This window comes from Enterovibrio calviensis DSM 14347 (assembly GCF_000621165.1).
Lineage (GTDB): Bacteria > Pseudomonadota > Gammaproteobacteria > Enterobacterales > Vibrionaceae > Enterovibrio > Enterovibrio calviensis.
Map to the genome: position 1 here is coordinate 1 of NZ_JHZA01000017.1, position 56,409 is coordinate 56,409.

The following is a 56,409-nucleotide window of genomic DNA, read 5'->3' on the forward strand; positions in this document are numbered from 1 at the left end:
GGTTTGTTTCTAAAGCGGGTTGGCGGCAAGCCGCGGAAGTGCGGAGCAAGGGCTAACAAGCAAATCAACGCGGACGTTTACTCGTGGCGCATTTTTACATAAAAACGCTGTGATTAAGGCGCTTCAATCAGTTTGGGCTAGTAAACGCCCGTTATTAGAACGTTATCCCGTGTTCATAATGAATGCACTTTGCTTCGAGGTTTGGATGGCTAAACCTACTTTCATAGCTAGTGATTTGTATCTGGTTTGGTCGTGATTGAAGCTCTATCGGTTTCTTTCTAAAGCGGGCTGGCGGCAAGCCGCGAAAGTGCAGTGCAAGGGCTAACAAGCAAATCAACGCGGACGTTTACTCGTGGCGCATTTTTCATAGAAATACTGTGATTTAGGCGCTTCAATCAGTTTGGGTTAGTAAACGCCCGTTATTAGAACGTTATCCCGTGTTCATAATGAATGTATTTTGCTTCAAGGTTTAGTTGGCTAAACCTGCTTTTCATAGCTGGTAATTTGTATCTGGTTTGGTCGCTATTGAAGCTTTATCGGTTTGTGTCCAATGTCGAAACGGTCACAGACTCAGTTGAATTCAAAGCCAAGCTGTTGTTTCTTCTTTGTTTAAACAAGCAATTGTATCGACGTCTCGTACAGTGGTTTGTTTCTAGAGCGGGTTGGCGGCAAGCCGCGAAAGTGCGGAGCAAAGGCTAACAAGCAAATAAACGTGGACGTTTACTCGTGGCGCAATTTTTCACAGAAACCCAGTGATTTGGGCGCTTCAATCAATTTGGGTTAGTAAACGCCCGTTATTCGAACGTTATATGCCTTGTCAGTTCAGGAGAAGAAGTGGATATTTTAGTTGAACAAGAAACCGAGCTTCATTGGTATGAAGTTCGTCAAAGTCGAGCTGATGTTGAGCGATTGATCCATCCTAGTTTTTCTGAAGTTGGTAAGTCAGGAGTCAGTTTTGACTTCGCTTCAATCGTTAACATGATGAGCTCAGAGGAGCCTTCGGTCTGCAGAGTTCATTCGCAGAGTTATGAATGTGTTCAACTAGCGCCTTCGGTTCAGCTTCTTAAATATGAGACTGCTTTGGTCGCTCCGACAGGTGAAATCAGCGACTACGCTAAGCGTTGTTCAATTTGGGCTTTTACAGGTACTTGCTGGCAGTTGAAGTATCATCAAGGAACACCGTGTCCAGCTTTTGAACTGAGATAAAAAGGGGCTTGGTGAACTGGCGTATAACAAGAGCATGAACGAGGGACGTTTACTCGTGGCGCTTTTTTCGTAGAAACTCCGTGATTTAGGCGTTTCAAACAGTTTGGGCTAGTAAAAGCCCATTATGCTAACGTTATCCCGTGTTCATAATGAATGTACTTTGCTTCGAGGATTGGATAGCTAAACCTGCTTTTCATCGCTGTTGATTTGTATCTGGTTTGGTCGTGATTGAAGCTTTATCGGTTTGTTTCTAAAGCGGATTGGCGGCAAGCCGCGAAGGTACGGAGCAAAGGCTAACAAGAAAATCAACGCGGACGTTTACTCGTGGCGCATTTTTACATAGAAACGCTGTGATTTAGGCGCTTCAATCAATTTTGGCTAGTAAACGCCCGTTATTAGAACGTTATCCATCTGTTCTTTTCGTGTTTAGAAAGCGATGTTTGGCTGGCCAGTTCCTCTCTTCGTCGCAGGCTGTATAATCTCAAAACCCTCCTCAAACCAATCCCAGATTTGATGCAAAACCATGCGGCTATCTTTGCTAAGTTGAACTTAACGTCCTTGGTTTATTGAATGATTTTATCTTTAGGGTCGCAGTTGCATTCACAAAACGGTGCGTTCTTTGGGTGTTGGCGGCGAAGCCGCGAAAGCGCGGAGCAAGGGCTAACAAGCAAATCAACGCGGACGTTTACTCGTGGCGCATTTTTTCATAGAAACGCCGTGAATCAGGCGTTTCAATCAGTTTGGGTTAGTAAACGCCCGTTATTAGAACGTTATGTGGCCAATGTCCTACCAGATTAATCACGGAGTTAAATCATGGAAGATTCAGAAGTACGCATAAACCTTAAAGATGAGAAGATTCTCGAATACGTAATTTCCAGGTGCGTTGAAGAGGCTAATAGTAGGCAACTGGCAAGAGAGGAGCGAGCGCATCGGCGTTTTGTAATTACAAGTTCTATACTGGGTGTCGCGTTGCTTTCAGGTGCAATTACTCTGACTAAGTACTTTGTATCTGACTCGGTTCGACTGGCTTTCGAGGCCGAGAAAAGCTCAATCGAAGATCGAGCGAGAGCTATTTCAGCCGAACTCGATAGCACTTCGCAGAAGATTCAAGACCAAATAGCTTTGCAGTCACTGCGTGATGCAATCAGAGAATTAGAGCAATCAATTGGTTTTAGTAACGACGACAAAAAACGTATTATGTCTCTTCTTGAAAATATTAAGAAGTCAAAAAACACGCAAAATTCTCCACAGTTGCCCGTATTGTTAGAGAGTCTACTTGAATCTTTTACATCGGCAGACCTACAGGAAGAAGTCAGTAAGATTGATACATTGTTTGAAGAACAGCTACTTTCAAATACAACTAGTTCATTCAGACTCTGTAATCACTACGGACAAAATGTCGTGGGTAGTGTTTCGCTAGCTGAGGCTGTTGTCGATATAGAGAGGATGAAGCTTTATTGCGGAAAGGTCGGAGTTAACGGATTCCCCGAACTAAAGCTTCTCTATGATCTCCTTTACGAATTTAAGGCGGCAAATCTTACGCCAACGAAATCGACAGACAAACTGGTTGCGGGCGTGGAATATCTGAAAAAAGCTGATCGAGAAGCATTTGTCGATCTATTGGCTAGATACTCAGATGCCAGCACTTGGACTGTAGAGCCAACTCAAGAGGCGCGAATAATACAGCAAGTGGCACTAGAGTTGCTGGCAGCTTACCCAGATATCGCGCCCCACATAACAAGTCAAGGCAATGGGACGCGGTGACCGGCGCCCTTGCTTGAGGCGTTAGCTTTTCAATCAAGGATCGATATTATGTCTGTGAGTTCAAATCTTGAAACATCAAAGTTACTATTTGAAGCAGTTAAAGTAATGGTTCCGGTTCTTACGGCTTTTTTAACTTTTTATGCTGGTGGTATTGGAAAGTTGTGGGAAAAAATTGGAACAGAATTTGATAGGCAGGATATAGTTTGGATTTCAGTGATTAGCTTTTTTTCTGTGTCATCTTTAGGTGCATGGGCATTAACTCTAGCTGGTGCAATCGTTTCTACATCAGGAGCTGAAGGGCTTACTATACCATTTTCGGCTAAAGAGGCTCTCATCGTTGCGCGAGTTTCAATGGGACTCGGTTACTGGTTATTTGTTTGTACACTGATATGCTCAGGATATTATTTTTTAAAATTATCGGTAAAGTTAAGGAAAAGCTAACAAGAACTTCAAACGGAAAAAATACAGTTGGCTGTTTTCACTCCGTTCAACATTTTAGCCAACTATATTTTTCCGCTTAAGTAGGCGTTATCCCGTGTTCATAATGAATGTACTTTGCTTCGAGGTTTGACTAGCTAAACCTGCTTTTCATCGCTGTTGATTTGTATCTGGTTTGGTCGTGATTGAAGCTCTATCGGTTTGTTTCTAAAGCGGGTTGGCGGCAAGCCGCGAAAGTGCGGAGCAAGGGCTAACAAGCAAATTAACGCGGACGTTTACTCGTGGCGCTTTTTTTCATAGGAACGCTGTGATTCAGGTGTTTCAATCAGTTTGGGCTAGTAAACGCCCGTTATTCGAACGTTATATGCTTTTTCAATTTCGGAGTTAGAAGCTTGAGTATTGAGTTAATCCAAAAGGAATGTTGTGAGCACTATCAAGCAATATATGCTCCTGTTGAGCTTACTCAGCTTGTTACTATTTCTAAAGGCATTTATGAGGGCTCAACCCCGGTCGAAGGGGTTCGTTACCCATCACCAAACCATATGAGTGGTTGGTGGTTAACTACAGATGAATATGACGGTAACATCAGCTCATTGGTTACTGTGCATTTTGAGCACATCATTGAAAAACGCCCTGAATTAGCAATATATATGGCTCTTCCTTTTGGGTATCGTTTTAACTTAGGCGGTGAGTCAGAGCATGTTTGGTTTGATCAAGCAGTTGCAGATGAAAGCCTATAACAAAGCAATGAACGTGGACGCCTTGTCAACGCGGAAGCTTTTCAAAGTGTTGTGAATACAAAGGATTAAAGCAGTTTGGGTAGTTTGATAAGCGCCCGTTATTGCGACGTTATCCAATGTTCTCAATGAATATACTTTACTCCGAGGATTGGCTAGCTCGACTTGATTTTTATCGCTGTTGATTTGTATCTAGTTTGGTCGTGATTGAAGCTTTATCGGTTTGTTTCTAAAGCGGGCTGGCGGCAAGCCGCGGAAGTGCGGAGCAAGGGCTAACAAGCAAATCAACGCGGACGTTTACTCGTGGCGCATTTTTCATAGAAACGCTGTGATTTAGGCGCTTCAATCAGTTTGGGCTGGTAAACGCCCGTTATTAGAATGTTAGTTTACACAGAGGCATTATGAAGAAAGTATCCTTAACGCTAAACATACTTTTGATAGCAGCATCTTTCTATGCATTATTTACTCTAGGTGAAATATCTTTTTTATTTATGATTGCAGTTTTAGTTGGTGGCGTGGTTTGCAGTTTTACAGTCCAAAGTAGACTCTTGGCTAGGCTTTCATATTTAGGAAATGTATTTTTTTCTTTTGGTGCGCTTGCGTTCAGTATTTTGTCATTTATGGGCCAGTTGCCTACGACTAAGACAATTACAGACTCTTTGTTACTTGGAGTAGCAGTGTTTGTTTTCTTTGCCATTCCGACTGGGTTGAATGCATTTTACGTTAAGGTTAGATATTTCCCCAGAAAAATCAAACCAGTAAACTAACAAGCAAATCAACGGGACGTTTACTCGTGGCGCATTTTTACATAGAAACGCTGTGATTCAGGCACTTCAATCAGTTTGGGCTAGTAAACGCCCGTTATTAGAACGTTATTTTTCAGGAGAGTCATGGCTTTTACTAATTGCTCAATGTGCGGCGAATCATTTCATCTAAGATTCACCTCTTCCGAGTCAATTGAGGAATTGAAACGAAAAGAGGGTGCCGGCGAAGTCCTTTGTGTTAGCTGTTTCAGAACAATCAAAGAATATGATGTAGTCGAGATAATATCACTCAACAAAAACGTTCCAGAAGCTCAGATCGGCGATAGCGGTGCAGTTGTGATGGTACATGATAATCGAGCTTTTGAAATCGAATGTGTGCTCAGTGATGGCTCCACTAAATGGTTGGGGTCATTCGGTAGAGAACAAATAAAGTGGTTGCAATCACCCAATGAGCAAATTACATAACAAAGGCTATCAATAGGACACTTTGTCAACGCGGTAGCTTTTCAAAGTATTGTGAATACAAAGGATTAAAGCAGTTTGGGTCGTTTGGTAATCGCCCGTTATTGCGACGTTATATTTTGTAGGGTATGCGAAAAGAAACGAAGGATCAGTTGGATAAGGAAATGGCTAAAGTGTGGCATCAGAAGTTTCGCCTGGTGTTGGTAGCTATTTTCTTTATTGCCGTTAGTGTTTGGTTGATGCTGAAAAATGAGACCAAGGATGCAACGAATGTTGTGGGAGTTGTCGAGTCACACCAAGCTTCTCTCCATGAAGCAGGGCATACCTTGCACCTGATGGTTCGACTAACAGATCGCGAAAAACTTGTTCGCGTCAAACTGCCTCAGCGCGAACCAATCAAGAAGGGAGATAAAGTCGAACTAAGAAGACTTGGGAGAGCCTTATCTGGAACTGAAAGGCATCTATTCCTCAAATACGTTGACGAGCCAAAAATATAAGAAACCAACTTACACAGGTGGCTCCGGACTGCATTCAATCAGTTTGATTAAATGATCTTGTACGGAAGGAAGTTGACCACAAGCTATGTAACTATACATCTTGCGCTTAGCTTCAATTTTGAAGCGCGACACTTAACTCCGAATTGTCCAAAAATCATTTAGCTGCGATCGCTAAAGACTGCTCTCTGTGTTGCGGGAATAGGGCTTCCAGTTAAGTAGAACAGGAACAGGCACTTTGAGAAAACCACAAAACTATCACTTTAGATTTGTAAGCCATCTGATATATCTAGCCCACAATCACTCAATCGTTTCAAAGTGGAATTTGTATTCACGAACACCGTCGATTTGAACGTCTTTTTCTCTCAGTTCAAGATACTGCTTAAGCTTAATGGTTCTGAAATCCATCGCCTTCAGGGCAAGGATTATTCGCAGTTCATCCATTGAGCGTGATTTAGCTTCAGAGCTACATGTGCTGCAGACAACGTGCGCTTTTTGCTTAAACCCCACCTTATCAAGCCAGTTCAGCTCTTTGGGTTCTTTGCGTGTGCCACAAAAGTAGCATTGATTATCTTGCTTCAATGCGGCCTGTTCCCTTAACGCTTTAGGGCTTGGCGATGTGGTTTCTGGGGTATTGTTGGTCTTCTTACTACCACCGAACTTGGCGAACTGAACGACATTAGACATTGGGATTGCTCTTACTTATCAAGGTTAATGGCAAGTCACTGAACTTGATTGCCATGTGCCTTTATACCCTATTTTTAGTGCATGCAATGAGTCAAATTATTCTAAACATGTTTGTTCTACGATAGCTGCGCTTGGATAGGCTAGCTCATAGACATCAATCAGATGGCAACTGCATCGGCGCTAAGTCGGGTGATATTTGAAGCGTTGCTTCAGTCGCGGCTTGAACGTCTTCGATAGAAAATTCAGGGGCAAGCTCAGTGAGCACCATGCCGCGTTCGTTGATTTCGAACACACCCATTTCCGTCACTATTAGGTTGACCTGATTCGCTGCAGTCAGTGGCAATGAGCAATGCTTCAACAGCTTAGGCTGGCCTTTCACAGTGTGCTCCATGGCGACAATGACCTTTTTGGCGCCGACGACCAAATCCATTGCGCCGCCCATGCCCGGAACCATTTTCCCCGGTATGATCCAGTTGGCGAGGTTACCCTGTTCGTCCACCTGTAGCGCACCCAATACGGTGGCATCAACATGACCGCCACGGATGATGGCGAAAGAGTCGGCGCTGTTGAAATAACATGCCCCTTGTACAGCAGTAATGTGCTGACCCCCCGCGTTCACCAGATCGGCATCGAGGGTGCTTTCATCCGCCAGTTGGTCAATGCCAAGCAAACCGTTTTCCCCTTGCAGTAATAACTCAACCTCTTTGTCGACATGGTTGGCGACAAGTGTTGGCAGGCCAATGCCAAGATTGACCACATCGCCGTCTTTCATCTCGCGGGCAACACGCCATGCAATGCGGCGACGGATGGTGTCTTTATCTAATTGCGCTGTCATTGCGTGTCCTCCACCAGAATATGATCAACAAAGATGTGATCGACAAAAATACTGGGGGTATGAACCGCTTCAGGTGCAATGTCGCCAAGTTCAACAAGCTGTTCCGGCTCGACAATGACTGTGTCTGCGGCGGTCGCCATTAATGGGTTAAAGTTCTGGGTGGTTTTGCTGTAAAACACATTGCCGCGACGGTCGACTTTCGAGCCGCGAATTAGGGCTACATCGGCTTTCAGGGGTGTTTCCAGCAAAAATTGTTGCCCATCGACTTCTATTACGCGTTTGTTTTCCGCGACGATAGTGCCAAGCCCTGTTGGTGTGAGAACACCGCCTAATCCTGCCCCCGCACTGCGAATGCGCTCCGCGAGTGTGCCTTGGGGAACCAGTTCCACCTCCAACGTGCCTTCGTTCATTTGCTTGCCCGTTTCGGGGTTAGTGCCAATGTGGGAGGCATACAGTTTCTTTACTCGTTTTTCGGCAATCAAACGGCTTGACCCGCGACCGGGAGATCCCGTGTCTGTGGTGATCAGCGTGATGTCTTTGATGTCTTTTTGGATTAAGAGATCGATTAGATGCTCTGGTGCGCCTGTCGCCATAAAGCCACCAATCATGATGGTCATGTCATCATGTAAAAGGCTTTCAATCTGTTGGGCGGTCGCAGCTTTTTTCATGTTGTTCATTTCCTCAGCAACGTTTCAGAATTAACGCGGTGCCCATGCCGCCGCCAATGCACAGCGACGCCAAACCGTAATCTTGTTGCGTGCGTTGCAGTTGGTATACCAGCGTGGTGACAATACGGTTGCCAGATGCGCCGATAGGGTGACCAAGTGCAATCGCGCCGCCGCTCAGGTTGCTTCGCTCTAACAGCCAGTCTTGTTCGATCTGATGTTCTTCGGCGACTTCTTTGATCACGCCAAGGGCTTGTGCGGCAAAGGCTTCGTTCAGTTCGAATACGTTGATGTCTTCGATGGCCATTCTTGCCTTGGTTAAGGTGTTGGCGATGGCTGAAACAGGGCCAAGTCCCATCACTTCAGGCGCAATGGCACCTTGTCCGTATTCCACCAATTCTGCCAATGGCGTCAAGTTGTGGTGTTTCACTGCGCTTTCTGATGCCAGCAAGATTGCCGAAGCGCCATCGTTAATACCGGACGCGTTGCCCGCCGTCACGCTGCCTTGTTTGTCGAAAGCTGGGAGCAGTGCATGTAGCCCTTCAAAGGTGGCGTTTGATTTTGGGTATTCATCGTCTTTGACGTCGAACTGGCGTTTGCGCTCAGTGACGGTGATTGGCGCAATTTCCGCCTCGAAGTGACCGTTCTCAATGGCATTCACGGCTTTTTGTTGGCTTTGTAGGGCAAACTTGTCCTGCGCTTCGCGGCTGATATTGCATTGTTTGGCGATATTCTCAGCGGTGACGCCCATGTGGTAGTGATGGAAGGCATCGGTTAAGCCGTCTTTAATGATGCTGTCTTCCTGCATTTGATGACCCATGCGAACTCCACGGCGAATTTGTCCGGAGGTCACATAGGGCGCATTGGACATGCTCTCCATGCCGCAAGTGAGGACGATTTGAGCATCGCCAGCGCGGATATGGCTGGCACCGTCCATGATGACTTTCATGCCGCTGCCGCAAATCATGTTCAGGGTGTAGGCTGGCACAGTATCAGGAACGCCGGCTTTGATGGCAGCTTGACGACCTGGCCCCATGCCTGCGCCGCCCGTTAGCACATTGCCCACAATGACTTCATCGATAAGGTGAGGGGTGATGTTTACTTGCTCAAGTGCGGCTTTCATCGCGTGTGCGCCAAGATCAACGCCTGACAATGGCGCGAGAGAACCGTTAAAGCTGCCGATTGGCGTGCGCTTAGCCGCCACAATATAGATGCGTTCCATGTCACCAGTACTCCCATGCTTGCGATTTGTTATTTGCTAACTGCTTTTCAGCTTACGGAAGGGGAGCGGGAGTCGATATAGACAGAAATTCAAAGTGGCTTTGCAAAAATGCAAAGCAGGAAAATTAGGCGAGTGGAGGCTCTATAAACAAGATTTTGTCAGCAAGGATTATCCAGTAAGAAATCTTTAAATTTACTGGCGACGGGCGAGGCGACACTGGCAGGGTGGTAGTAGAGGTTCAGGCTCCAAGTGCTGGTGTTAAAGTCTTGCAGCAAGGGAATTAGCGCGCCGCTTTCGACCGCTTCTTGGGTGACAAACTGAGGCAGGTACGCGACCCCAGCCCCTTGGGAGACGCCACGTAGCAAGAGGTCGCTGTCGTTCACTTCAATGGTTTTTGGCACTTTCAGTACGATGTTTTCAACGCCTTTTTGGAAGATCCATTCGTTGCTGCCAGTGAGTGTGGTGGCGACAAGACAAGCGTGTTCGTGTAAATCTTCTGGCTGGGTTGGCAGGCCTTGTTGCTCTGTGTATTGCGGTGAAGCCACCACCACAAACGGAGAAGCCAACAGTTCCCTTTTTACCAGCAGCAAATCCTTTTCACGGTAGCCTTGAAAGCGGGCGTTGGCGCTGATCATCAAATCGCTGGTGCTGGCATGGTCGAGTGCCCAAGGCGTGACGTTGATGTTGAACGTCACTTTTGGGTTGAGTCGTGTGTACTCGGTGATTTTGTCCATCAAATAGTGGTTGGCATAAACCGGTGTACAGGCAATGTTGATGTGGCCTTTTTCATGATCCTGAAAGCCCGCCAGCTTTTGACTAATGCGCTCGGCTTTGTCGACAATCGGAGAAAATTCTTCATAGAGGGTTTGGCCTGCCTGTGTGGCTTCCAATAGGCGGTTTGAACGATGGCACAGCGTGGTGCCGAAATGTTGTTCCAACTCTTGAAGCCAGCGGCTTCCCGCAGAGACGGAGACATTGAACTGACGCGCCGCAGAAGAGATAGAACCTGTACGGATCACGTAGATAAAGAATGCCATTTTATCGAGCATGAAATCTCTCCGAGGTTGAGTCAGAACACGAGTGTGAGTGAATTCCCTTTGTAAAATATTCGCTTAACTTTTGCACGTGCGCCACGGGCAGTTTTCAGATTTGGTCAGCGTTTATCGCGGATATTGCAGTATTTCGAAAACTTTCGGTACATGTCGATGTCGCATGGCATCACCTACAAAGGCGGTTCGACACTGGATAATCCTGAAAACACCGCACAGTGCTAGACGAGATCAACGTGAGGCAGCAAATGGTATTCGTTTTCGGGAAGGGCTTAAAACGCAACAGTAACGTGACAACAAAAAAGCGCCTTATAAACGGCGCTTTCTCTCTTTTTCTTCCCAATTCAACCAGTCACATGCTTATTGAATCACATCAATCTCGACTTTCTTACCGAGCGACATGGCAAGGTTGTTGTCGTAATACGCGGCTTCATTGATGAAGTGCGGGTAAGCGTCGTAATCACCTTCCCAGCATATTTCGGTGCCATCAAATAGCGTATAAATTGGGTCGCCGTTGCGCAGTACGGTGAAGTCGGCATCTTGGACGTTTTTGTGCACCATGCCAATACGTTCGCCGTTTTCATCTTCTGGCAGTTTTAGTGTTTCTTCATAGCGATAAGCCAATACGCTTTTCGGTAGTGGCGGTACCGCGTTGGTGTTGAATAATTCCACGAAATCCAGAATATGGGCAGTCATGATATCCATCCATTCCAGCACATCTTGTCGGATAACGGATTGAGGCTGAGGGCCAACTTCAATGATGATGCCTTGGTCGGCAATCGAACATAAGAAGAAGTGTTCTTCGACAGTGCATTGATCTTCAAACAGGATAACCGCGTTATCCATTTTCTCAGCCACGTAAGCAGCAAGCTGAGTATTGAAGGCATCACATTTGAGCAGAATGAGCGTAGGGCCCATGTTGCTGGTGGTGTTGTGCAGGTCGATAACCAGATCGGTTCGTGCATTGCCTTTCGGGCCTAGCTGCGCATTGATGACCTTTGCACGGCTTTGCTCGTAATTGCTTAATTCAGTGTTCGCGAGATCGGCAGGAATGAACTGGCGGTTGAGATCGCAATCAAGATAACGTTTGTTGTCTCGATAGGCATTGGGGTTGGCAAAAAGGGTTTCTGTTTCAAAGCTATCGCGTTGAATAAGTGCTGGTGCATCTTGCCACTTCTTGAGCAGGTAAATACCACTGAATTCATTACCATGGGTTCCACCAACAACGGCTACCCGCTTAAATATGCTCATCCTTGTCCTCTCCTGATCGACGAAAATTCAATATATCAGGGAGATGGAGATTCCCCAAGAGGCAAACGCCGCTTGGGGGATGAATTTCTATTCGTACCAGCGATTAGGGTATGCCGCTGAATAGTCAGGTTCCGTACTGACTTTATTGTCAGACGTTGCTTCTAGTGGACCCACGACGGTACGAAACGGCAAAATACCCGCCCACACATCGATGTCCATGTCTGCCAAATCATCATTCACACCGTGACGTCCAATTTTCACCGAGGTTTCATCCAGGGGCATCACCAGCATTCCTGTGGCGGTAAGCTCTTTTTCATTGCCGGGGCGAGCTTCTTTGCTTCGTCCTGGGGTGATTTGTTCTAGGAAGGCGTCGAGCGCAATGGATTTTTCTTCGTTGTCTTCCACCACTGAAAAGCGACCAAATACCATGGCGCAGCGATAGTGCGCACTGTGATGAAACGCTGATCGCGCCAATACCCATGCATCAAGAATGCTGAACGTCATGCTGCACGGCTCACCATTTTTTAGGTGCTTCAACATCTGGCTGTTTTTTGCGCCATGAATGTAGACGTTGTTGCCGATGCGCCAAGCAAGCATAGGGATGACTGTTGGGCCGCGTTTGTCATTGAACGCAACGTGCGCCAGTTTGGATTCATCGATAATGCTGTATAGCGCCTCTTGGTCTTTCACGGCTTTGTGTGCGCCTTTTCTCACGCGTGTTCTTTCGGTTGTTCCTACTGTCATGACATTCTCCTTTGCTAGTGCATTTTTGTCTTTTTGTTCGTCCGTTAACTTGTAATTTACGTGGAAACTGGCACCTTAAATAGAGCCAGTTTAATCAAGTTTATGGATCCAATATGCAGTTGATCGATGTCGGCGACTTATCGTTGAACCCCACCATGCCCTCCAAGCAAAGTGCTTTGTATTCAGCGATTCAGGAGAAAATATTGAGCGGTCAATGGCCGACGAAAGCCAAGTTGCCGTCGTCGCGTTTACTGGCGCAAGAATTGATGGTTAGCCGAAATACGGTCACCGCGGTTTATGAGCAGCTTAAAGCGGAAGGTTATATTGAAAGTCGGCGTGGGGCAGGGTTCTTCATTCAGCTGGTGAATCCAGAATCGTACTTGCTGACGCAGCCGCTCGACGCCGCGAATACAGCCGCGCAGGCAAGTCAGACCAAGCAAACCGTTCACGCTAAGCTTACCAAAACCACCCACACCCTGAATGTGAGAGAGAAGAACCGTCCGTTTGCGACGGGTGTCCCTGATCTGGTTGCGTTTCCTTATCGAAAATGGACGAGAGCCTTGCAATCTCACGCTGATCGTCTGGCGATAGCGGGTCAAAACGACATTCAGGGAAGCCATAATTTACGCGCAGCGTTGAGCGAGTATTTGTCCATTAGCCGTTCGGTTGATGCGCCTTCGCATCGCATTATCACCACCTTGGGCGCGCAGCAAGCGCTGTATATTGCCATGAGTGCGGTACTTGAACGTGGTGATGAAGTCATGATGGAAAACCCCGGCTATGTTCAGATGCGTAAAGTGCTGAATCGTTGCGATGCCACCTTGTCGTATTTGCCATTCTCGATCGAAAACGGCGTCGATATCTCTCCGCTAGAGACGTTTGAAGGGAAAGCCATTTACCTCACACCAAGCAACCAATACCCAATGGGGACCAGCATTGATACCAATCGCCGTAAGCAATGTATTGATTGGGCTGTGCGCAAACAGCGCTGGGTGATTGAAGATGACTATGACAGTGAGTTCCAATTTGCTAATCGACCGTATCCTTCCTTACAGGGGTTAGCGGCCAAGTTTTATGGTGCCGAAGCCAATGTAATTTACATCGGCACATTCAGTAAAACGCTACTGCCAGCGATACGCGTCGGCTATATGGTGGTACCGGAATCACTCGTAGAAAAATGCCTAAACATTAAAGATGCCATTGGTGGGGATACACCCATTCATGTGGAAGAAGCGTTGGCAGAATTTATTCGAAGCGGCGACTATTTGCGCCACATACGGCGTATGCGCAATCTGTACCAAGGTAAGCAGCAGTTCTTTGTTGAACAGCTCCGTGAGAAGTTTGGGGATCACGTTGAAGTGTTGAGTCAGGATGCGGGTCTACACGTCACATTTCGTTGGAAAAGTGGGCCTGACGCCATAACGGTGAAGCACGCATTAGCGGAGCAAGGTATCACGATTCGCACTTTGGATTACTATTGTGATCCGAAGGCGATGAACACCATGGAGGAATGGATTCATCGCGCGTTGGTCGCAGGCTTTGGCAACAGCTCTCGTGAAGACATTGTCACGGGTATTAACGCATTGGCCGAGTGCATGAAAGCTTAGCTGATCGAGCTAATTGGGTTAATCGAGCTAATCAACCAGTTCAATGCCGAGCGCTTCTAACAGACCCAGAGCTTCATAGCGGGAAAATTTGGCGGCGCTAATATTGTTATCGAGCACACTAAGGAACACATTGGCGGACTCGGTGAAATCTGCATTTTGTAAGTTGGTGCGCATAAACACGCTGTTGGTGAAATCACAGTAAGTCATCGAGGCATCACTGAAATCCCCTTCCCGAAAATCTGCGTCATGAAGCTTACATTCTTTGAGTGTTAACCCTCTCAAGGTTAATCCGAAGAACGAGTTGTCGTTCATGATGCATTGGCGAAACGACATGTCAGCATCAGCGCGATAACTTGGCCAATCCGCAAACGTCCAATCGATACCCACGAGCTTACACTCAACGAATGAGATGTCAGAGAAGCGAGAATAGGGGATTTTCATCAAGCTCAAGTTGCAGCGAGTAAACGTGCAGTTGATGAATTTACACTGCCGAAATGTGGCTTCAGAAAAGTGGCAATCACGGAACTCACACTCTTCAAATTCGATAGATTCGACGCTCTGTCCGGCTAGCTCAATTCGCTCGAAAATAAGGTCATAGTATTCCGCGTGGCTCTCTATTTTTTTCATGGTGTTCTCGTCGGCAGTAATAGGGCATCGCGCCCTATTCTAGGCAGGTAATCCCACCATTATACCCACTAAAACCCGTGAGTTTTGTGCGTAATTTGTTGTGCAGATCGCCATTCAAGATCAAAGAATGTGCCTAGGAAATAAGAATTAAATGTAATTCCAAATTTTGCGCAATGCGATGTCAATCCGCGCTGCTAGAGTGACTAACGAGTATTAGAGATCACGCGGATACTAAAAGGTTAGACGCGGCCAAGCATCACAATTGGCGGCGGGTGGATACCTTTCAAGGAGCAAAAAGCTTCAGGAAAGAGCAATAGATTCTTTCTGGATATTCATGTGATTAATGAGACTAAGTGCCTATCGTGCGCAACACAAACTCGGAGCTGTGTTGCATTAGATTCTGAGTGATTAGTCTCGATCTAGATGCTCTTCGACGTTATCGCAGTGACAGTCAGAAACGTGGTTTCATCAAAGAATATTTCTGATTATCGCTGTTTTCACTTTATCGATTCCTATCGATTTCTAGTTTTTACGACGTAACACCTGTGACTTTAATAAAACCGACGGAGTAATCAAAACAATAACTCAAGGCGATTGGAAAGTAGTGTGTAGTTTGATTCCGTAGCCAGATTTACTCCAATGGGTTTGATGCGCCAAAAAGGCAAAAAACACGGATATCGTGTTGCTTCCGAATGTGAATGCTTCCATGCGTTTGCACTTGGCCTGAGGCCTTTCACACATAAGGTGTTAGTACCCATAAGGGGAGAACCATGGTTGATGCTCATCAGGGTTTGGCTTCTCAGTTACATGAAGCGCTTCTAATTGTAGAGGATGACCCAGAAGTACAAAGAAAATATAGCCAAGCGCTGGAAGGCGAAGGCTCCTTACTCACTGCTAATTCTTTGGGTGTGTCTGCATCTTTGCAGCAGTTTTTGACCGCCGTTGTCCTGATTGGACGGTGTGACGCAAATACCTTGTCTTTGATGAAAGAGATGTTGTCTTATGCGCCGCGCACGAAAATCGTGGTTGTGGTCGAAAATGATAAAAACAGCGATGCAGTGCTTGCTTTAGAGGCAGGCGCATTTGATGTGATTGAACGACCATTTAGTGACGAATACTTAAGGTTGCTGGTGCGTCGAGCGCGTCATGTTGGCAGGCTCGAACAAGAAGTCTATCGCCTTAAAAGCTATGAGCGCCGACAAGATTCCATTGTTGGCGGAAGCCCACAGATGATGCAGTTACTGCGAATGGCTGATCGTGTGTCGTTAACGGACATCAACACGCTCATTATTGGTGAAAGTGGGACGGGAAAAGGCCTGCTCGCGAGAGCAATTCATGATCGCAGCCCTCGCAGCGAGAAACCGTTTATTACGATCAACTGCGCGTCTATCCCAGAAGCTTTGCTCGAAAATGAGTTATTTGGTGTTGAAAGTGACACCTCCGGTGTTCATCGCGTGAAACTCGGTAAAATCGAATCTGCGCATGGTGGAACCCTGTTCTTGGATGAAATTGGCGACATGCCAGTGCATATTCAAGGCAAAATTTTGCGATTTTTACAGAACAGGCTCGTTGACCGCGTTTCAGGTAGCCGTGCCATTCCTGTCGATGTGAAAATTGTCTGCGCGACACATCAGGACTTAAGACAAAAAAGCTCAGAAAAACGTTTTCGAGATGATTTGTTGAATGTCATTGGTGAAGTGGCGATTTCCATTCCCCCTCTAAGAGAGCGTAGTGACGATATTCTCCTGCTCGCCAAAACCTTCTTGCTTCAGTTTAATCAGTCAATGAATCGTAATGTCGCTGGCTATACGGAAGACGCGTTGGAAGCCTTGCAAGCGCATGTGTGGCCGGGGAATGTGAGAGAGCTTCAAAACAAGATCAAATCTGCGGTGATTATGGCCGATGGGCACCACATTACCGCTTCTGATCTGGCTCTGACGAAGGAGCACAAGAAGGATTCGGGCTTACCACTAAACATACGTCAGGTGAGAGAAGAGGCTGAAAGGCAAGCGGTGACACGTGCTCTTGCACGCGCTGAAGGCAATATGTCTCAAACGGCAAACCTGTTGGGTGTTTCTCGTCCGACGTTGTACACATTGATTGATAAATATGCATTGCAGCGTTAGTCGGCGCGATACCAACGCATATTCAGATTGCTTGGCATATGCCATAAGTTGGTTACCGTTGTTTGGTTCAATAGTGAGACTGGGGGTGAAATAGGCGTTCCTTTTACGTTGGCTTTATTGTGGAGCATATACAGTGAATATAGGTATGGGGTGATTGCAACGTTTGATGGATGATTTGGCCGCAGGCATGTTGGGCTAATAACGTTGAAGGGAATTGAGCAACTCCTCCTACTGTTCTTGAAAGAAAAGTTCTTGTAACAACAAGCGGTGTTTCCGCAACTCTGACTTGTTGATGTTTCCCTTATTTGTGGCGTCTTGGCGATAGCGATATGGAGTAACAGGATGAGAGTGGCTGAATTAGTAGATAGCAATTTGGTTCTGAAAGCTGAAGTCGATGTATCTCTTTCTGAAAATTTTTCACTTGATGTGTGTAGCTATGAATCAGGCGATCAGCTTGTTCTGTTTAGCCCTAACACGGATGATGTGATGATTTGTGATAGCGCAACCAGCGTGTTTTTGTCACTAATAGAAAAGAACCTCCCTCTTGGTGCGGCGTTGTCTGCATTGTCTGTGTGTGAAGCGCAATATGCACGGCGTTTGCTTCATGAGTTAGAGCGTATGGAAATTATCCGGCTTAATGGTGTTCGTGAGAGTTAACAACCCTTTCTTGCGAACGTCCCATCTCCCATAGCTGTATTCTGCCTGTGGCTGCGGTATGCTAAAACTATTGTTAATTGTTGAGCGAAATCGCGACCTTGCAATACATCAAAATTAAAAATGCCATCAAAGAGCAAATTCAAAGCGGTCAATTGGCGGCTGGAACAAAGCTTCCGTCAGAAAGAAAACTGTCTGAATCTTTCAAAACTACACGGGTCACGTTAAGAGAATCGCTTTCACTGCTTGAAGCTGATGGTTTGATTTATCGTGAAGACAGGCGTGGTTGGTTTATTGCTCACCAAGCCCTGCGCATTAACTTGTCCGTTCCTTTCGCATTTTCGTCAGTAGCGAAGGCTCAAGGTCGTTCTACCATGACCGAGTTGGACTTTGCTGACAGTGTCATGGGCAATAAAGAAAGCACGCAATATCTGTCCCTTCCTCCTTTTACGGAAGTGTTCACGTTTGGGCGTATTCACTATCTCGATGGGAAGGCCGTGATGTATGCCGAGCACTATGTGCGAGCGGATCGTGTTCCCAACTTACTTCAGTACCCTTTGGATGGCGATCTATCGTCTCTCTATCGCGAACATTGGCAGCTTAATACAGCATCATGCCAATATTCAGTGCGCTCTTCGACCTTTGATGATGAGATTGCAAGCAAGATAAAAGCAACAATGGGCGCGCCCGCTTTGCGTATTTCTAAGGTGAATATTGACGAAGCAGGTATCGCGCAAGAATATGTGGTAGAGCATTGGCGTCATAATGCCGTGACTTTGGATATGGCAGTTGCATTCACGGCATTGTGATTGTGACTGTTTTGAAGACCTAGGGTGGGTCAGTGGTGATGGAGTGCCGTAAGGCGTTAATGCAACTTACTTATTGGCCTTTATCTGCATCTGACGTTCTATACGTTGGATCTGCTTTTGTAACGTTGCCGCGTTGAATGGTTTTACCACAAACCCGTTAACCCCATGCTGTATGAGTTCTTTGACGCGTTCCTTGTCTTGCTCGCTGGAAACGACCAGAACCGGCGTGTGTTTGAGTTTTTCGTCAGTGCGAATTTCCTTGAGCAACTCTCGCCCATCCATCTTGGGCATATTCAAATCGGTGATAACCAAGTCATAGCGATTCTTTTTGACCATTTGCAAGGCTTGCCAACCATTGGTCGCTTCCTCTAGATCAATATAATTGATACTTCTGAGCAAATTCAACATGACATGTCTGATGGATGTCATGTCATCCACGACCAGAATTTTCATCGATGAGGATTACCTTAAATTCAGCTGCCTGAATAAAATATAGCCTAAACCTCAGTAACTTCGAGTTGTGTTGGCGGTGACTCTGTCAAGAAATCGGTGCTATGCAGCGAGATATTATCCAATGTCGCTAGCGGAAGTGGCGTATTTGAAGGCGTTGCGCGGTGAGGGTTTGCTAGGACAAGTGATTAATTCCGCGAAGAATGCGTTTGCCTAAAAGCGCTGACAGCAACTTGCGGCGTGTTTGGTGATTCGTTGCGTTCAAACAGAGCGCGATATTGGGATTCATACACTTCTGGATGATGCTTATCTTGAACATAGCGTCGCGACGCTCGACCTAACATCAAACGTTTATTACTTTTCAAAAACAATTCTAAAAGTTGGTCTCGAAGCGGGTCATTATCTGCATCTGTTGACCAATAAACAGGGTGACCTTTTTTATTGGTTGAAGATTGATGGGGCAGGCGAGTAGACGCAATGGGTAAGCCCATAGACATGGCTTCAAGCAAGGAAACTGACTGCTCCTGAGGCTGCAGGTAAACGTAGATGTCTATGTGCTTGTAAAAGAGAGACAGGTTGTTCAAATGGCCAGTGAAACTGACCTGTTTTTCAGAGACGCCACGATTGTCGAGCTCCTGTTGTAGCTTGCTTAGGTGCGGCGTGTTACCTACCACAAGCAGCAACGTCTGTTGCACAAACATGGGAGATCGTAAGCACGCAGCAAAATACTCATCAAAAAAATCGACAATAACCTGCTTGCTTAGGCCGGAGACGTTTAAACCCATAACTAAACGATGCGATGGAACAGCCACACTGCCAACAAGGTTTTCGGTGATTGTGCTTTCAACAGCGCGCAATGGCGGGCATAACTTTTGGCTATCGATTCCATGGCGGATCAACTTGATCTTGGCGTTTGGGATCTTTGCATGTTGATTTAGCCATGCCTGCGCCATATCTGATGGGGCGACGACCAAGTCAGACGAATGTGAGAGTGTTCGGTGTACCCACTCATGAAACCATTTGCTAAGTGCATTGCGTTGCGTGTTTTCTTGACGGTGAACATGCAGTTTCACTGGCACATTCAGCCTTTTGGCTACCCACTGCATGGGGTAGACTTTGCTTCCGTAGGTTAAACAGACATCAGGCTTAAGCGCCGTGAGTGCTTTCTTGCACTCCAGAAACTGGCCGAAACGCGAGTCTCCAACGTTCAATTCCAAACAACTGACATTGGCGGGTAAGTGCTTTGTCGACAATATCTTCGATCGTTTGAGCACTATCAAAGTGTGCTCGAATTCGGGCTGTCGAAACTGACGGATGTTAGAAAAGACCTGATCATCCTGCATCGCGTCGGCCATAGAGCCCACGATGTGGCAGATATGAATAGGTGAAGGTCTCGCTAACATTTCGTTGGCTCTTACACAAAGGAAAACAATGGACACATAGTCGCATGGTTGCGCAAGGCTACTTTTCTGAATTCAGAGACAAATGCGAAAAAAGATGGCGGAAAGTAAGTGGAAACTACGCAGGAACTGCGCAGAAACTAAGCGGAAAGTAAGGTGCACCGACGTTTAGAGGAAGTGTGTCGGTGCGAATCGGTATCAATGGCAAAGGGCTAGAGTTAGTGTTTATCTAATTCAAAGTAAGGTTGCATAACCGCGCGATTTCGACCTGCATGTTTGGCTTTGTATAAACATTGGTCGGCAGACTCCAACAGCTCATTGGGCTTAGTACTGCCATGTGGCTCACAAGCGACACCGCCAATACTGATGGTGATGATCCCGCTGTTCATGCTGCCTTGGTGTGAAATACACTGGTCTCGGACGGTTTGGCACAACTGCCACGCAATTTTTTGCGCTTTATCTATGTCACAGTTAGGCACTAAAACAGAAAACTCTTCGCCGCCGAACCTAGCGATCGGCGCTTTCCACTCTTTTGCTACACGGCTCATGGCGTTTGCAACGCAGGACAAGACATTATCGCCTTGCAGATGGCCGTAAATGTCGTTGTAGGCTTTAAAGTGATCAATATCAATCATCATCACGGCGACGCTTGATGCATCATCCACCGCATCATATAAGGCAGCGCTTAACTGACGGCTAAAAGGTCGACGGTTTAGCAAATTCGTCAGTTCATCCGTTTCCGCTTCGACGCGCAGTCTCTCATTGGCCATGATGAGTTCTTCTTGCAGCTCAGTCATTGCGTAGTGGTCGCGCTCTCGAATGGTCAGTTCACTGAGCATGGTGGCAAAGCGCGTCAACAGTAGGCTTTTGTTCTCGTTCCAATCGAGTGACGTGTAATTGTTGGTTGCGGCAAGTAACCCAAAGCTCTTTCGACCATCAGTGAGAGGGAACATGGCCAAGCTGTGAATACCGACATCTTCAAGAAAATCACGCTCTGCCAATGCGTTGCTTCCAAGGTTGTCGATATCAACCACGGCCACACTCTGCGCTTCCATTAACCATCGCTTCACTTTGTACATGTTGCTGAAATCAATGGTGGGTTGATCACTGTCTTCGGGATAGGAGGCACGATAGATAATCATGTCTTGTTCAAATGACAACCAGAAAACGTGGTCAGAGCGCAGTAACTCCGCCAATCTTGGCATGCTGCAGCGAACATCATGCTCGATGTTGGTTTTGTGGCCCTTTAACAATCTTAGTGATAAATCCGCCAGTAATTGATTGGCGAGATATTGCCACTCGACAGTCTGAGTGCGTGCGTTGACTTCTTCTAACAGCAGCGATTTATGTTGCTTCAATGTGCGTTCATTTAGTCGCTTTTCAATAGCATCGGCACGAATGCGCATATACAGCTCTTGCACAGACCTCGCGACTTGCCCAATTTCATCTTCATGACGAGTGAGAGACTTTGGGATCGCGAACTTGTTAACGCGGTGGAGATCAATCTTATCGATGCTTCTCACGAGGGCTTTAACAGGTTTTATGTATGTTTTTCTCAGCGTAACCAGCAATAGCAACGCAATGGCTAACGCTTCGATGAGGTAGATCATCGCGGAAGGCAAAGCATGATTGAAGGCATCGTCTTCTATCGTATTAAGCGCTAAGTAAATACTGAGCTTGCCGACGCCATCCTCTTCGACTGAGATAGGGCGCTCTTTAAGCTGCCCCTCTTGACCCATCCTAGTCACATTGTCAGCCCAGAACTCTTCACCCTCACTGGTGATGAAGTGAACGTTAGACACATAGGGCATGTCTGCAAGGCTAATCAATTGATGAAGAAGCAAAGACGTATCTTGTTTCTTCAGCGAATAGTGAATGGTCGACAAGGTGTCTTCTGCGCGATTTTCCAGAGCAGTGACAGTGAGCGAATGGATGCCGGTATAATTGAGGTGAAGTTGCACGGAAATAGAAACGACAGCGAATGTGAGGCTTAACCCAAGGACTATTGCAGTAATTTTTGATTGGATACTTTGGCGCAATGTTGAAAAAGGATTTTGCATGCACGACTCATAGTGGTGAACAGAACACTGTCTTTTGGTTAGTTTACCTCAACAAGCGCTTAATTCAGGTGAAATTAATCGTTGAGCTGTTGGTTTTTGTGCTAATTGAGCATATTGCCAGCATCTATTAAAATGATGTGACATTCAAGGGGTTATCTTTAACGAAAAAGATCATTTTATAGGATTAGTGGTGATGAGATGTCGACCTTTGACCGCTAGATTGGCCTTTCACTTCATATGGATGTGAGCCAACATTCACTCAGGCTGCTGGTCTTGCAGCACACAGATTCGATGACTACCCACTTGGCTTTTCTCACCCATGTCGAGACAAGCATCTAGGTAGGTGAATTTTTGATACTCGACGCCAAGAATGAAAGCACCAAAAACCAGTACGACGACAATAACCCATCGGAAAATCTTTAATTTCATGTAAAATCTCCGCCCTTTGTTAAACGCCATTGCCCTGATTGATAACAGAGTATCGTTTATCCCACATTGAGTATACCCACACCCTTGGAACCTGTGTTTCAAAAAAGAGCGAGGCCATTGAAGTGTGCTCGGTGTACTTGGTTACCCTTGATCGGGGGAGGAATATATCGAGGTGTTATTGGGGTCTGTTTCATTAGCACATTATGCTGAGTCATTAGACCCAGATCTGCTGAAAATAAAGTATAGATTTCAATTAAAACAATAATTTATTTTAGTGATTTTATGACGTGCCCAAAATCACACTCTATACTCAAACCTTGTACACCTCGGTTTTCACATGGAAAAGAGATACGACATTGAAAACTAAAAAACGAATCCGAAAGTTCTTCCCGTTAGACTTTTATGGTGCAGATAGAGGGTGGCGATTCGTCATTCGAGCCTACAGCACTTCAGAAGTATTTGATGCGTTGATGTGGCGCTCTTATCTTTCTGTACGCAGAAAAGATTTCAACTTGCTGCATCTCGCCATAGAAACATTTTCCTACGAGAGTGATTACTCCGAAGGGCATGTTGCAGAAATCTCGGGATCACATGGCGCATTGATGCGCGTCAAAATGCTAGGGCCTGTTGTTGAAGTCAATGCGCTGAATAACGCTTACTTGGAAAAGCAGCGCGAATGCGCGGAATTGTGCCCAGTGGTATAGCTAATAAAGTATTGGTCTATCGATGAAAAAATGCCGAGCATATTGCTCGGCATTTTTGTGTCTGTTCTCTACGTGGGGCTAGGTGAGCCGCCAAATTACATGCGGGACGAAGAATTCGACACCTTTTGGCTGCCCGTGGGTAACCAGTATGAGATGACACAAGTGATGGCAAGCAGAAGACTAGAAGCCCACAAACACGCCACCAGGCCATGTTCTTGGTATATCCACCCTGATAGCAGTGTTCCAAGTAGACGACCCATGGCATTAGCCATGTAGTAAAACCCAACGTCGAGCGATACCCCGTCTTCACGCGCATAACTCACAATGAGGTAGCTGTGAAACGACGAGTTGACCGCGAATATTCCCCCGAAAATCAGCAATCCAATCACGACGCTAAATACGGGGGCAATATCATTAGCCAGTGCTAACGCAATCAGTGCGGGTACCACGGTTAACATGCCAGCCCATGTCATTGCTACGCGTCCATCAGGTACTTTGCCTGAGGCTTTTCCTGTGATGCTAGGCGCGAAGCCCTGCACGATGCCATAGCCAATCACCCAACTGGCAAGGAAACCGCCGACATACCAATGATCCCAACCTAGTTGGCTGGCAAGAAACACTGGAAGCGCGACAACGAACCAAACATCTCGTGCACCAAACAAGCACATACGCGCAGCAGACAGCACATTGATAGGCGTACTTTTTGAGAACAGCTGGGTGAACTTAGGCTTGTTCTTGGCCTGTCCAATATCAGCATGAAGGAAAAACATGCTGCTTACCCAAACAATGGCCAACATGCCCGCCATTAGCCCAACCGCACCTTGAAAACCAAACAACGAAAGCAATGCGCCACCAAGGAAAAATCCAGCGCCTTTGAGCGCATTTTTTGACCCAGTGAGCACGGCGACCCATTGATAGAGCTTACCTTCAGCATTGGCGGGCACGAGTGTTTTCACTGCGCTCTTAGCACTCATTTTATTGAGGTCTTTTGCAATGCCTGAAACGGCTTGTGCAGCCATCACCCATCCGACAGATAACAAAGATGTCGGCACTAACAGCATGCCCAATGCAATGATTTGCAAGCCTAAGCCAATGTTCATGGTGCGGTTTAAGCCAATGTGCGCGCCGAGCCAGCCGCCCACAAGGTTGGTGACGACACCAAACAGTTCGTAGAACAAAAACAGCAATGCAATATCTAGCGGGCTGTACCCCAAACTATGAAAGTGAAGGACAACCAGCATTCTTAAGGCGCCATCAGTCAGCGTGAATGCCCAATAGTTGCCAGTAACAATGAGATACTGTTTAAGTTCTGACGAGAGAGAGGCCAATGCCATGAGTCGCTATCTCCTATTGTGCCGCTTTATCTTTGCGACCAACCATCAGTGCGAGTTCTGCGGTGCGGTTTGCGTAACCCCACTCATTGTCGTACCACACGTAAAGCTTAACCTGAGTGCCGTTGATCACCATGGTAGATAGCGCGTCGATGATGCCTGAGCGTGGGTCTGTACGATAATCGATAGACACCAATGGGCGTTCCTCGTATCCCATAATCCCTTTAAGAGGGCCGTCTGCCGCTTCTTTGAGCATTTGGTTAACTTCCTGCTCCGTGGTCGGGCGGCTGACTTCAAAAACGCAGTCAGTCAGTGATGCATTCGTCAGCGGAATACGAACTGCATGGCCGTTAAGTTTGCCTTTCAGTTCAGGGAAAATGTGCGTAATCGCAGTTGCAGAACCTGTGGTGGTAGGGATGAGTGAGCTTCCGCAGGCACGTGCACGACGAAGGTCTTTGTGAGGCGCATCAATGATGGTCTGTGTGTTAGTAATGTCATGAATGGTGGTCATTGAACCATGGACAATACCCAACTGCTCGTGAATGACCTTAACAACAGGAGCCAAGCAGTTTGTTGTGCATGATGCGGCGGTAACAATCGGATGGTTTTCTGGCTCGTAGTCTTCGTGGTTAACACCCATAACCACGTTAAGTACGCCGTCTTCTTTGACAGGAGCAGTTACTACTACGCGTTTTACCCCTTGCTCGAGGTAAGCATTTAGCAGTGCTTTGGTTTTCATTTTGCCTGAAGCTTCGATAACGATGTCGCAACCGGACCAATCGGTATCTTCAATGGCACGATTTTGGCTACAGGTGATCACAGTATCGTTGACGGTGATTTGATTTCCTTCTGCACGAGCTTCGTGATGCCAGCGGCCATGTACAGAGTCGAAGTTCGCCAGATGCGCGAGTGTCGCTGCATCGCCTTCAGGGTCATTGATCGCGATAAACTCTACATCTTTTTGATCGAAGGCTGCACGAAACGTGAGGCGGCCCATTCTTCCAAATCCATTGATGCCAATTTTGATTGTCATGCTTGATCCTTACTTATCTTTTCGTGAAAACGGAATGCGTTGAAAAATTCATATGCGGAAAATCATATATATGAAATAACATATGTAAAGTGAAACTTCGTTGACAGTGAACAGAATGATGAACAATGTCAGCAAATTCGGATAGCAAGGCCGAGATATTTAGGCCATGCCAAGGCAAAAAAATGGCGCACGGAGAACGGTAACAGTAGCTGTGTCGCAAATAAATTAATCTAAATCGTAACAATATGTTTCCATGGGTAACAAAACAACAAATTATTAACGCGCCTTTTTGATGCTAACTCGAAGATAAATAGATGTTTCATGATATCCAAGGGTATGAATTAGAGAATAAATGTTACGAGAATGTAATATTTGCAACTTTAGCAACTGGCTACAAAGTGTGCAAAAATACGCATCAACGAGCAAAAATTGCTCAATACGTTCATTGTTTCTTGTTGTAGGAGTTGAGATGGCCTTCTTTGCGGTTATTTTTCTTTCGGTTGTTGGCGGCATTCTAGCTGGTGATCATTTCCACTCGTACATGGTGGGATTCTCACTAGCGACCTTAGCGGTAGGTTGTTGTTACTGGCTGAGTTTTCGCCATACAAAATACCCTCAATTGGCGCTCCTCATGCTTATTTCGGGTTTCGCAGTTAAGATGGGCATCACAGTATTTGGTGTGATGTGGAGTGTTGAACGAGATTTGCTGACATCACCGTTTATTTTTGCATTGTCTTACTTGTTCTTTTCTTTGGTCGCCACTTACGGCTACTTCAAGTACAGAGAATACATGGGCAAGCGTATCGACGCTGTGAAAGCTAAGCTGCAATCAAACGAAGGCTAAGTGGCGTTTGATTTCTTCGCATAGCAACGCATAACAACGCGTAACTGAATTTAAGAGGTGGCTAAGGCCACCTTTTTTGTTTTTGTGCGTCGGTGCTTGGTTTTGATGTGGGGCGTTGATTCCCACCTGGTCTGATCGTTTCTTTTCTCAATTCCGCTCTGCTCATCGTCATCCCATTTTGTTACAGAATCAGTTTTCAATTTCAGTTTGCTGCATCTGATTGTGGTGATGCGTCGCACTCTGCTGTGTAAAAAAACATGGTTCCATTCTCTCTACTAAACTTCATATGGTTAAAAAATAAGATAATTTGCTGGAAGCCATGTCGAACAGAAACCTCAATATTACGCTCGCTGTTTTATGCATCGCCATGTTGGCGATTTCCATTGCCTATACCGTTAATCAATCTAACTACGTTGAAACGCTGAACGAAGAGTGGCATTCAGAATCACAAGAACAGGTGAATGTGGCCCTTGAGTTGGCGGCATTGGAGAGGAGTTTCGGCTATTTGGGGTTTATTCATCATTTCAAAAACTATGTATTGAGAAGAACTGATTATTACTATGTCGAGGCCACCGATAGCTATTGGGAAGCTAACGATGCACTGCTCAAATTATTGCTCTCGGATCTGTCAGAAGCCCATGTTAACGACCTCATCATTGTTCAAGGTACGTTGAATGAGTACTTTAAACAGCTCAATCAGATCTATTTGGAGTTGAAGTTTGCACCTGCAGTCGATGTTGATAAGCAGGTTAGGGTCGATGATACTCGTGCTCGGGATGCCCTTACTCGCCTTCGTTCGGATTTACTATCAAATGTTTTCTCGAAATATGAGAAGGTCAATGACAGTAATGAAAAGAACCAATTTTGGCTCTACATCTCCTCCTCATTTCCCTTACTGGTTATCCTGATCCTTGCGATGTCTGTGTCGGTCATCGCGAGGCGTTTGTTCTATCGACTCCGAGAGACGGATGCCATTTTTGACTCTTCTCCTGACGGGTGCCTATACGTCGACGAAACGGGCATCATTCTGCGCGCCAATCATGCGGTGACAGCAATTTTTGGCTACAGCGAAAGTGAATTGAAGGGGATGACCGTAGAAAGCTTAATGGATGATTCTCTGCGCAAAGATCATGTTACATATCGCGAATCATTCTCTGATTCAGATAGGACAAGACTGATGTCCGATTCGTCCACAGAAGTACGAGGCCTGTCTAAGACGGGTCATACCATGCCGCTGTCTATCGCTATTGCCTCTTTCCAATACAAAAAAACGTATCGAAATATCGCCATTGTCCGCGACCTATCCCAACACAAAAAGCTTGAAAAAGAGTCTCAGTACGACCTATTGACGAATCTTCGAAATCGCCGCTCGATGGAGCAATTGTTCGATGTTGAAGTGAAACGCGCCAAGCGATATGGCCGGGATTTGTCGGTGCTACTTATCGACCTTGACCACTTCAAAGTTCTCAACGATAGCGAAGGTCATACTGCGGGAGATGAGGGGCTAGTGATGACGGCTGACCATCTTCGCAATGTCTTCAGAAAGGTGGATCATATTGGGCGATGGGGTGGTGATGAGTTTTTGATTGTTTGCCCTGAATTAAGCGCCGAGGATGCAGTGTGTCTTGCCGATCGTGTGTGTATGAGGTTTACCAAATTACCGTTTCCTTGGAATGCCGGGCTGACGATGAGTATTGGTATCGCTTCGATGTCACCTAATCGAGCATCAGGTTCTCTCGAAACCCTGTTTGAAGAAGCAGATAAAGCGCTTTATGCAGCCAAAGCGCAAGGCCGAAACCGACAGCAACATTTCAGAGAGTTACGTCGGCCTAAATTGGTTAACTAGCCAACCCGTTTTTCTATGAGGAGGCGGCTCGCGGAGCGTTGTCTGAGTGGGTGAGCGCTAAAGGATACAACGCTTCGAGGGCGTTAAGACTCCACACGATAGGGTAGGTGTGCTTTGGCATCTTCTAAATACTGCTGAATCAAACCATGCTCTCGCTGCAAGTAATCCCCAATAGCTTGGTGGAAGCCTTGGTGTTCTAAGTAGTGGGCAGAGTAGGTGAGGATGGGTTCAAACCCGCGCATCAATTTATGCTCTCCCTGTGCCCCTGCGTCAAAACGCTGAAGACCATGTTGAATGCAATAAGCAATACCTTGGTAATAACAAAGCTCGAAATGGAGATTTTCGTACTCCGCTAAGCATCCCCAATACCTCCCATAAAGGGTATCACTCGATTTAAAATACAGCGCGCCCGCGACGGGTTCTTCGTCGACAAAAGCCAGTGTGAGAACGAGGCTGTCACTCAGCGATGCGCCTAGTTGTTCAAAGAAATCTTGATTGAGATATCCAGAATGCCCCGACCGTTTTAAATAGGTTCTCTGATAAAAACGATAGAAGGTTTGCCAGTCTGATGGACAAATATCACTGCCTTCTCGGATTTGAATATTGATGTCCTGCGCCACGATGCTCTTTCGCTCTTTGCGAATGTTCTTCCGTCGGCGTGACGTCAATGTGGCTAGAAAATCGTCGAACGTCTTATAGTCCCGATTGAACCAATGAAACTGCACAGCACGTCGTTCTAAATACCCACGATGGGTCATGGATGAGAGTGACGTTTTGGTTGGGAATAGGATGTGCGTACCTGAACAGCCCAATTGATCGGCGAGTGAACGCATGCCGCCGAGCAGATAGGTGATCACCGTGCGTTGATCATGCATCTTTGAAACAAAAAGACGCTCGCCAGAAGCGGGGGTAAAGGGAATCGCACAAATTAGCTTGGGGTAGTATTCAATGCCTGCATCTTCATAGGCTTCAGCCCACGACCAATCAAACACATACTCACCATAGGGGTGCGTTTTTAAGAAGCAAGGCATGGCGCCAACAAGTTCATCTTGATGGTAAACAGCTAAATACTGAGGCAGCCAACCGCTTTTACGACCTATGACTTCACTCTGTTCTAGGGTGGCGAAAAATGCATGACGAGCAAACGGATAATCATCGGGCAGAAGTGCATTCCATTCGTTTTCCGCAATCGCAGTGATCGTAGAGAACACGTGGCATGTTAATTCGTCTGTGTCGTTTTGCTGCTTACTCATTCTTGATTTGTTTCCTTTGCTTTACTGCCAGCGCGTCCAACTCGCATATTGATTGAGCATTGGCTAAATAACAACCCACAGAATTGAGGGGTATATACCCAAGCAACCGGAGTCCTGCATCTTTAGTTTACTTAGGTATAAGTAACAGAAGGAGCAGTTTGACCCCCTGTATCTTGAGGTTGGTTGAGCCGCTTTCTAAGCGTGGTACAAAATGCCAGTGGCAGAAGCAAAACTATCGGAATATGTCATGCTTACTCATATGTGACATTTAATACTGGATTATCAAACTATATTGGCTTTTTGAGCTTGATATGTGACTGTTAGGTGGCATAAGATTTCTTTAACAATCTGATAACAGGTTGGGTTCTGCTACGGTTCTCAAGGAATGAAAGATGCAAAATAAATTTCTGATCGAAGCTTTCCAAACACCGGAAGAAGTATCGTCAACATTGCTTCCTTACTTTGCCAAACTGAGTAAAGACCCCTATGTCGACAGTGATGTTCGCTTTAGAAGCTATGCGCGCTTTGCGCTAAACGATAGCGGCGAAATATCACGCTTACCTCATCAATCATTTATACAGTCTTCAGATGTGAATCGGGTTGTTGGGGACGTTGAGCGTCACTTTGCACCGATGGATGATGACATGGTGGCGCTTCCTGAATTTGTTCACCTATTGCGATCATTTGCGTCGGCAACAGGTTTGGATGTGACGAGTGGCGATGTAGATGTTCACCAAATCCGCGTAACCTGCTCCGCACAAGATACCAGTGCCCCCGCGCCAGAAGGCATTCATCAAGACGGATTCCGTTTCGTCGGTATTTTCTGTGTACAGCGCCAAAATATCGCGGGTGGATTTACGCAAATCTATACCTCTCCGGTTGAACAGCATCCGCACTTAAACACTGTATTAGAGCCTAATCAATTCGTTATCCTCGATGATCAGCGCTATTACCACCATATTTCAGAAACGCTGTCGAGCGAGGCAGGCAAAGAGGGAGTCCGCGATGTCTTCGTATTCACCGCTTAATCAAGACAATGTAAAACAACTGCGCGGAATGTTTCCGGCATTGCAGCGAACAGTTAATGGTGTTTCTCCTGTATACCTTGATGGCCCAGGTGGCACCCAGCTTCCTGATTCGGTGATTGATGCATTTGGTGCTTATCTTCGTAGCGGGAACTCGAACTTAGGCGGTAAGTTTCAGGTCAGTCAGGAAACGGTATCGCTGGTGGATCGTGCGCGTGCCAGTGCAGCTGCGTTGCTGGGTGCTTCTTCGACAGATAGCATTTTCTTTGGCGCAAATATGACGTCGGTGACCTTCTCTTTTAGCCGCGCACTTAGCCAAGAATGGCAAGCGGGCGATGAAGTGATTGTCTCTATGGCTGACCATGGTGCCAACCGATCAAGCTGGATCATGGCGGCGCAAGACAGGGGGGTAACTGTTCATTATCTTCCTGTTGTCGATAACACCAGCACCTTAGATTTAGATGCGTTGGCAGCCTTACTCAATAGCCGCACTCGACTGGTGGCGGTGACGGCCGCAAGCAACATCACGGGCACCCTGACAGATCTGGAAACCGTGATTGCAATGAGCCACGACGTGGGCGCGAAAGTGTTTGTGGATGCGGTGCATCTATTGCCTCATGAGCTGGTGGATGTGCACGCGTTAGATGTTGATTTTTTAGCGGGCTCTGCATACAAATTCTATGGTCCTCACCTTGGCTTTTTGTACGGAAAGCATGAATGGCTCTCATCAATTCGTCCTTACAAAGTCGAGCCTGCGCCGACACAAGCGCCTAATTGCTGGGAAACTGGCACACTGAACTTTGAAGCACTGAGCGCATTTGTCGCCGCGGTGGAATACTTAGCGTCGCTGGGCGATGAAGGCGAAGATAAAACACTTCGCGAACGATTGGCGTCGGGCTATGACAATATTCAGCAGTATGAAATGACCTTATCAGCCTACTTCTTGGCGCAGTTAAAGCAGCTAGATAATGTGCAATTATATGGTGTCGATCAGGTGGAAGGACGCACGGCGACGTTTGCGCTGAGATTTGGTGATTGTGACCCAACGGTGGTTGCCGAAGCCTTAGGTCGTCGACAAATCTATGTTTGGAGCGGTCACCTCTATGCCGATAGACTCACAGACGCATTTGGCGTGACAGCGAAAGGCGGCATCTTGCGCGTGGGCTTGATGCACTACAACACAGTAGAAGAGATCGATGTTTTCTTCGATGCACTAAAAGACGTTTTATCAACAGTGGCCTGAACACAGGCAAGTCGGAATGTCTCCGATGATGATTCGCCGACCATTGTGTCGGCGTTATTTTTTGGTGTGTATCTTAAACGCTCCAGTTACGTGGAGAGCGATTAACAGGCAAAGCACAATCGCGAAATCTTTATGATAGTGAGCGGCGTGACCTGCCAGTGCAAAGTCGGGATCACCTTTCATAAGTAGCGCGTCGCTCACTGCATTCGGTAAGTAGTTAACAACATAGACCCCGAAAAATTGAATCCCATAAGGGTGTGAGGTCAAATAACCAGAGATAGGTAGGGCAAGCATTAAGAGGTAGAAGCTCCCATGCACCGAGCGTGATAGTGCGGCGATATAAGATGTCGAGTAGGTGTTCCAATCTGGCGTTGTCGCACTCAGGCGAAACCAGCACCTCATCATGAACAAAGGGAATAGCAATAATCCGATGGATTCATGGGTATCACGTATCCACCATTTGACGGCGCTCATGTCTGACAGTTGAGGGCTAATAAATCCAGTGATTAGCATCACCGTTAGCATGGCTGCCATTACCCAATGCAGCACACGTAAGCGCTCGACGTAGCCTTCCATTTCAGGAAGCAAGACCATGTTCGCTCCTCTATCTGACCCAAGCAATCTCAGTGTATCTCCTTTCCTTTTTAAGCCGAATGGCGCATGCGGAAGGGAGGTGCGTGTTTGTACATCGGCTTACAAATGAAAAGACCCGCCAAAGGGCGGGTCTCTTTCGTTATGTGGCGAGAGGGGCTTATTCGCTCACTAACGTATAGGTGATCACGTAGAAATCTTCGTCGTTCGGGTAGATTTCGCGGATCAGCGGCTTGAGCTCATCCAGCGCGATGAACTCTTGAGCTGCGTGTTCTTCGTTGATGTCATCAAAGCCAATCTTTTCGACCGATACGATGTCAATTTGGCAGACGTAAGCATCTTGCTCTAGCGTATGAACATCAACGCGTGTGCCGGGAACGTAATGAGATTCAGATTCATCTCTGATCGTGATGGTTTTCTTACCTGACGCAACAAGCGGCGTCAGCCATTCAAAGAAGGTAATTTTAGTGGGTGCTTGGCTCACAGTGATTGCCTCAAATAAGTGAGATGACAATGGCTGCGCATTAAAGCACAGAGTCGGGAAATTGCATCAGATTTTTAGAGAATCGCACACACTTTTTGGTGATAAACGACACGAGGGTGGGTGGTTAAGGCGATTGGAACAGATAAAAGCCTGTATCCCGCTATCTTGCAGGGTTTGGTTTAACGTATAATTAGCGGTTATACCCGTGTCAGCCACCGAAAAGCTTTGCCATTGCGCATGGCAGAAGTGAGTAGGTAGTTTGGCTGTGCGAGAACAGTACTATTTGAGATAAGAAACGTTTGTGAACACAAGTAGCGGAATACGTCTAAATAAATTCATCAGTGATTCTGGTTTTTGCTCGCGTCGCGAAGCAGACAAATTCATTGAGCAGCAAAAAGTCACCATCAACGGTATTGTCCCTGAGCTTGGCACGAAAGTGTTGCCGGGCGATGAAGTCATGGTGAACAACAAACGCATCGATAAAGTGCCTGAAAGCAAAGCCGATCGCGTTTACATTGCTTACAACAAGCCAATCGGTATTACCTGTACGACGGCGCGAAATGTGCGCGGAAATATTGTGGAAGCGATTGGCCACCCAAAACGTATTTTCCCTATCGGACGTTTAGATAAGCCCTCGGAAGGTTTGATCTTCCTGACGAGTGATGGCGATATCGTGAACAAGATTCTTCGTGCGGGCAACAACCACGAGAAAGAATACCTTGTAACCGTGGATCGCCCAATCACACCGAAGTTTGTTGAGTTGATGTCAAACGGCATTCCAATCCTCGACACGGTAACCAAACCTTGTGTGGTAGAAAGACAAAGTAAATTTGTTTTCAAAATCATTCTAACGCAGGGTTTGAACCGCCAAATTCGCCGCATGTGTGAATATTTAGGGTTTGAAGTGACCAAGCTTAAGCGTATTCGCATCATGAATGTGCGCTTGGGAACATTGAAGCTGGGCGAATGGCGTGAACTGACCGCAGAAGAAATGGACGAGATTAATACCGCTGTTGTTGATTCAAAAAGCACCTTTGAACCTGATGCTGCGTTTTCTGAGGAAGGCATTGGCAACGGCGATGTAAAAAGTGCAGCTAGCGAAGCGGCAAAACAGAACTTGAGTTCCGGCAAAATTTCATTCGCAAAGCCGAAGCCTGCTGCTCGCAGCGGTCGTGGCGACAAACGTTCATTCTCGAAAGATGGCGCGCGACAGGGTGGTCAGCGTAATGACGGTGGGCGCACAAACAGCTCACGTCCGGGCTCTTCTCGCCAAGATGGGCCTCGCCAAGACCGCGATCGCTCAGGTGGCGAGCGTTCAGGCGACGCACGTCGTGATGGTCGCCGCGACGGTCGTAGAGATGACAACCGTAACGACAAACCGAAGCGTGACAACGCGAGAAATGACGGAAGATCGCGTAACGAAGACGCGCGTCCGAGTGGTTCTGGCCGTGATGATTCTCATAAGCAGCGTCCTCGCCCGAGTGGTCGCCCACAGAATGATCGTTCACGTAATGATGGCTCTCGAAATGATAGTTCTCGTAAAGACGGCTCTCGCAAAGACGGCAATCGCAGCGGTGGTGCTCCGAATGGCCGCAAGCCAAAGGATCGCCGTTAAAGAGACGTTGAGCAGATAAGTTCAGTACTGAAAAAGGAGTGACGATGTCACTCCTTTTTTTTGGGCGAAAACCCTTACCTACATCCTAAAACGGGTTACGGTTACAGGCCGTCTTAAAAGCAACAATGAACAATGTGCCTCTGAGAAGAAAACAAATAGTTGAGGAGTGAGGGCACTGTTTTGATGGCGGTATTGAAGCAGAACGTGCTTCGTAGAACAAAAAACGGGGAAGGCAATGTGGGGTGTCGAGAGTATGCATCCTTGCATTCTCTCTGATGTGTTTGGTCGCGAGCGCTAAAAGGGACTCTCTTTGTTCAGCTCATTGCAGATTTCTACAATGGCCAGAGAAAGCCCAGACACAATCATCTGCTGCTGACGTTTAAGCTGAAGTTGGTAGAACTCCAAGTCAATGTCATCATCGGGTTGTGTCTCATCTAATTTCACCATTCCCATTTTCTCAGATAAGTGAAGCTTCTTAATGGCATTGAGAATGAACGGATGGGTGAACGTGTACTCCTCACCATCGCTGTTGAGTTGATTACGCAACTTAATAATATCATTGATGTCTTGGTAGGCTGCGTCTGGCAGCACGCCCAATCCATAAAGTAGTTTTAAGCGCACAGAAAGATCGCCGAGCGGACCAGTGCTATCTAGTAAAGGGCCGACGACGGATGTCACCGCAAAATCATCTTTGCGAAAAATCCGTTGTACCAAGGAATCGATAGCATCATTAAAGACCTCGACAGAGGCAATAAAAAAGCCGCGCACAGACAGTGCACTATTCAGCCTCTCTAAAATTTGAGTTTCATCTATTGGTGCGACCATTCTCGGTTCGGTGTTCTTCCTTGGTATCGGGAGCTTTCGCTCCCGTTTGTCATTGTCCGGACTTGGACGTTTGACGCTATAGCTGGTGGTAGATTGACTCAATGCTTTGCGCCTCTTTGCTCGTTTCTTCTAGGCCACAATAATGCGCAAGCGTTTTGACTACACCGTGTTCTTGCAAATAAGTTTGAAGCTCTACAGCTTGCGGATCTGAGCTATTGGTGTATTTCAATGCAGCTGCAATGCCCTTCAATAGCGCTTGATTGTCCGTGCTGTATTCCATTGTACCGAGTAACGGCCTGATTAATCTATCGTTAGGGCCTAATTTTCTGATGGGCTCACGACCAACTCGTCCAACTTCGTCAACAAGGAAGGGATTTGCAAAGCGCTCGATGATTTTATCGATGTAGGCATAGTGCTTATCGCGATCAAATCCATACCGTTGAATAAGGACTTCGCCGCTCTCCATCATAGCTTGTGTCACTTCTGTGCGAATGACCGCGTCACTGATGGATTCACGAATGGTACTGTAACCAGAAAGGCAACCAAGGTATGCCGTAATACAATGCCCAGTGTTCAACGTGAACAACTTGCGCTCGACATACGCCATAAGGTTACTGGTACGCTCCATGCCGATAATCGCAGGTATCTCACCTTTGAACTGTTGGTCATCAACAATCCATTCGCTAAAGCTCTCAACCGTGACTTCAAGTGGGTCGTCGTTCGCCGCATCCATCGGGGGAACGATACGGTCTACGGCAGAATCGACGAACCCAACGTACTCTTCAGCTTTCGCTTGTTCTTCTTCGCTCAAATGCAGGTAAACCTCAGTTTTTAGGTGAGTGCTACCACGCACCATGTTCTCGCAAGCAATGATGTTTAGCGGAGATTCATTGCCATCGGTAAAGCGCTTCTTTAAGCCTTCGGCAATGGTGCGAGCAATCTTGTCGAGGACATTTGCGCCTACGGCTGTGGTCACCATGTCAGTGGTTGCAATGCGGTCTATCACATCTGAACTCATCGAGTTAACCGCTGAAATGTGGCTAACTGACTCAATTTTGCTTTCAGTGCCTACCACGCGCACGTTGTATTTCTGTTCATGGCTTAATTGATCAATGAGTGGTTCATTGACATCGGCAAACGTGACGGCGACGTTCGAATCGGCAAGTAGTTTACCGATAAAGCCGCGTCCAATGTTGCCAGCACCAAAATGTACTGCTTTTTTCATTGTTATTACCTCACCAACATCTTGTTCTAAATGAGAAGCCAGCAATTGCTGGCTTCATTTGGTTCTACTGGCCTTATGCAGCCTCAGAAGCCGATAGAATTTCCAGAACTTCGTTTACGCTGCTCGTTGAAGCGAGACGTTCGATAGCATCAGGGTCATCTAACGCGTTGGTGATTGCGGTAATAACTTGGATGTGTTCGTCGTTTTTCGCCGCGATGCCAATAACGAGTCTTGCAACATCGTCTTCGTCATCAGTGAACTGAACACCTGCCGGGTATTGGCAAATAACGATACCGGTTTTCTTCACCTTATCTTTCGCTTCAATCGTGCCGTGCGGCACGGCGATTGATTCGCCAAGGTAGGTAGAAACCAGCTTCTCGCGTTCGAACATTGCGTCCACATACTCTGGCTCAACGTAACCCAGTTCAACCAAACGCTCGCCCGCAAAGCGAATCGCTTCTTCTTTGCTATCAGCGCGAAGCGCTAAATGGACGTTTTGTTTCTCTAGTTGGAACGCTGGCACTGGCTCTGGTTGCAGTGTTGGTTCATTCGCCGCGAGTAGAGGTTTTTTGATGTACTCAGCATCATTTGCCGCCTTTGGGCCTTGGGCCGCCAGCAGTTGCGTCACCAAGTTGTTGTAAACGTCACCGTCGAGGAAGTTCTTCAACGAAATGTGGTGTGCGTGTTCTGCATGTTTACGAGCACGGTCAGTCAAATCTGAGTGCGTGATAACCACGTCAACATCTGCAGGCAGATTGTTGATGGCGACGTTGGTAACAGAGATTTCGAGGCCGGCTTCAGCAACTTTCTTACGGAGCAGACCTGCGCCCATGGCACTGGAGCCCATACCCGCATCACATGCGACGATAATGCTTTTCACATCAGCCATGTTCACGTTGCCGCTCGATTTTTGAGCAACTGCTGCGCCTTTAGACGTCGCTTTCATGTCCTTCATTTGTGATGTGGCTTTGTTGAGTGCGTCCTCATCACCGTCTTCATCAGTCTCACCCTGTGCTTTCAGCAATACGGAGGCAACAAAGAAAGAAACGGCGGTAGAAGCGGCAACAGAAAGCAGCACACCAACCAGTGAACTCTTAGGCGTCATCAACAGAATCGCGAAGATAGAACCTGGCGATGCAGGTGATACTAGGCCAGCGTTGAAGACGGTCAGAATGAACACACCTGTCATACCGCCAGCAATCGCAGCAATAAGAAGACGTGGGTTCATCAATACGTATGGGAAGTAGATTTCGTGGATACCACCGAAGATCTGAATGATAGATGCGCCGCCAGCGGTTTGTTTCGCCATGCCTTTACCGAAGAACATGTAAGCCAGAAGAATACCAAGACCTGGGCCTGGGTTTGCTTCAATCAGGAAGAAGATAGACTTACCCGTTTCCGCAGCTTGCTGAATACCCAACGGGGAGAAGATACCGTGGTTAATCGCATTGTTGAGGAACAGAATCTTCGCTGGCTCTACAAGAATGGAAGTCAGAGGGAGGAGATTAGCTTCTACAAGGAAGTTAACGCCAGAAGCCAGCATGTCAGAAACGACTTTAACAAATGGACCAATCAGGAAGAATGCGACAATCGCACACAACATACCGATGATGCCGGATGAGAAGTTGTTAACCAACATCTCAAAGCCGCTTTTGACTTTGCCTTCCATTTTCTTATCGAATGTTTTGATTGCTAGGCCGCCCATAGGACCAACAATCATCGCGCCCATAAACATAGGGATGTCTGAACCAACGATAACGCCCATCGTGGTGACTGCACCTACTACAGCGCCTCGATCGCCACCAACCAACTTACCACCGGTATAACCGATAAGAAGAGGGAGTAGGTAGGTGATCATTGGGCCAACCATTGCGGCCAATGTTTCGTTAGGCCACCAACCGGTTGGGATGAAAAGTGCAGTGATTATGCCCCACGCGATAAATGCGCCAATGTTAGGCATAACCATATTTGAGAGAAACCGACCAAAATTTTGTACTTTGATCTTCACATCTGGTGATATCATAAATGTTACCCGTTTGAAGTTTCTTTAAATTGTGTAAAGCGGTTCGCCAAAACCGCTGGTTTGTTTGTCGTCAACATCAAATTACCACACAAACGCTTAAAGACGCCGATGACGGGTTTTTTTTGATCAATGTCACGTTATTTACTCCGTACCCTCCGAAAAAAGTGAGACCTCTCTCGCATTTGATGTGTAATTTTATTCCAAATTAAAAATTAACAAAAAGTCAACATTTGGGCGGGGATTTAAAGATGACTCTTGTCACAGTTTTAGCTTCTCTCCGAGTGATATTTATTGTGACAAATATCACTAAAATGAATGTTTCATGTCTTTATTAGAAAATTAAAGTGATCTATATCACTATTTATTTGTTAATTTTCTTAATCAATAAAGCGATGACTCTCTCTAAAAGCCGTTTTGTAGTTTTTTGACATTATGTTAACGACCACTTCCGATGTCATCAGCCAGTTGCGACCCATCATTTCCTATTCCCTAATCGTTATTACTTAGATGCACACCTCTCTTGAGTCTGTTTGAGTATAGTTATGTCTCTGATATGCTGGTTCGAGGAATTACGCTGGAGTGAAAGAATGAAAAAAATTAAGCACGAGGCTCAGTTACTGAAAAAGGCGCTAAGCATTGGCGAACAGTACGCCAAAACAAGGGGGTACATTACCTTCGATGAGGGGACGTCTAATAAGATAAAAATTGAATGCATCTACCGCCTGTTGGTGGATGATAAAGTGATTGTTCCCCTTGCGTCTGATAAAGAAGATGGCCCAAACATGAAGCACAAGTTGGTGCTTTGGATTCAAAAACAGCTCCCCGAAGGTCATCCACTTCTCCTTGATTGATAAACCAAAGGCGTGATCTCACGTAGACCGACTGCGTAACCAACATGAGAGTTCTGAACATGAAAAAGACAGCACTTATCTATGGCGCAATGGGACTGGTCCCATTTATAGCTTTCGGCGTTTTGCTGCCCATATGGCCGACTGACTGGCAGGGCGCTTTGATCCATACCTTCTTGAGTTATAGCGCGGTGATTCTGGCGTTTCTTTCTGGTGCGGTATGGGGAATGACGATCAGTGGAGCAAAACCAGATAAACCCACAAATGGTCTCACCGTGGGGATTGTTTTCTCCTTGGTGGCGGTCGGTGCATTGCTGATGCCTTATCCCTATTCCCTCTACTTACTGATCGCTTCTTTTGTGGTGTTGTTTGCGTTGGAAGTCGGACTGATGTTTAAGGGGATATATCCGTTTTGGTACACATTAATGCGCGCTGTGCTAACCGCCGTTGTGGTGGTTTGTCATGTGTTCCTGCTTTACTGGTTGGAAGGTAATGGTATGAGTGGATTGCCTGTCCAGACGGTCTAATACCAATCTGATTAAATATGGGCCGGAAACAGGCGGCATAGAACAAGAAACAGTAAAAAAGCGCCCTTGGGCGCTTTTTTAATTGTGATTGTTAGTCTTCTAAATCATCTTGCCATGGCATTTCTGGCAGCATATCCAAATGCTCTTGGTAGCGCTTAAGGTTGAATTCACCGCCACCTTTTGCCACATCATAGACTTCGACCATTAACGCACACGCAATGTATTCAATGGCTTCTTCTTGTGAAGAACCTGTCATACGAAGACGCATCAATGTTTCTTTTACTTTTTTCGGATGATTGTCGTTGAGCTGGTTTTCAACGATCTCTAAAAGATGTTCGCTGGTGAGGATATCGTCGTCATTCATGAATTTTCGCCTTGCGCTCGCTGTGAGTATTTTTGCTGCTGTATGGTACGGCAAAAAGAAGGCTTATCGCTACCGAGACAATACATTTTTTACTCTTTCACCTGACCTTTTGTTTAAGTAGATACCAAGGTTGCGCCGAAAACCCTTCGCCAAGTGATATTTAAAGACAAAACTGGACCAAAAAAGCAACGAACGGCCGATGTGTCGATTCTTTGCTTGGTTTGCTCAGGGTTACCTGAGACAATTCAGAGGTAATTTTTATATCAGACGGCTTAATATGAAACTTTTAGTTCGCAACCTAGCGCGCACCATGACTGAACATGAACTTCGTGTTCTTTTCTCTGCACACGGTTCAGTGGGAGAATGTACGCTTGTTCTAGACCAAGAGACGGGTCTATCGAAAGGATTTGCGTTTGTTGAAATGCCAAATGAAGATGAAGCAAAAGCAGCGATTGCTAGCCTGAATCTCAGCGATGTTGCGAAGAGCAAGATCCGCGTAAAGAAAGCTGATCGTTAATTCAGCCTTTCTCTAAAACCTCAAAAGCCAGCCCGATGTCGGGCTGGCTTTTTTGTTATTACGCCTTTGTTGGCACAGGCTTGTTAGTCTTCTTTGTTCATCGCGATAGCATTAATGCAGTAGCGAAGTCTGGTGGGCTCGGGGCCGTCAGGGAAAACATGTCCAAGGTGTGCGTCGCACACATTGCACGTGACTTCAATCCGCGTCATGCCATGTGAGATATCCATGGTATATGCCACGACATTTTCCTCGAGTGGCGCAGTGAAAGAAGGCCAGCCAGTGCCAGAATCGAACTTCTCTTGGGCATCGAAAAGGCGAGTGTTGCAACATGCACAGGCGTAAATGCCGGGCTGGAAAATCCCGCACATTTCCGAGCTAAATGGTCGTTCTGTGCCGTGCTTACGCGTGACATAGAATTGTTCTTCGCTTAGCTCGGCCTGCCATTCCACTTCTGTTTTTTCAACCCGACGTGGAGGGGTAGGGTTACCATGTTTCGCTGTGGTTAATACAGACTCCCAGTTAAGCATTGTGTCACCTTCCTATCTATTGATATTGATAACCCACAATTGTGATTTCACATATGTGGTGAATGAAAAGACCGTCGAGGTTCATTGTTTATTTCATTGCAATGTGATCTCGGTACGTGGTGATTTGTACTAAGGTTGAACGATGGCGCATTATCTTCGTTCATTCACCCGACAGTTGTTTTCCTTGTCCGTGCTTCGCTCGTGGCTGGTCTTGTTGGTTGTGGCAGCAGGAGGATGCTCGTCCTCAAACTCTACGACAGATACGTTGATGGATTTCTCTCAGATCAAAGATGATGAGGTTGTTCTTGTCGGTCGTATCTCTGTGCTCCCTGCCGTTATTGGTGCTTCGCTGAAAAAAGAAACCGATACCTTCATGCCATTTGATGGTGAGCGAGTGCTCGTTTGGGTAGATGCTAATGTCTCCGACTCCCTGAATAAAGCACGAGAATTATCCACATCGGACAGTCAACTTGGACTGTTGGCTGACTGGAACGTCCCGTTTTATATTGCGATTCCCAAGCAAACCCATGTTTTGACGGGGTTAGAGCGCGCACTGCGTGAAGAGGGCGATTTACGTTATGTGACCTTGGCACTTCCAGAGTGGTTCACCGTATTAGTGCGTGTTGATGACCAAACTGTCTACATTGGTAATCTACGCGTATATGTCGATGAATTTGATGAGGTTGTTGCGGTTGAAGTCGTTGATGAATCGGAGCACGCACGCCAGCGTGTTAGCCAGAGATTCGGGGAACACGTTCGGTTCCGCGTGTCGCTGCTTGCACTGTCCCACCATTTGCAATAGCGCCACTCTTTCCACGCTATGGCGGTGTGCTGACACAATTTCTTGGCTTGGCTTGGCTTGGCTTGGCTTGGCTTGGCTTGGCTTGGCTTGGCTTGGCGACACACCCGCGTAAGTTATCTCGCAGACTAGTTGTCTTGATCGTTTATGATCTCTAACGCTTCAACGCGGCGGATATCTTCTGGCGAGAAATGTGTTTGTCTAAGCGCTGCGAGTGCCTGATCTTGTTCATATCGAGATGCGGAAGACTGTTGCAGTATGTCACCGCGTTCGACAAGATACTGCTCAAACGTTTGTTTAAACGCGGCTTCTTCGGCCTCAAGTGCTTCAAGGCGTATCGCTGCTTCTTCTCCCACTAGATTGCGAATTTGCTCAGACTTGGTTGTGTCGTCGAGTGAAAATACACGGTTTAGCTGCCCGACGAGTGCTGCGTTTTCATAGCTTTCTTTCATATCAGGTGTTAGCTGATCTAGCTCAGCTTGCCATTGCGCTTGGTAGCTGTCTTCATCCAGCCCCAGTAGTGCTATTTCTAGCCGCTTAATTGCCAATTCTCGTGTCAGGTTTTGTTCATAGAACAGGCGCTTTTGCTCTTCTTCACTGAAATGCTCAGATTGCATTAACAGACTTTGAAGATGGATATACTGCAAATAATCGATGCCAGACAGTGATTGAGGCGGTGTGATAAGAGCGAGTGATTGGCGATAGGCTTGATATTTTTCAAACAAAACTTTTTGGCGTTCACCAAAACTCAATGTAGCTGAAAATTCGGCGTAGGACTCATTAAGTTGCGCCAGATTTTGTTCGCCTAACGTCGAGAGGAAATATTCGAACGTGTCGCGATCCGAAGAGATATCAACCTCTGTCCCTAAGTGAGATTGAACCTGCGCCTGCTCTTCGCCTTCATCGTCGGAGTACACCAATACAAGCACGGCAAAGATGATACCGACCACGAGCAGTAGAAGAATCTTGTAAGTCGTAAAGCTAATGCGCATGGCGTACTCCTATTTTGATGCTGCTCTATTTTTACAAACCTTGTTGTTTCAGCCGGTTTGCGTGTTGGCGATAAATGGTCACGGGATCGGTTTCAAACAAGTGATGCAGACCAAAGAACTGGTTCACTTCATCCAAGTGATTCATGCGATAGTTGCTACGAATAACGCGCCCTAAGTGCGTTGCACAGCGACCGACTAGACCATCGTTAGGCTCTGAAAAAAACAGGCCAGTCACAAACAATGCAGGGTCGGTAATATCAAGAATGTTGGTGGCAGTGCTGGTACCAGACCATGAGTAGTAATAGACACCATTGGCTTCACGGTAGCGACCTTCTCCGCATCGAGACGTTGGAATGCCTTCGGGGTATTTGGCATTGAACGCCAGCGAACCTTTGGTGGTTAAAGATTGGAGGGAAGCCAGCGGGTCTTGAGGAAGATGACTGCCGCCTGATAACACGCTAATCAAACCGGAAAGGCCACGAGCTGCACTCACCGCCAAGGCTTCGCCTGCAGAGCCCGGAGCGAATGCTTTTCTTACCACGTCAGCAAACTCAGAACCTTTATTCACACCCCCCACGCTGGTTACCGATGCCACGAACTGCGGGGCGACTGAAGCGACATAGCGAGCCGTTGGGCTGCCGTGACTGTGGCCGATCAGATTAACCTTCTGTGCACCAGTGACGGCGCGTACCCAACGAACTTGCTGAAGGAGTTGTTCGCCACGCGCTTCGGAGCTGTTGGTTGCTGATACTTGTGCGACAAAGACTTTTGCGCCGCTTCGCGTTAAGGCTTGGGGAATCGCGTGAAAATAATCGACGCCAAGGATGCGGTCGAACCCGAATAAGCCATGAACCAATACGATGGGATACTTTGTTTGTGTATAGCCGGTGGTGGAGGTGCCGCTGGTGGTTGAGCCTGCAAAAACTGATATAGACGCCGTTGCGAGTAGCAGTGACAGTATGAATCCTTTCACAATAATTACCTCTGGTCAGTCCTCTGATGTCGATTACATATTAGCCACCTGTTGAGCATGGTTTTTGTCTCATTGGTGAGATGTTTATAAAATGTTAAATTCTGATGTGCGGAAACTGAGGGAGAACGCGGGGTGTCGGCAAGGAGCAGGCAAAAAAAAGAGCTGCGTGAGAACGACAGCTCTTTCATGCAGGATAACTTGTCAGAAACGAGGTTATCCTGAAGTGTTCAATCAATGATGGGATGGCTTATTGAACGCCAATACCAAACTTGATTTCATTACTTGCATCGTCGGTCACTTCATCCAAGTAATGTTCTACTTGTTGTTCTACCAAGCGATCAGGTTCTTCGAAGTAAGCGATATGGAAAATCGCGTCACCTTCGTTAACCAACGGCAACGTTTGCTGACCAATGATGATGCCACCTAGCGGGGCAATGGTCTGGATTTCTTCGCTGCCGCCTGGGCTGCTGATTGACGCTAACAACTGGCCTTTGCTAACACGCTGACCTAGGGAAACATGTGAGCGTAAAATACCGTCTGACTCTGCACGCAACCAACGCGTAGCACGAGCAATAACCGGCTCCACTTTTGACTTGCGAGCACTTTTACGAATCATACCCAGATGTTGCATAACGCGTTTAACGCCATTAACACCTGCAGTGATCGCGTAAGGTTCAAAACGTAGTGCTTCACCTGCTTCATAGGTAATAACCGGAATACCGATATTTTCCGCTTCTGAGCGCAGTGAGCCTTCACGAAGTGCAGCATCGATAACCACAGGGGTACCGAAAGCAACCGCCATTTCGTTGGTTTCTTCATTGGCCAGATTAGCGCGGATTTGAGGCAAATTTGTACGGTAAATCGCTGCCGTGTGCAGGTCGATAATGTGGGTGCATCGGCGTACGATCTGTTCGAAGATCTGGTATGCCATGCGACCTGCAATCGAACCGCGCTCAGAGCCTGGGAAACAGCGGTTGAGATCTCGGCGATCAGGAAGGTAACGTGACTTGTGAATGAAACCAAACACGTTCACCACAGGAATGGCAATAACAGTGCCTTTCAGTGTGGCTGGGTTTAGGCGTTCTAGCGTCTGACGAACAACTTCAACACCATTTAACTCGTCACCATGAATCGCCGCGTTAATCATAAGAACGGGGCCGGGCTTTTTGCCATGGATGACTTCCGCTGTCACCGACAGCGGAGAGTGTGTGTAAAGCTTTGCAACTTCAAATTCAACGCTTGCACGTTCGCCTGGCGGGATGGTTACCCCGCCAATTTCGAATGCTTTATTTTTATTATTGGCTTTTGACACGTGTCCTTGTCCTCGGAGAAGAGACTATTTTCTCTATATGTTCTATGACCAAACTTGCAACGTCTTTACCGGTTGCAGTTTCGATCCCTTCTAGACCTGGCGACGAGTTAACTTCCATCACCAGGGGGCCGCGCTCAGAGCGCAGTAAATCAACGCCTGCGACGTGTAGGCCCATGGCCTTCGCTGCAGCAACCGCTGTTTTACGTTCTTCAGGTGTAATGCGAACAAGTGACGCACTACCACCACGGTGAAGGTTTGAACGGAATTCGCCTGGCAGAGCTTGACGTTTCATCGCCGCGATGACTTTGTCACCGATAACGAAACAACGGATGTCAGCACCGCCTGCTTCTTTGATGTATTCCTGCACCATGATGTTGGCTTTCAGACCCATAAACGCTTCGATAACACTCTCAGCCGCTTTACGTGTTTCAGCCAAAACCACACCAATACCTTGCGTGCCTTCCAACAGTTTGATAACAACAGGCGTGCCACCAACCATGCTAAGAAGGTCTTTAATATCGCCTGGTTTGCTCGCAAAACCTGTGATGGGCATACCAATATTTTTACGAGACAGCAATTGAAGCGAACGTAGCTTGTCACGTGAACGTGAGATAGCGACAGAATCGTTCACTGTGTAGATGCCTAGCATTTCGAATTGGCGCAACACAGCACAACCATAAAAGGTGACTGAAGCGCCGATACGTGGAATAACCGCATCAAAACCAACCAGATCTTCACCCATTAGATGAATTGAAGGTTGTGTTGAGTTGATATTCATATAACAGCGCAGTGCGTCAATGATTTTGTATTCGTGCCCACGTGCTTCACACGCTTCGATCAGGCGACGGGTCGAGTAAAGGTTTGCGTTGCGAGATAGAATTCCAATTTTCATAAACTTAACCTTGTGGCGCTTCAACGATGAATGATGCTTCTGAATCGACCAATAGTCGGCCTTCCATAGCGGTTCGTCCCAGTAACATTCTAAATTGCATGTTATCGCGTGCTGTCAATGTCATCTCAATTGGGTAGCGCATCTTCCCAATAATTAATGTTGTTAGGATGACATAACGGAAGGTCTCATGACCGCCCGAATCGCGAACTGTTCGCATGTCGATGACTTTCGCGTGGCATTCTTGCTCTGTTACGCTGTCATCTTGAATTGGGTGAACCCAAAATTTCACCCATTTTTCGTCATTTTTTTCGTATTCTTCAATACCAAAAGTGTGTAGGCACGACGTTCTTGCCCCTGTGTCCACTTTGGCTTTAATTGCAGAGATGTTTAGCTCTGGAAGGCCCACCCATTCACGCCAGCCGACAGTCGTCATTGCATTTGCTTGAGGTTGGTTTGATTCTTCGACCTGTGCTGGTCGAGCTGCTTTGTTGTCAGTCATCTCTGTCAATGCCCCGGATAGTGTATTTCGGTATGATGGAGTGAGCGCGCCAGTCGTTGACACTAACTCAAGTAAAACGATAGCTGCTCTGCGAATTTTTTCCGCTCACATTTATAAGAACCGATTGAATAATCAACACTATCGTTACAGCTCCGGCGGCACAATTATCGCATCCACATTGACAGCACCGCACTAAGGAGGGCGCAAGTTACAGCTTTGCCCTGTGGTCGACAAGTCAATCTTTAACTCGTGACGATGAATAATTTTTATCGAAGTTATGTGTCAGTTTATTGCATAGAAATGAGAACGGCTAGAAAGGTATGGCAGTGGCGAAATCGGGATGAGTTTAACGCCAAACCGAAGGTGCGAGGAGGCCCGATATTGCTTGAAGTAACAGGGTGATATGTGGATTAAATTAGGCGATATTTTAGCTTAAAAATATCGCCATTTTCCTCGTTCAATCTGGGATTAATCACGAAAGTATTGGGGCAGAACTAGGCGTAGTTGAGGTTACCGTATGCCGCCTCATTACGCCATTCACAAAGAATATCGACTAACCCTTCCTCATTATGGTGCTGGCCAACTTGGCATTCAACAAAACCGTGCTTTTGCCAGAAGCAACGAGCACCATGGTTAATTTTGAAAGTATAAAGTTTAAGATCGCCTTGGCTTGTGTCTTTGATTAACTGCACGAGCAAGGAACCAAAGCCCATTCTTTGAGAGCCGGGAGCAATATAAAGCTGCGTAATAAAGTCATCGTTGGCGGCTATCATTCCTAATACCCGCCCCGTTCTGCGTTCAATAGCAAGGTAGACTCGGTTGGTTGCTGCAAGAATTCTGTTTAAATAGTAGCGATGGGCATCAAGGTCATGTACCTCAGGAATGCCTAACGCTCTTTCTTTACTCAAGCGCCACATTTCAATGGTTTGTTCGGTATATCGGGGATGGTAGTCAACAATCTCAATTCTTGGGTTCATAGGCTCTTCTGAATCAAACGTCTATTTTGCTGAATTTAGAGGGCTGGACTGAACTGCTGAAGTGCTCGTGTATAAAAGGCGCTATTAGGGTCTTCCACGTAGTCAGCAAACGGCGAACAGATTTCGAAACCAAAGCGTTCATATAGCTTTCTCGCTGGTTCAAACTCAGTTTCAGTGCCCGTCTCTAAACTTAGACGCGAGTATTGGCGTCTGCGTGACTCTTGAAGAATATGTGCGAGCAAGTTCGCAGCGACGCCTCGACGAATAAAATTTTCTGAGGTACGCATCGACTTGATTTCGCCATGATTAGGGCTGATTTGTTTAAGTGCGCCGCAGCCTGCAAGTTGGCCTTCAATCCATGCACTCCAAAGCGTCACGTCGGGGCTTTGTAACCCAGACAAGTCAAGAGCATGAACGCTTTCTGCTGGGCTAATTTCATGCATTCGTTTCAGATGTTGCTGGAGGAGAGCTTGAATGTCTTTGCCCGTTAAATCATCTATCCGTATTTCCATGATCATTTCCTCCTAAAACTAAAAACAATCTGCATTTAGCACTGTGTTTCGGTGCTGTTCAAGTTTGCTATGTTGGAGAATAAGGAATGGCATTCGGTGTAAGTGGGTGATAATCAACCTTGGTATCTTTTAATGCTGATGTTATTCACTGAGTTGCACTTGATTTATGGAGGAATGATTCAAGCGCGGGGCAGTTGTTGATGTATGCATGCGAGCGTTGATTTCTGAGGTTGGTCACACAACTAGCGTGTTTTGTTTGGGAGTTATCTTAAATTTGTGTCGCTCTAGCGGCCCATTGGCATTGGCATTGGCTGTGAGCTGAAGAGAAAAGCCGCTCAAGGGCTTTTCCTCTTCGTGAGTTATGCATTGTTGACGTTTAGGCAGAGCAAAGCTTTGCAGCGCGTGCTGCTTTTTGTTTCATCTTTACCATCAACATCAGGCTGATTATCACCACACCAATTCCCATCCACTGATAAGGACCTAGCACCTCGCCAACGAGCAGAATACCTAAACTAACCGCTGCGACAGGGTTTAGCATGCTGATCATGGCCATGGCGTCGGGGCCAATTTTTTTGATGGAACGTGAGAACGCCCAATAGGCAAACGAACTGTTTAGCAAGATAACCCACAATAGACCTGGCAATTCATGATAGGTAATCGCTTTTGGCATGCCTTCAACCATAAACGCAATGGGGATCAAGATCAGCCCACCGAGCGTGAGTTGCCATGCGGTTAGCCTAAAAATGTCAGTGACAGGCCAGTTCTTGAGCCATAACGACGATCTTGCTACCAACGCGGTCGCGGTGAGAGCCGCTGCAGCGCCAATGGGGTCGATATCCGCACTCGGGTTGAGTATCAGCACAACACCACCAAGACCTATGATGGCTAATAGCAGCATTGTAAGTTCGGGTTTTTTCCCCTCTATTAACCACTGCATGAACATGAGTTGAAGGGGAAGTGTTGCACCGAGGGTACCTGCAACAGAACCAGGCAGTTTATATGCGGCAATAAAGAGTAATGGAAAGAAAGCCGCAATATTGAACACGCTAAGCAGTGTCATTCGTCCCCAAGGGAGAGGGGGCTTACCAGGTTTTAGCAACAATAGAAGCAAACCCGCTGGCAATGCCCGCCAAACTGCGACCCAAAAAGGTGATAAATCTTGTAAGAAAAGGCTGACTGCTGCGTAGGTGCTTCCCCAAAGTAAAGGGACGAGTGCCGCGAGTAAGTAGTTTGCCACGTTGAGCTCCTCAGCTTTCCTATTGGTTAAGGGTTTCTTATTAAAAAGTATCTTTTCTAAAAGATAAACTATTCGCTTTTTAACTTTTGTTCAAGTATCTTTTGTAAAAGATATTTCGGTGAGTGGTAGATGAGTAGTCAATGATGGATCATGTAGAAACAATATTGGGGCAATGGAAGAAACAAAGGCCCGATTTAGATTGCGCACCAATGGGCGTAATTGGACGAGTTGGACGCGCCAGACATTTGATGACGCTAAAACTTGAAGAGGTCTATAAACGGCATGAATTGAGCAGCATAGAGTTTGATATTCTTGCTTCGTTGAGGCGAGTAGGTGAAGCCGTGACGCCCACTGAGCTATATCAAACATTGATGTTATCGTCTGGTGCAATGAGCACACGTGTAGATGGTTTGGTAAAACGTGGGTTGGTAGAGCGACAAGCGAGTGAAGCTGACCGAAGAAGCTGTCTCGTGACGCTGACTGCGGAAGGGTTGGCATTAATCGACAACGTGGTGGAAGCGCATGTGGAAAATGAACGCCAGATGCTTCTCGCGTTGACGGAAGAAGAACAAGCACAATTGGCGATGCTGCTTAAGAAGTGGCTTGTTGCGAACGAATAGCTTTTTCTCACTATTAACTGACACTGTGATGCGTATGCGCGTCATACTGTGTTGACTGAGTGAATAAGGAGAGCACATGGAATTCATTCCTGTCAGTGAGATTATAAAGATGGATCTCCACTGGTTGCGCGGCGAAGATAGTCGATTCAAATCCGTGTTAAAAAGCCTTAAACAAGGTGAAGGGATCAATGAGGCGATTCAGTTGATTCGGTGTGCTTGTGGCAAAACGTATATCCTGCAAGATGGCGGTCATCGTATTTCGGCGGCATTCAAGCTATTTGAGCAAACCGGCAAAGATTTGCGTATCCCTGTGTCGATTTTTCAGTCAGATATTCCCTAGTCCTTCTGCGATTACGATTGCGCTTTCGCGTATACCTCCTATTAGATTCTTACCAACTGCTACACTCAATGGATAACTATAAATCACATATTTAACAGTATGATATGCCCAATCCGGTTCAAGATGCTGGTTTCCGGCAAGTTGAAATTGTTGGGTATAGTTGCATTTTGGAGGTTTGAATGATTCGTTTGATCTATGCAAGCGCAGCAACCGGTGAGTTCTCTGAGTCTAAGTTGATGCAGTTGTTGGGCAAAGCGAGATCTAACAATGAGAGCGTTAACGTCGGTGGACTATTACTTTATGCGAAAGGCAATTTCTTTCAGATATTGGAAGGCGAAAAGGACACGGTAGAAACGTTGTTCTGCAAAATACAACAAGATGAACGCCACTCAAGCGTCGTGGTACTTGATAGGAGTGAAATCACGAAACGTAACTTTCCAGATTGGTCCATGGGTTTTAAAAACCTAGAGCAATTTGATAGGAAGAAACTGCGTGGTTACAACGACTTTCTTGACCATAAATTAGATGAGAAGGACTTTGGCGAAATTGGCCCTGATGTCATCTATCTTATCGAGCAATTCAAAAGTATTTGGTAAGGGTAAATGAGATCGAGTCGGCGACTGTCCTTCGTTCTACTTTGGTCTCATCTTACTCAACCGTATTTTTATTTGAACTTCATTCATCAACGAAACCAATACGCTATAAGAAACTGTTTGCACTTCTCATCGTTGAGTCATTTCTGACTGCAGCGCCTGCATTACAATTCTCTCCAAGTAGCAGACCTTAACCTCCCTGAGGTGTAGGTAATTCGACTACTCGAATTTGGCTTTTTATTCAGCAGTTTGTCGTGCGCACGCACGTCTTTACTCAAACTGTTTGGGTATCCCGCCAAGTAAAGCATTTTGTCAGTGGCTTGATCATGATGTCGCTTTTTGGCTGCGACCATCGTTACTCTGCGTAGAGGAAAGAGATCGTGCTTTATGTTGATGGCTTAGTTACTGCCTTGCCCGTAACGAATAAAGAAATATACCGACGACTCGTTCAGTCTGTCATTCCGTTGATGAGAGCATACGGTGCGTTGAACGTGGTGCATTGCGAAGATGGCGATGTCACTCGATCAAGGGCGAGCCATCCATTAACGGCGTCCGTCGTTTTGTTTTCTTGGATTGTGTGGCCATCAAGAGAGATTCGTGATCAAGGCATGGAGAAAATGCTGTCTGATCCACGTTTTGATGATGTGATGAATCCTGCTTCTTTGAACGGAGAGAGAATCGAACTTGATGCTTCGTTTTTTCCTCAATTACATTGAATTCTTGCTTATACCCAAGCAATCTGAAGATGCTCGCTGAATCCTGCATCTTCAGGTTGTTTGGGGATAATACTCTTCAACTATCCTGCCCCAAAACGTGAGGATTTCACGTGTCCACCTCTTTTCGTGGACTCGTCGGTGTTCTCGCTTCGATATGAGTCGCACTTTATCCTTCTGCGATGACGTAAGTTCTTCTTATTGCCTGTTCATTACTTCGCCAGTATTGATATGCTGGAGACAATAACGTGCGACAACTGGAGAGTGGTGATGAGCGACTATATCGTAAAAAAAGAAACCATTGAGGCCATGGAAGGGATAACGAAAACTCACTTTTTAAACCCTAACGCCATAAGGACGAATAAATCGCTCGGTGACTTGGCAGGGTTAACGGGCCTTGGCTTCCACATCGTTGAGATAGAACCCTCCTATGAGTCGACGCAATTCCACGTTCATTACTTTGAAGATGAATGTGTATACGTGCTTTCTGGGAACGCAGAAGTGACCATTGGGGAAGAGACTTATCCGGTGTCTGAGGGTGACTTTATTGGTTATCCGGCGGGCGGGCTGCCGCATACCATGGTCAATAATGGCGACAGTACATTGCGCTGCATCGTTGTAGGACAGCGTCTTGCCCATGATGAGGCGGACTATCCGCGACTCAACAAGCGAATTTTCCGAAACCAAGGGCGACCTTGGCAAGTTGTAGATATTGAATCGATCGATTTTCCAAATTCAGGGAAGAAATAAGTGAGTCGTACGCATCAATCAATCGCACTCGTAACAGGGGCAAGCCGTGGCATTGGCGCGGCAACAGCACGTCAGCTTAGCGCTCAAGGATATATTGTTTGTGTAAACTTTCATGCCAGAGAAGACGCAGCGCTTGCCGTCGTTAAATCAATTACTGAGGCGGGTGGGAGAGCTTTCGCTGTTCAAGCCGATGTTTCACAAGAAGCCGATGTACTTAAGCTCTTTGCCCGTATTGATGAGGTCGGTTTACCTCTGACGCAGCTAGTGAATAATGCAGGCATTTTATTCACACAAAGCAAGCTGGTCGACATGAGCGCCGAGCGCATCAATCGCGTGCTGCTCGCCAATGTGACGGGCACCTTGCTCTGTGCGCGAGAAGCGGTAAAACGTATGGGACGGTCGTATGGCGGCATGGGTGGATCGATTGTGAATGTCTCTTCTGGGGCATCTCGATTAGGCTCGCCTAACGAGTATGTTGATTACGCGGCAAGTAAAGGTGCGGTGGATACATTTACCATTGGTCTATCTAAAGAGGTTGCAGGGGAAGGTGTTCGAGTGAATGGCGTTCGCCCGGGGTTAATTCATACCGATATCCATGCAGATGGCGGGGAACCAAACCGTATTGAGCGCCTTCAAGACAGAATTCCGTTGCAACGTGGTGGCCTTCCAGAAGAAGTGGCTGAGGCTATTTGTTTTCTTTTGTCTGATGCATCGTCATTTACGACAGGAAGCATCATAGATGTCACTGGCGGAATTTGATTTGCTTTAGACTTTCGGGTCCTATACCCAAGCAACCTGAAATCGTCCATCTTCAGGTTGCTGGGTATAAACAATCACGCGCATTTATGGAATAATGCTGAACATCATAAATGGCTGATAAGTATGATGTTGTTTCTTATTCGACCTTTCTCTATCTCGCTTGCTGCATGTTTGTTCACTTTGGGTGCGCCTGAAGCATTTTCCGCTGAGTACTTAACCAGCTCAAGAGTTGGGTTCAGCACTGACAAATATGTTCATCAACAGGTGAATACCAGTGAACCTGTTTGCCGCGATAAACTTCGAACACAATTACTACAACAACAAATCGTATTCAGTGATAGTCGACAATCGATGGAAGAAAGGCGGCTGGCTGAAGAGGGTATAGACGTTGCGCGAGCGGTGTTTTCTGAAAAACAGAGCTATTGTGATGCCAGCATCGCTTTAACTCGATTCCTCGAAAATGGAAATCTGGAAAAAGCACAGATACCCAAAACTGGCCAGATCCAGAGTTTCAATGAGCACCCATAGACGCACCTTTTTGTATGCTCAACGCCAGTAGTGGCATCGATAAAGTATCATTGACTAAGACAAGTCTAGGTTAACGCCGCGAGTTTGAGATGCATGTTTCTTGCGGTAAGCCAAGGGGCTAAGCCCGTTGATGCGGCGGAACTGTCGGCTGAAGTTGGCAAGATTATGGAAACCAACAGTTTGGCTAATATCAGCGATGGTGTCACTCGTGTCACTTAACAAGACGCAGGCTCGCTGGATTCGAACGCGGTTGACGAAATCGGTGAATCGGTGTCCAGATGATTGGTGAAAAAAACGAGAGAAATACGATTCTGACATTCCCAATTTATCGGCCAGTGTTTTTAAACGAAGTGGTTGTTGGTAGTTTTGCATGACATAGTTCACCACTTCGTTTATTCGACTTTGCAAGGTACCCGCATCTTTTACTTCCGACGCTGGCATATTTGAAAGTAAGCGCGTATTGCTTTGGCTCAGGTAGTTGATAAAAGAAAGAAAGTGAATTAATCGCGTGACACCTTGGCTTTCTTTCACCTTCATGAAGTGTTCCACTGCGGTGTCAAACGGCACATTTAAAAACTCGATACCCATTTTTGCTTGTTCCAAAAGCGGACCAAACTGGACGAGTTCTGGGAACGACTTTGCCGCCGTGTAAAACAAGTCGGGTTTGAACAATATCACCATGTCACGAAGTTCGTGAGTTTCCCCTGGTGTTAACTGGCTTTCCCAATTATGGGGTAACCAAGGTCCAACCAGCGTCAGTTGACCGGGTGAGAAAGGGCCAAGATGGTTTCCAATCATGGCTTTACCATTGGTTTTTACGATGAGATGCAATTCATATTGCTCATGAACATGCCAGTGGATGCTGTGATGAGGCACCCCATGTTCTTTGTAGAACACCGACTTATCTTCAATCTGAATAAATTCCCAAACTGGATCTTTTTCAGCTGACATTAGGGTTTCCTTCCTTACCAAGTTGTGTGTCCATAGGTGGGCAGCAATGCTTGGTACAGTTTGCTAAAGTGTGCATGCTTCTCTAAATAAACACGGTGCCGACTTTGGTTCGGAACAAATGTTCTCTCGATATTAGGTGTTGCGCATATCGCTTCAATATCTTGCTGAGTATGCCCCAGTATGGCAAGCCTAGCTGCCCCCATAGCGGGCCCTGTTTCTGAGCCTTGATACTTGTGTATCGATACATTCAATACATCAGCAAGAATTTGAAGCCAGAAAGTACTTTTTGTTCCACCACCAATCGCACCGAGCGCAGTCAAAGGGCGATCGCTTTGGTTGAGTGCTTCTATGCAATCTCGAAAACTAAAAGCGATGCCTTCCAAAACCGCTGCGGCCATGTCATCCCGCCGAGTGTGAGCAGTTAGGCCATCGAAAGTGCCTGTCGCAAAAGGATTATTGTGGGGGGTGCGCTCTCCAGTGAGATAGGGGAGAAAATAAACGGTTTGATGTATGTTGTAATGAGCTTCTGCTTCTTCAAGCAGGGTCGCAATGGGCGTTGATGTGATTGACGCGAACCAACTCAACGGACTTGCTCCATTAAGTAGGCACGCCATATGACACCATCGTTTTGGTAGGGCATGCGCAAACGCATGGATGTATGCTTCTGGGTTGGCGGTGTGTTGCTCTTTAGCGACAAATATTTGCCCAGACGTACCCAGAGATAGAAACGCGTCCCCTTCATTGATCGCGCCAATACCAATACCGCCAGCGGATGCATCGCCCGCACCACCTACAACGATGACATCAGCGCAAAGCCCAAGCTCTTCTGCAATGTTATCTAATAGCGACCCGCTGCTTTCATTGCCCTCTATGAGTTGCGGCATTTGCGATCGCTTCAGGTAACAGGCTTGAAGGATGTCATCATCCCAGTCACGTTTGGCTTCATCGAGCCATAATGTTCCCGCGGCGTCACTGACATCGGTGTAGTAAGTGCCCGTGAGCTGAAGGCGAACGTAGTCTTTCGGTAAAATCACTTTGTGGATTCGCTGGAATAATTCGGGTTCATGCTCATGTAGCCAAAGTAACTTAGGCGCAGTGAATCCCGGCATTGCAGGCACACCGGCAATGTGGCCGATGTTAGGACATTGACGATTAAGTGTTTGGCTCTGTTCGAACGCCCGTCCGTCGTTCCAAAGGATTGCGGGTCGTAAAGGCCGACCTTGTTGATCTAAGCATACGGCACCGTGCATTTGTCCTGACAACCCGATGGCAGCGACGCCTTGCCAAGCTGCGGTATTTCGCGCTTTCAGTGAATGCATTGACGAGCAGGTAGCGTGCCACCATACGTCGGGATTTTGCTCATTCCACATCGGTTGAGGAGAGTCGATGCCGTACGCTTCTGAGTGGCTATCTAGAACACTGCCATGTTGATCAACGAGAAGGACTTTGACCGCAGAGGTGCCAATATCAATACCAAGGTATGTTGTCATACAGCTAGCTCATGACGTTGCCGCCGTCGACATTGTATGTCTGGGCAGTGATGTAATCCGATAGGGGTGAAGCGAGAAACAACGCGGTGCCAGCAATGTCATTGGGCACGCCCATACGTTTGAGAGGAACTTCTTCACCAACGAGTTTCTTCTTTTCGCCTAACTTG

General features: G+C 46.7%; 61 protein-coding genes (1 of these 61 only partly in view). 28 read left to right on the forward strand and 33 right to left on the reverse strand.

The features are described from left to right. Nucleotides 1-834 precede the first annotated feature (834 nt). The 7 genes from Q365_RS0113945 to Q365_RS0113980 all read left to right on the forward strand — a co-directional run bounded on the left by Q365_RS0113945 (nt 835) and on the right by Q365_RS0113980 (nt 5,868). On the forward strand, nt 835-1,206 hold the full coding sequence (locus Q365_RS0113945; protein ID WP_028023921.1) for a nuclear transport factor 2 family protein: 372 nt from the start codon (nt 835-837) through the stop codon (nt 1,204-1,206). Between the two features lie 813 nt (nt 1,207-2,019). Next, nucleotides 2,020-2,970: a hypothetical protein gene (locus Q365_RS0113955; RefSeq protein ID WP_028023922.1), complete on the forward strand. Its 951-nt coding sequence runs from the start codon at nt 2,020-2,022 to the stop codon at nt 2,968-2,970. Nucleotides 2,971-3,018: 48 nt separating this feature from the next. After that, nucleotides 3,019-3,411, forward strand: a complete 393-nt coding sequence (locus Q365_RS0113960) for a hypothetical protein (RefSeq protein WP_028023923.1) — start codon at nt 3,019-3,021, stop codon at nt 3,409-3,411. A 389-nt stretch (nt 3,412-3,800) separates the two neighbouring features. Then, nucleotides 3,801-4,148, forward strand: a complete 348-nt coding sequence (locus tag Q365_RS0113965; protein WP_028023924.1) for an immunity protein Imm33 domain-containing protein — start codon at nt 3,801-3,803, stop codon at nt 4,146-4,148. Nucleotides 4,149-4,546: 398 nt separating this feature from the next. Beyond that, entirely contained in the window at nt 4,547-4,912 is a 366-nt protein-coding gene (locus tag Q365_RS0113970; RefSeq protein WP_028023925.1) for a hypothetical protein, read from the forward strand. Between the two features lie 123 nt (nt 4,913-5,035). Then, complete coding sequence (locus Q365_RS27065; RefSeq protein ID WP_051563796.1) at nt 5,036-5,374, forward strand: DUF4926 domain-containing protein; 339 nt, start codon at nt 5,036-5,038, stop codon at nt 5,372-5,374. 161 nt (nt 5,375-5,535) lie between these two features. Next, nucleotides 5,536-5,868, forward strand: a complete 333-nt coding sequence (locus Q365_RS0113980) for a hypothetical protein (protein WP_028023927.1) — start codon at nt 5,536-5,538, stop codon at nt 5,866-5,868. A 297-nt stretch (nt 5,869-6,165) separates the two neighbouring features. Here Q365_RS0113980 and Q365_RS0113985 read toward each other — a convergent pair whose 3' ends face one another. The 7 genes from Q365_RS0113985 to Q365_RS0114015 form a co-directional block, all read right to left on the reverse strand. Next, nucleotides 6,166-6,552: a hypothetical protein gene (locus Q365_RS0113985; RefSeq protein WP_028023928.1), complete on the reverse strand. Its 387-nt coding sequence runs from the start codon at nt 6,550-6,552 to the stop codon at nt 6,166-6,168. Between the two features lie 154 nt (nt 6,553-6,706). Continuing rightward, a complete protein-coding gene (locus Q365_RS0113990; RefSeq protein ID WP_028023929.1) occupies nt 6,707-7,387 on the reverse strand; it encodes a 3-oxoacid CoA-transferase subunit B in 681 nt (226 codons plus the stop codon). Next, nucleotides 7,384-8,055 (reverse strand): CoA transferase subunit A, encoded by a 672-nt coding sequence (locus Q365_RS0113995; RefSeq protein ID WP_028023930.1) that lies wholly within the window; start codon nt 8,053-8,055, stop codon nt 7,384-7,386. Before Q365_RS0113995 ends, Q365_RS0113990 begins: the two co-directional genes overlap by 4 nt. Before the next feature lie 13 nt (nt 8,056-8,068). After that, entirely contained in the window at nt 8,069-9,274 is a 1,206-nt protein-coding gene (locus Q365_RS0114000; RefSeq protein WP_028023931.1) for an acetyl-CoA C-acetyltransferase, read from the reverse strand. A 158-nt stretch (nt 9,275-9,432) separates the two neighbouring features. Further along, on the reverse strand, nt 9,433-10,323 hold the full coding sequence (locus Q365_RS0114005) for a LysR family transcriptional regulator (protein WP_028023932.1): 891 nt from the start codon (nt 10,321-10,323) through the stop codon (nt 9,433-9,435). A 360-nt stretch (nt 10,324-10,683) separates the two neighbouring features. Next, nucleotides 10,684-11,574: an aspartoacylase gene (locus Q365_RS0114010; RefSeq protein WP_028023933.1), complete on the reverse strand. Its 891-nt coding sequence runs from the start codon at nt 11,572-11,574 to the stop codon at nt 10,684-10,686. An 87-nt stretch (nt 11,575-11,661) separates the two neighbouring features. Beyond that, the gene (locus Q365_RS0114015) at nt 11,662-12,318 is read right to left on the reverse strand and encodes a pyridoxamine 5'-phosphate oxidase family protein (protein ID WP_028023934.1); all 657 of its coding nucleotides are present in this window, start codon (nt 12,316-12,318) and stop codon (nt 11,662-11,664) included. 113 nt (nt 12,319-12,431) lie between these two features. Here Q365_RS0114015 and pdxR point away from each other — a divergent pair, with 113 nt between their 5' ends. After that, a complete protein-coding gene (gene pdxR, locus Q365_RS0114020) occupies nt 12,432-13,925 on the forward strand; it encodes a MocR-like pyridoxine biosynthesis transcription factor PdxR (RefSeq protein ID WP_028023935.1) in 1,494 nt (497 codons plus the stop codon). 27 nt (nt 13,926-13,952) lie between these two features. On the opposite strand, the gene Q365_RS0114025 is transcribed toward pdxR, so the two are convergent. Next, a complete protein-coding gene (locus Q365_RS0114025; RefSeq protein WP_028023936.1) occupies nt 13,953-14,552 on the reverse strand; it encodes a pentapeptide repeat-containing protein in 600 nt (199 codons plus the stop codon). A gap of 770 nt (nt 14,553-15,322) precedes the next feature. Here Q365_RS0114025 and Q365_RS0114030 point away from each other — a divergent pair. From Q365_RS0114030 to Q365_RS0114040, 3 genes are all read left to right on the forward strand, one after another. Beyond that, nucleotides 15,323-16,678 (forward strand): sigma-54-dependent Fis family transcriptional regulator, encoded by a 1,356-nt coding sequence (locus Q365_RS0114030; protein ID WP_028023937.1) that lies wholly within the window; start codon nt 15,323-15,325, stop codon nt 16,676-16,678. Between the two features lie 342 nt (nt 16,679-17,020). Further along, nucleotides 17,021-17,335 carry a hypothetical protein gene (locus tag Q365_RS0114035; RefSeq protein ID WP_028023938.1) on the forward strand — a complete coding sequence of 105 codons (315 nt, stop codon included), beginning with the start codon at nt 17,021-17,023 and terminating at the stop codon, nt 17,333-17,335. Between the two features lie 80 nt (nt 17,336-17,415). Next, a complete protein-coding gene (locus Q365_RS0114040; RefSeq protein WP_245621552.1) occupies nt 17,416-18,141 on the forward strand; it encodes a UTRA domain-containing protein in 726 nt (241 codons plus the stop codon). Between the two features lie 66 nt (nt 18,142-18,207). Here Q365_RS0114040 and Q365_RS0114045 read toward each other — a convergent pair whose 3' ends face one another. From Q365_RS0114045 to Q365_RS27005, 4 genes are all read right to left on the reverse strand, one after another. After that, nucleotides 18,208-18,594: a response regulator gene (locus tag Q365_RS0114045; RefSeq protein ID WP_028023940.1), complete on the reverse strand. Its 387-nt coding sequence runs from the start codon at nt 18,592-18,594 to the stop codon at nt 18,208-18,210. Between the two features lie 185 nt (nt 18,595-18,779). After that, nucleotides 18,780-19,994, reverse strand: coding sequence for a glycosyltransferase family 4 protein (locus Q365_RS0114050; protein WP_028023941.1), 1,215 nt, complete (start codon nt 19,992-19,994; stop codon nt 18,780-18,782). 215 nt (nt 19,995-20,209) lie between these two features. After that, entirely contained in the window at nt 20,210-22,051 is a 1,842-nt protein-coding gene (locus Q365_RS0114055; RefSeq protein WP_028023942.1) for a GGDEF domain-containing protein, read from the reverse strand. A gap of 255 nt (nt 22,052-22,306) precedes the next feature. Further along, a complete protein-coding gene (locus Q365_RS27005; protein ID WP_169737854.1) occupies nt 22,307-22,480 on the reverse strand; it encodes a hypothetical protein in 174 nt (57 codons plus the stop codon). A gap of 356 nt (nt 22,481-22,836) precedes the next feature. On the opposite strand from Q365_RS27005, the gene Q365_RS0114065 reads away from it, so the two are divergent. Further along, nucleotides 22,837-23,184, forward strand: coding sequence for a hypothetical protein (locus Q365_RS0114065; RefSeq protein WP_028023943.1), 348 nt, complete (start codon nt 22,837-22,839; stop codon nt 23,182-23,184). A 95-nt stretch (nt 23,185-23,279) separates the two neighbouring features. Here Q365_RS0114065 and arsJ read toward each other — a convergent pair whose 3' ends face one another. Next, nucleotides 23,280-24,518 (reverse strand): organoarsenical effux MFS transporter ArsJ, encoded by a 1,239-nt coding sequence (gene arsJ, locus Q365_RS0114070; RefSeq protein ID WP_028023944.1) that lies wholly within the window; start codon nt 24,516-24,518, stop codon nt 23,280-23,282. A 13-nt stretch (nt 24,519-24,531) separates the two neighbouring features. Continuing rightward, nucleotides 24,532-25,548 (reverse strand): ArsJ-associated glyceraldehyde-3-phosphate dehydrogenase, encoded by a 1,017-nt coding sequence (locus tag Q365_RS0114075; protein WP_028023945.1) that lies wholly within the window; start codon nt 25,546-25,548, stop codon nt 24,532-24,534. A 469-nt stretch (nt 25,549-26,017) separates the two neighbouring features. Here Q365_RS0114075 and Q365_RS0114080 point away from each other — a divergent pair, with 469 nt between their 5' ends. Next, the gene (locus Q365_RS0114080; RefSeq protein ID WP_028023946.1) at nt 26,018-26,392 is read left to right on the forward strand and encodes a hypothetical protein; all 375 of its coding nucleotides are present in this window, start codon (nt 26,018-26,020) and stop codon (nt 26,390-26,392) included. 319 nt (nt 26,393-26,711) lie between these two features. Beyond that, the gene (locus tag Q365_RS0114085; protein WP_028023947.1) at nt 26,712-28,238 is read left to right on the forward strand and encodes a sensor domain-containing diguanylate cyclase; all 1,527 of its coding nucleotides are present in this window, start codon (nt 26,712-26,714) and stop codon (nt 28,236-28,238) included. Between the two features lie 83 nt (nt 28,239-28,321). Here the strand turns inward: Q365_RS0114085 and Q365_RS0114090 are convergent, their stop codons facing one another. After that, nucleotides 28,322-29,491 (reverse strand): GNAT family N-acetyltransferase, encoded by a 1,170-nt coding sequence (locus Q365_RS0114090; RefSeq protein ID WP_028023948.1) that lies wholly within the window; start codon nt 29,489-29,491, stop codon nt 28,322-28,324. 392 nt (nt 29,492-29,883) lie between these two features. Between Q365_RS0114090 and Q365_RS0114095 the strand changes: the two genes are divergently transcribed. Both Q365_RS0114095 and Q365_RS0114100 read left to right on the forward strand, forming a co-directional pair. Continuing rightward, nucleotides 29,884-30,519: a 2OG-Fe dioxygenase family protein gene (locus tag Q365_RS0114095; protein ID WP_028023949.1), complete on the forward strand. Its 636-nt coding sequence runs from the start codon at nt 29,884-29,886 to the stop codon at nt 30,517-30,519. Continuing rightward, nucleotides 30,497-31,759: a cysteine desulfurase-like protein gene (locus Q365_RS0114100; RefSeq protein WP_028023950.1), complete on the forward strand. Its 1,263-nt coding sequence runs from the start codon at nt 30,497-30,499 to the stop codon at nt 31,757-31,759. The genes Q365_RS0114095 and Q365_RS0114100 overlap by 23 nt, the downstream gene beginning before the upstream one ends. Before the next feature lie 54 nt (nt 31,760-31,813). On the opposite strand, the gene Q365_RS0114105 is transcribed toward Q365_RS0114100, so the two are convergent. Together Q365_RS0114105 and yqfB are read right to left on the reverse strand one after the other, a co-directional pair. Continuing rightward, nucleotides 31,814-32,353, reverse strand: coding sequence for a cytochrome b (locus Q365_RS0114105; protein WP_028023951.1), 540 nt, complete (start codon nt 32,351-32,353; stop codon nt 31,814-31,816). Between the two features lie 157 nt (nt 32,354-32,510). Further along, nucleotides 32,511-32,834 carry a N(4)-acetylcytidine aminohydrolase gene (gene yqfB, locus Q365_RS0114110; RefSeq protein WP_028023952.1) on the reverse strand — a complete coding sequence of 108 codons (324 nt, stop codon included), beginning with the start codon at nt 32,832-32,834 and terminating at the stop codon, nt 32,511-32,513. 301 nt (nt 32,835-33,135) lie between these two features. Here yqfB and rluF point away from each other — a divergent pair, with 301 nt between their 5' ends. Beyond that, nucleotides 33,136-34,449 carry a 23S rRNA pseudouridine(2604) synthase RluF gene (rluF, locus tag Q365_RS0114115; RefSeq protein WP_028023953.1) on the forward strand — a complete coding sequence of 438 codons (1,314 nt, stop codon included), beginning with the start codon at nt 33,136-33,138 and terminating at the stop codon, nt 34,447-34,449. 294 nt (nt 34,450-34,743) lie between these two features. On the opposite strand, the gene Q365_RS0114120 is transcribed toward rluF, so the two are convergent. The 3 genes from Q365_RS0114120 to Q365_RS0114130 all read right to left on the reverse strand — a co-directional run bounded on the left by Q365_RS0114120 (nt 34,744) and on the right by Q365_RS0114130 (nt 38,522). Beyond that, nucleotides 34,744-35,274 carry an MltR family transcriptional regulator gene (locus Q365_RS0114120; protein WP_028023954.1) on the reverse strand — a complete coding sequence of 177 codons (531 nt, stop codon included), beginning with the start codon at nt 35,272-35,274 and terminating at the stop codon, nt 34,744-34,746. A gap of 76 nt (nt 35,275-35,350) precedes the next feature. Beyond that, nucleotides 35,351-36,499, reverse strand: a complete 1,149-nt coding sequence (locus Q365_RS0114125) for a mannitol-1-phosphate 5-dehydrogenase (RefSeq protein WP_028023955.1) — start codon at nt 36,497-36,499, stop codon at nt 35,351-35,353. Nucleotides 36,500-36,572: 73 nt separating this feature from the next. Next, the gene (locus Q365_RS0114130) at nt 36,573-38,522 is read right to left on the reverse strand and encodes a PTS mannitol transporter subunit IICBA (RefSeq protein WP_028023956.1); all 1,950 of its coding nucleotides are present in this window, start codon (nt 38,520-38,522) and stop codon (nt 36,573-36,575) included. A gap of 587 nt (nt 38,523-39,109) precedes the next feature. On the opposite strand from Q365_RS0114130, the gene Q365_RS0114140 reads away from it, so the two are divergent. Continuing rightward, complete coding sequence (locus Q365_RS0114140; protein WP_028023957.1) at nt 39,110-39,373, forward strand: DUF5062 family protein; 264 nt, start codon at nt 39,110-39,112, stop codon at nt 39,371-39,373. A gap of 59 nt (nt 39,374-39,432) precedes the next feature. Beyond that, nucleotides 39,433-39,897 carry a DUF3429 domain-containing protein gene (locus tag Q365_RS0114145; protein ID WP_028023958.1) on the forward strand — a complete coding sequence of 155 codons (465 nt, stop codon included), beginning with the start codon at nt 39,433-39,435 and terminating at the stop codon, nt 39,895-39,897. A gap of 91 nt (nt 39,898-39,988) precedes the next feature. Here the strand turns inward: Q365_RS0114145 and Q365_RS0114150 are convergent, their stop codons facing one another. Next, nucleotides 39,989-40,261, reverse strand: coding sequence for a hypothetical protein (locus tag Q365_RS0114150; RefSeq protein ID WP_028023959.1), 273 nt, complete (start codon nt 40,259-40,261; stop codon nt 39,989-39,991). Nucleotides 40,262-40,538: 277 nt separating this feature from the next. Here Q365_RS0114150 and Q365_RS0114155 point away from each other — a divergent pair, with 277 nt between their 5' ends. Further along, nucleotides 40,539-40,778 carry an RNA recognition motif domain-containing protein gene (locus Q365_RS0114155; protein ID WP_028023960.1) on the forward strand — a complete coding sequence of 80 codons (240 nt, stop codon included), beginning with the start codon at nt 40,539-40,541 and terminating at the stop codon, nt 40,776-40,778. 83 nt (nt 40,779-40,861) lie between these two features. Here the strand turns inward: Q365_RS0114155 and msrB are convergent, their stop codons facing one another. Next, nucleotides 40,862-41,305 (reverse strand): peptide-methionine (R)-S-oxide reductase MsrB, encoded by a 444-nt coding sequence (gene msrB, locus Q365_RS0114160; protein ID WP_028023961.1) that lies wholly within the window; start codon nt 41,303-41,305, stop codon nt 40,862-40,864. Nucleotides 41,306-41,447: 142 nt separating this feature from the next. Between msrB and Q365_RS25735 the strand changes: the two genes are divergently transcribed. Next, nucleotides 41,448-42,107 carry a hypothetical protein gene (locus Q365_RS25735; protein WP_051563797.1) on the forward strand — a complete coding sequence of 220 codons (660 nt, stop codon included), beginning with the start codon at nt 41,448-41,450 and terminating at the stop codon, nt 42,105-42,107. Between the two features lie 125 nt (nt 42,108-42,232). Here Q365_RS25735 and Q365_RS0114170 read toward each other — a convergent pair whose 3' ends face one another. From Q365_RS0114170 to Q365_RS0114205, 8 genes are all read right to left on the reverse strand, one after another. Next, a complete protein-coding gene (locus tag Q365_RS0114170) occupies nt 42,233-43,096 on the reverse strand; it encodes a lipase secretion chaperone (RefSeq protein ID WP_028023962.1) in 864 nt (287 codons plus the stop codon). A gap of 31 nt (nt 43,097-43,127) precedes the next feature. After that, complete coding sequence (locus Q365_RS0114175; RefSeq protein ID WP_035025052.1) at nt 43,128-44,069, reverse strand: lipase family alpha/beta hydrolase; 942 nt, start codon at nt 44,067-44,069, stop codon at nt 43,128-43,130. 247 nt (nt 44,070-44,316) lie between these two features. Continuing rightward, nucleotides 44,317-45,381 (reverse strand): succinylglutamate desuccinylase/aspartoacylase family protein, encoded by a 1,065-nt coding sequence (locus Q365_RS0114180; RefSeq protein ID WP_028023964.1) that lies wholly within the window; start codon nt 45,379-45,381, stop codon nt 44,317-44,319. Continuing rightward, nucleotides 45,365-46,273, reverse strand: coding sequence for a 30S ribosomal protein S6--L-glutamate ligase (gene rimK, locus Q365_RS0114185; RefSeq protein ID WP_028023965.1), 909 nt, complete (start codon nt 46,271-46,273; stop codon nt 45,365-45,367). The genes Q365_RS0114180 and rimK overlap by 17 nt, the downstream gene beginning before the upstream one ends. Nucleotides 46,274-46,277: 4 nt before the next feature. After that, nucleotides 46,278-46,706 carry an ATP-dependent zinc protease family protein gene (locus Q365_RS0114190; RefSeq protein WP_322786738.1) on the reverse strand — a complete coding sequence of 143 codons (429 nt, stop codon included), beginning with the start codon at nt 46,704-46,706 and terminating at the stop codon, nt 46,278-46,280. Between the two features lie 560 nt (nt 46,707-47,266). Further along, nucleotides 47,267-47,749, reverse strand: coding sequence for a GNAT family N-acetyltransferase (locus tag Q365_RS0114195; protein ID WP_028023967.1), 483 nt, complete (start codon nt 47,747-47,749; stop codon nt 47,267-47,269). A gap of 35 nt (nt 47,750-47,784) precedes the next feature. Beyond that, the gene (locus Q365_RS0114200; protein ID WP_028023968.1) at nt 47,785-48,261 is read right to left on the reverse strand and encodes a GNAT family N-acetyltransferase; all 477 of its coding nucleotides are present in this window, start codon (nt 48,259-48,261) and stop codon (nt 47,785-47,787) included. Nucleotides 48,262-48,637: 376 nt separating this feature from the next. After that, the gene (locus tag Q365_RS0114205) at nt 48,638-49,498 is read right to left on the reverse strand and encodes a DMT family transporter (protein WP_028023969.1); all 861 of its coding nucleotides are present in this window, start codon (nt 49,496-49,498) and stop codon (nt 48,638-48,640) included. A gap of 140 nt (nt 49,499-49,638) precedes the next feature. Between Q365_RS0114205 and Q365_RS0114210 the strand changes: the two genes are divergently transcribed. The 7 genes from Q365_RS0114210 to Q365_RS0114240 all read left to right on the forward strand — a co-directional run bounded on the left by Q365_RS0114210 (nt 49,639) and on the right by Q365_RS0114240 (nt 53,801). After that, nucleotides 49,639-50,118 carry a MarR family winged helix-turn-helix transcriptional regulator gene (locus Q365_RS0114210; RefSeq protein ID WP_028023970.1) on the forward strand — a complete coding sequence of 160 codons (480 nt, stop codon included), beginning with the start codon at nt 49,639-49,641 and terminating at the stop codon, nt 50,116-50,118. Between the two features lie 76 nt (nt 50,119-50,194). Next, nucleotides 50,195-50,458 (forward strand): hypothetical protein, encoded by a 264-nt coding sequence (locus Q365_RS0114215; protein WP_028023971.1) that lies wholly within the window; start codon nt 50,195-50,197, stop codon nt 50,456-50,458. Between the two features lie 179 nt (nt 50,459-50,637). Continuing rightward, nucleotides 50,638-51,054, forward strand: a complete 417-nt coding sequence (locus Q365_RS0114220; protein WP_028023972.1) for a BLUF domain-containing protein — start codon at nt 50,638-50,640, stop codon at nt 51,052-51,054. 377 nt (nt 51,055-51,431) lie between these two features. Then, a complete protein-coding gene (locus Q365_RS0114225; protein ID WP_028023973.1) occupies nt 51,432-51,767 on the forward strand; it encodes a DUF1428 domain-containing protein in 336 nt (111 codons plus the stop codon). A 267-nt stretch (nt 51,768-52,034) separates the two neighbouring features. Beyond that, on the forward strand, nt 52,035-52,514 hold the full coding sequence (locus Q365_RS0114230) for a cupin domain-containing protein (RefSeq protein ID WP_028023974.1): 480 nt from the start codon (nt 52,035-52,037) through the stop codon (nt 52,512-52,514). Beyond that, on the forward strand, nt 52,515-53,273 hold the full coding sequence (locus tag Q365_RS0114235; RefSeq protein WP_028023975.1) for an SDR family oxidoreductase: 759 nt from the start codon (nt 52,515-52,517) through the stop codon (nt 53,271-53,273). A gap of 123 nt (nt 53,274-53,396) precedes the next feature. Then, a complete protein-coding gene (locus tag Q365_RS0114240) occupies nt 53,397-53,801 on the forward strand; it encodes a hypothetical protein (protein ID WP_245621553.1) in 405 nt (134 codons plus the stop codon). 54 nt (nt 53,802-53,855) lie between these two features. On the opposite strand, the gene Q365_RS0114245 is transcribed toward Q365_RS0114240, so the two are convergent. The 3 genes in view from Q365_RS0114245 to Q365_RS0114255 are tightly spaced (at most 14 nt apart) and all read right to left on the reverse strand, a layout consistent with a single transcriptional unit that may run on beyond the window. Continuing rightward, on the reverse strand, nt 53,856-54,752 hold the full coding sequence (locus tag Q365_RS0114245; protein WP_028023977.1) for a helix-turn-helix domain-containing protein: 897 nt from the start codon (nt 54,750-54,752) through the stop codon (nt 53,856-53,858). Between the two features lie 14 nt (nt 54,753-54,766). Further along, nucleotides 54,767-56,242, reverse strand: a complete 1,476-nt coding sequence (gene xylB, locus Q365_RS0114250) for a xylulokinase (RefSeq protein ID WP_028023978.1) — start codon at nt 56,240-56,242, stop codon at nt 54,767-54,769. A gap of 4 nt (nt 56,243-56,246) precedes the next feature. Then, nucleotides 56,247-56,409: the 3' portion of an L-iditol 2-dehydrogenase gene (locus Q365_RS0114255; RefSeq protein ID WP_028023979.1), read on the reverse strand. The gene runs 647 nt beyond the window's last position; only the last 163 of its 810 coding nucleotides appear in the window; the start codon falls outside the window, past its right edge — the gene reads right to left on this strand; the stop codon is at nt 56,247-56,249.

Coding starts and splice junctions, on each gene's coding strand:
- Q365_RS0113955 (WP_028023922.1), top strand. CDS start 2,020: ATGGAAGATTCAGAAGTACGCATAAACCTTAAAGATGAGAAGATTCTC.
- Q365_RS0113960 (WP_028023923.1), top strand. CDS start 3,019: ATGTCTGTGAGTTCAAATCTTGAAACATCAAAGTTACTATTTGAAGCA.
- Q365_RS0113970 (WP_028023925.1), top strand. CDS start 4,547: ATGAAGAAAGTATCCTTAACGCTAAACATACTTTTGATAGCAGCATCT.
- Q365_RS27065 (WP_051563796.1), top strand. CDS start 5,036: ATGGCTTTTACTAATTGCTCAATGTGCGGCGAATCATTTCATCTAAGA.
- Q365_RS0113980 (WP_028023927.1), top strand. CDS start 5,536: ATGGCTAAAGTGTGGCATCAGAAGTTTCGCCTGGTGTTGGTAGCTATT.
- Q365_RS0113985 (WP_028023928.1), bottom strand. CDS start 6,552: ATGTCTAATGTCGTTCAGTTCGCCAAGTTCGGTGGTAGTAAGAAGACC.
- Q365_RS0113990 (WP_028023929.1), bottom strand. CDS start 7,387: ATGACAGCGCAATTAGATAAAGACACCATCCGTCGCCGCATTGCATGG.
- Q365_RS0113995 (WP_028023930.1), bottom strand. CDS start 8,055: ATGAAAAAAGCTGCGACCGCCCAACAGATTGAAAGCCTTTTACATGAT.
- Q365_RS0114000 (WP_028023931.1), bottom strand. CDS start 9,274: ATGGAACGCATCTATATTGTGGCGGCTAAGCGCACGCCAATCGGCAGC.
- Q365_RS0114005 (WP_028023932.1), bottom strand. CDS start 10,323: ATGCTCGATAAAATGGCATTCTTTATCTACGTGATCCGTACAGGTTCT.
- Q365_RS0114010 (WP_028023933.1), bottom strand. CDS start 11,574: ATGAGCATATTTAAGCGGGTAGCCGTTGTTGGTGGAACCCATGGTAAT.
- Q365_RS0114015 (WP_028023934.1), bottom strand. CDS start 12,318: ATGACAGTAGGAACAACCGAAAGAACACGCGTGAGAAAAGGCGCACAC.
- pdxR (WP_028023935.1), top strand. CDS start 12,432: ATGCAGTTGATCGATGTCGGCGACTTATCGTTGAACCCCACCATGCCC.
- Q365_RS0114025 (WP_028023936.1), bottom strand. CDS start 14,552: ATGAAAAAAATAGAGAGCCACGCGGAATACTATGACCTTATTTTCGAG.
- Q365_RS0114030 (WP_028023937.1), top strand. CDS start 15,323: ATGGTTGATGCTCATCAGGGTTTGGCTTCTCAGTTACATGAAGCGCTT.
- Q365_RS0114035 (WP_028023938.1), top strand. CDS start 17,021: ATGAGAGTGGCTGAATTAGTAGATAGCAATTTGGTTCTGAAAGCTGAA.
- Q365_RS0114045 (WP_028023940.1), bottom strand. CDS start 18,594: ATGAAAATTCTGGTCGTGGATGACATGACATCCATCAGACATGTCATG.
- Q365_RS0114050 (WP_028023941.1), bottom strand. CDS start 19,994: ATGTTAGCGAGACCTTCACCTATTCATATCTGCCACATCGTGGGCTCT.
- Q365_RS0114055 (WP_028023942.1), bottom strand. CDS start 22,051: ATGCAAAATCCTTTTTCAACATTGCGCCAAAGTATCCAATCAAAAATT.
- Q365_RS27005 (WP_169737854.1), bottom strand. CDS start 22,480: ATGAAATTAAAGATTTTCCGATGGGTTATTGTCGTCGTACTGGTTTTT.
- arsJ (WP_028023944.1), bottom strand. CDS start 24,518: ATGGCATTGGCCTCTCTCTCGTCAGAACTTAAACAGTATCTCATTGTT.
- Q365_RS0114075 (WP_028023945.1), bottom strand. CDS start 25,548: ATGACAATCAAAATTGGCATCAATGGATTTGGAAGAATGGGCCGCCTC.
- Q365_RS0114080 (WP_028023946.1), top strand. CDS start 26,018: ATGGCCTTCTTTGCGGTTATTTTTCTTTCGGTTGTTGGCGGCATTCTA.
- Q365_RS0114085 (WP_028023947.1), top strand. CDS start 26,712: ATGTCGAACAGAAACCTCAATATTACGCTCGCTGTTTTATGCATCGCC.
- Q365_RS0114090 (WP_028023948.1), bottom strand. CDS start 29,491: ATGAGTAAGCAGCAAAACGACACAGACGAATTAACATGCCACGTGTTC.
- Q365_RS0114095 (WP_028023949.1), top strand. CDS start 29,884: ATGCAAAATAAATTTCTGATCGAAGCTTTCCAAACACCGGAAGAAGTA.
- Q365_RS0114100 (WP_028023950.1), top strand. CDS start 30,497: ATGTCTTCGTATTCACCGCTTAATCAAGACAATGTAAAACAACTGCGC.
- Q365_RS0114105 (WP_028023951.1), bottom strand. CDS start 32,353: ATGGTCTTGCTTCCTGAAATGGAAGGCTACGTCGAGCGCTTACGTGTG.
- Q365_RS0114120 (WP_028023954.1), bottom strand. CDS start 35,274: ATGGTCGCACCAATAGATGAAACTCAAATTTTAGAGAGGCTGAATAGT.
- Q365_RS0114125 (WP_028023955.1), bottom strand. CDS start 36,499: ATGAAAAAAGCAGTACATTTTGGTGCTGGCAACATTGGACGCGGCTTT.
- Q365_RS0114130 (WP_028023956.1), bottom strand. CDS start 38,522: ATGATATCACCAGATGTGAAGATCAAAGTACAAAATTTTGGTCGGTTT.
- Q365_RS0114140 (WP_028023957.1), top strand. CDS start 39,110: ATGAAAAAAATTAAGCACGAGGCTCAGTTACTGAAAAAGGCGCTAAGC.
- Q365_RS0114145 (WP_028023958.1), top strand. CDS start 39,433: ATGAAAAAGACAGCACTTATCTATGGCGCAATGGGACTGGTCCCATTT.
- Q365_RS0114150 (WP_028023959.1), bottom strand. CDS start 40,261: ATGAATGACGACGATATCCTCACCAGCGAACATCTTTTAGAGATCGTT.
- Q365_RS0114155 (WP_028023960.1), top strand. CDS start 40,539: ATGAAACTTTTAGTTCGCAACCTAGCGCGCACCATGACTGAACATGAA.
- msrB (WP_028023961.1), bottom strand. CDS start 41,305: ATGCTTAACTGGGAGTCTGTATTAACCACAGCGAAACATGGTAACCCT.
- Q365_RS25735 (WP_051563797.1), top strand. CDS start 41,448: ATGGCGCATTATCTTCGTTCATTCACCCGACAGTTGTTTTCCTTGTCC.
- Q365_RS0114170 (WP_028023962.1), bottom strand. CDS start 43,096: ATGCGCATTAGCTTTACGACTTACAAGATTCTTCTACTGCTCGTGGTC.
- rimK (WP_028023965.1), bottom strand. CDS start 46,273: ATGAAAATTGGAATTCTATCTCGCAACGCAAACCTTTACTCGACCCGT.
- Q365_RS0114190 (WP_322786738.1), bottom strand. CDS start 46,706: ATGACGACTGTCGGCTGGCGTGAATGGGTGGGCCTTCCAGAGCTAAAC.
- Q365_RS0114195 (WP_028023967.1), bottom strand. CDS start 47,749: ATGAACCCAAGAATTGAGATTGTTGACTACCATCCCCGATATACCGAA.
- Q365_RS0114200 (WP_028023968.1), bottom strand. CDS start 48,261: ATGGAAATACGGATAGATGATTTAACGGGCAAAGACATTCAAGCTCTC.
- Q365_RS0114210 (WP_028023970.1), top strand. CDS start 49,639: ATGATGGATCATGTAGAAACAATATTGGGGCAATGGAAGAAACAAAGG.
- Q365_RS0114215 (WP_028023971.1), top strand. CDS start 50,195: ATGGAATTCATTCCTGTCAGTGAGATTATAAAGATGGATCTCCACTGG.
- Q365_RS0114220 (WP_028023972.1), top strand. CDS start 50,638: ATGATTCGTTTGATCTATGCAAGCGCAGCAACCGGTGAGTTCTCTGAG.
- Q365_RS0114230 (WP_028023974.1), top strand. CDS start 52,035: ATGAGCGACTATATCGTAAAAAAAGAAACCATTGAGGCCATGGAAGGG.
- Q365_RS0114240 (WP_245621553.1), top strand. CDS start 53,397: ATGATGTTGTTTCTTATTCGACCTTTCTCTATCTCGCTTGCTGCATGT.
- Q365_RS0114245 (WP_028023977.1), bottom strand. CDS start 54,752: ATGTCAGCTGAAAAAGATCCAGTTTGGGAATTTATTCAGATTGAAGAT.
- xylB (WP_028023978.1), bottom strand. CDS start 56,242: ATGACAACATACCTTGGTATTGATATTGGCACCTCTGCGGTCAAAGTC.